The organism is Marivita sp. S0852, assembly GCF_046591575.1.
Lineage (GTDB): Bacteria > Pseudomonadota > Alphaproteobacteria > Rhodobacterales > Rhodobacteraceae > Marivita.
Genome location: NZ_JBIQWA010000008.1, coordinates 1 through 57,671, shown reverse-complemented (window position 1 = coordinate 57,671; position 57,671 = coordinate 1). Strand labels below are relative to the sequence as shown.

The window sequence follows — 57,671 nt, the reverse complement described above, 5'->3', positions numbered from 1 at the left end:
GGAAGAGATCCCCGAGATTGTCTGCTTTGAAAAGCAGGACAACTGGGGTGGCCTTTGGAACTATACGTGGCGCACCGGTTTGGATGAGAACGGTGAACCGGTGCATTGTTCGATGTATCGCTATCTGTGGTCCAACGGCCCCAAGGAAGGTCTGGAATTCGCGGATTACTCGTTTGAGGAACATTTCGGCAAACAAATCGCGTCCTATCCACCGCGGGCGGTGCTGTTCGATTATATCGAGGGCCGTGTCAAGAAAGCGGGCGTCCGCGACTGGATTCGGTTCAGCACCGCCGTCCGGTGGGTATCGTACGACAACGATACGGGTCTCTTCACCGTGACCGTCCACGATCACAACAAGGATTACGTCTACGAAGAAACGTTTGATTACGTGATCTGCGCCTCGGGCCACTTCTCGACGCCCAACGTGCCCTATTATGAAGGGTTCGAGTCGTTCAACGGGCGCGTTGTGCACGCACATGATTTCCGCGACGCGCGCGAATTCTCCGGCAAGGACATCCTTGTCGTTGGCTCTTCCTACTCGGCCGAGGATATCGGATCGCAATGCTGGAAGTACGGGGCCAAGTCGATCACATCCTGCTACCGCAGCGCGCCCATGGGCTTCAAATGGCCGGACAACTGGGAAGAAAAGCCCGCGATGGAGAAGGTCAGCGGCAACACCGTCTACTTCAAGGACGGCACCACCAAGGAGGTGGACGCGATCATCCTCTGCACGGGCTACAAGCATTTCTTCAACTTCCTGCCCGACGATCTTCGCCTGAAAACCGCGAACCGCCTTGCAAGCGCCGATCTCTATAAAGGCGTGGTGTATGTCCACAATCCAAAGATGTTCTATCTTGGCATGCAGGACCAGTGGTTCACCTTCAACATGTTCGATGCGCAAGCATGGTGGGTGCGCGATGCCATCATGGGCAAGATCGACCTGTCAAAGGTGACCAAAGACCAGATGCTGGCGGATGTGAAAGAACGGCAAGAGCGTGAAGAGGCGGATGACGACGTCAAATATGCCATCCGGTATCAAGCCGATTACATCGAAGAGCTGGTGTCAGAGACGGATTACCCAAGCTTTGATATCGATGGGGCCTGTCAGGCGTTCTACGAGTGGAAAAAGCACAAGGCAGAGGACATCATGTCTTTCCGCAACAACAGCTATCGTTCTGTGATGACCGGAACAATGGCCCCCGTGCACCACACGCCGTGGAAAGACGCGCTGGATGACAGCATGGAAGCCTATTTGCAGAACTAACCCTGCAAAAACGCCCGGTGCATGTGAATGCGTGCTCTGGGGGCGTTGGCCCTGTGGCACGCGTTTGTCCTTCCCCGAATGCGCGGCCGCAGGGCACACTATAAATCAGCCTGGGGCCGGTGTTGGAGGGAAAATCTGACACTGACGTTCCACAGCTCGGTTCCGACAGACCACATGACGCAAAAAGCCCGGTGTTGTTGCAACAACGCCGGGCTTTTGTTGGTTTATGTGCTGAATATCCAGGGTTTAACGAGGAAGCCCCAGCTTGACTTTCTTTTCCTGCGACCACTTCATGATGATCATGTCAAAGGTCAGCGCCATGAGCGACACGCAAAGGCCCAGGACGATGTTTTTCCCAAGATCCGCACCAGCCAGAGTGCGCTGCAACTCCTGCCCAAGGTCTTGCGTGCCGATAAAGGCTGCAATGATGACCATGAAGAAGGCGAACATGATGGCCTGATTAAAGCCGACGGCCATCGTAGGCAAAGCCAGCGGAAGCTGAACGCTCCAGAGCTTTTGCATACGCGTTGCACCGGACATGTCTGCGGCCTCTGTCATCTCGGGAGGAACACCGCGCAAGCCCTCGATCGTGTAGCGGACCAAAGGCACCATTGCGAAGATCAGGATGGACATGACCACAGAGGTTGCGGTGATGCCGAAAAGCATGATCGCCGGGATCAGGTAAATGAAGCTTGGAAATGTCTGGGCAGTGTCACACACCAAAAGCACCCGTCGTGCTGTCGTTTCCTTGCGCGAGGCAAGGATGCCCAGCGGGACGCCGATCAGCAGAGCCAGTGACACTGCCGAAATCACCGAATAAAGCGTGATAACCGAACGATCCCACCAGCCTGATAATGCCACCAGACTGAAAAAGAGGGCGGCATATATCGCCTGCCGGGTGCCCGCGATAAGAAGCGCAATCGCCACGATCACCAAAATAAAGGCGCTGGTTGGGATGCTTAACAGGAAGTCGCGGAACGGATTGAGAATGTAGATATTCAGGACATATCGCACCGCTCCGGTCGAGGCTTGAACCCAATCAAGCGCAAGATAGGCTTTGATCAAACCGTCGATTTCGCGCCCCTGCGACCAGGATTGCTTGCGCGTGACCTCGGACAGGATGGGAACAAACTGGGCCAACAGGGTAAACCCGACAAAAGCGGCCAAGGTTAGCAGAGCAAACTTGTGTCTGATGTAAAACGGTGTCCCACGCTCATGATGTTGCGGAAGCTTGGCCACCCACGCTTTGGACATGCGATCAAGCGTGATGGCCAGCAACACGATCGTGATCCCGATCTCGAAAGACCGGCCAATCTTGAAACTGCCCATCATCGCCAGCAGTTTCGCGCCAAGTCCGGGCATGCCGATAAACGCTGTCAGAACAACCATCGCAAGGCACAGCATGATCACCTGGTTCACACCAACAAGAATTTCCGTGCGCGCCGCCGGAACGTAGACATGGCGCATCATCTGCCAGCGGGTGCAGCCGCTCATCTTGCCTGCCTCGACCACTTCGGACGACACTTTCTGCAGGCCCAGCGTGGTCATCAGGATCATCGGCGGGATGGCAAAGACCGTCGTTGCGACGGCACCGGCGGTTGGGCCGACTTTGAAAAAGATCACCGCAGGAAGCAGATAGGTGAAAAAGGGCAGGGTCTGCAAAACCGACAAAAAGGGCAAAAGGCCACGATTGAATGTCGGGGATTTCCAGGCAAGGATACCCAAAGCCAAACCAATCAGAAACGCCAGAGGTGCGGCAATCACCAACACCGACATGGTTTCCATTGCGATTTCCCATTGCCCGATCATCGCTGTCCAGACAAAGGTGCCTCCGGCCAGCGCTGCCATACGCCAGCCGCCCAAATAATATCCAAGTACCGCAGCCGACGCGGCAATCGCGCTCCAGGGGATGGGGCCGATAAAGGGCCAGCGGCGTTTTCCGTACAAAAGATTGGCCGTTGTATCCAGGACTGCCTCTAACCCGCCGGTCAGAAAACGCGTGAGTGCCAACAGCCCAAGATCGTCTTTGACGAAGTTGAAGATCGTATCAAGCCATGCTGCGAATGGTGGAATGATTGCTTCTGGAAGACGAAAGAGCCAGGCTGGCAATAGCCCCGCATATTGCAAAGCGGTCAGCACCAAGGCCAGACAGATAAAGCCATATCCGATGGTGCGCGTTGAAAGGCCGGGTGAGAGGGTATCGGCGTTTGTGGTGACAACGGCCATCAGCTTGCCTGCAACAGTATATCAAGCGCATCTTTTCGCGCCATCGCCCCGACCAACTTATCGCCGTTGCTTACGGGAATTCCGTCTCGTGTGTCATTGACCAGAAGGCGCGCCAAATCTTGCACAGTTGCGGTTGCCTGGACAGCATCGCCCGTCGCCGTTAGGCCCGGGGTGATCAAACCTCCGGCATGAACAACACGCGCCTTGTCGATGTCTTCGGTAAATTTGGCAACATATTCGGTGGCCGGATTCAACACGATCTGGTCCGGCGTATCGCACTGTTCGACCGCGCCATCTTTCATTATGGCGATCCGGTCGGCAAGTCGCAGGGCCTCGTCAAAGTCGTGGGTGATGAAGACAATCGTTTTGCCCAGAATTTCGCGCAGGCGCAGGAATTCATCCTGCATTTCACGCCGGATCAGCGGGTCGAGCGCGGAAAATGGTTCATCCAGGAACCAGATATCCGGTTCAATCGCAAGGCTGCGCGCAATGCCAACGCGCTGTTGCTGCCCACCTGACAATTCGCGCGGAAAATACTCTTCACGCCCTTCAAGGCCAACCAGTTGAATGACTTCCATCGCGCGGTCGCGGCGGGTGTGGCGATCCTGGCCCCGCATCTCAAGCGGGAAGGCGACATTTTCAAGAACGGTGCGATGTGGCAAAAGTCCAAAGGACTGAAACACCATGCCCATCTTGTTACGGCGCAAGTCAATGAGATCGGGTTCTGACAGATCTCCTATGATCTGACCATCAACTTCGATCGTGCCACCCGTGATTTCGTGCAGCCGCGAAAAGCAGCGAACGAGGGTTGATTTGCCAGAGCCGGAAAGCCCCATGATCACCAGCAACTCACCGCGCCCGACGTCAATCGAAACATCGCGGACACCGGCAATATAGCCGTCAGCACGGATGTCGTCGAAACTTCGCCCCTCGGGTAAGTTCTTTAGATACTCAACCGGGTCATGGCCGAAAATTTTCCAAACATTTTTAGCGGATATAACGGTATTGCTCACAAAAAGCACCTTTGGGAAACAGGAATGCCTTGCCCGAATGTGAATTTCGGGCAAGGGTTCACGAAATGGATTTATCGTAAAGGCGTGCTCAGCTGCCGATCCACGGACGCCAGATTTCTTCGTTGTCTTCCAACCAGATCTCGGCTGCCTCTTCCGGCTCGTAGTCATCAATATCGACCAGTTTTGCCATTTCGGCGATCTGTGGGTTGGTGAAGGAAATTTTACTCAGCACGGCAAACGCGTCTGGCCATTTCTCTTCCATCCCCTCCCAGGCGGCCTTTTTCATGTAACCGTCGGCAGGATTGCCGCAATCATACAAGGCATCCGGGTTTGGTCCTTTCGCAGGGTCTTTATCACACCCATCTTCCCATTCCGGGAATTCGACAAATTCGCCCGGCCATACGGCTTCGGCAAAGTTTGGCGTCCAGTTGAAGACCACAATTGGCTTTTTGCTGGCTTCTGCGGCACCGATTTCTGCCCAAAGTGCTGCGGCAGAACCCGCGTTGATCACTTCGAAATTCATGCCAAGGGCATCCACACGTTCCTTGCCGTGCTTGAGCCAGTCGACCGGCCCATCAAGATAACGGCCTTTGTCGCCTGTTTCCGGTGTCGCAAAAATCGCGGCACATTCGTTCAGCGCCTGCCAGTCAGGCAGACCCGGACACGCGTCTTTGGTCCACATCGGATACCACCAATCCTCGCGGGTGACCGCATCGTGGTCACCGACATCGACGATGCCGCCTTTTTCCAACGCAGCGCGGAATGATGCGCCAAAGGCCCCTTCCCAGACCTCCATCCCCAATGTGACATCTCCAAGGCGGATGGACTCGTAGACCGCTTGGCTGTCTGTTGTGACATACTCGACGTTCAGGCCCATTTCCTCAAAGATCTGACCCACGACGTTTGACATGACGATCTGTGATGACCAGTTATGAATTGGAATGACAATCGGATCGTCGCTGTCGGCGGCTGCCATGAGCGGCGCAAGCGAAAGGACACCTGTTGCAAGTGCTGTCGTAAATTTATTCATATTTCCTCCCTTAAAATCACCTGCCTTGAAGCAGGTATTCCAAACGTGCGGGCACGAGATTGGAATGATGTAGTAAAAACCACTTTTTTCCTGCAGATCAAGATTTTTTCATTTCGATATCATCTGGTGGTTTGGCCACGACAGCAGGTGTGCGACGTTGAGGCAGATATTTTTTCGAACGGTCATGTCCGATTCAGGCACATTTCTGTCTGAATGAGGCGGCGACACAGTTCTAAAATTAAAGAAGAATAACCCAAAGGAGTCCGAATCTATGCAGTACTCAGGGTTCAAAGTCATCAAAGAAGCGCTGACCGGTCACCGCGGCTGGGGCCCGGCTTGGCGCGATGCAGAGCCGAAAGCGAATTATGATTACGTGATCATTGGCGGCGGCGGGCACGGCCTTGCGACGGCCTATTATCTTGCCAAAGAGTTCAAGCAGGCCCGAATCGCTGTGCTGGAAAAGGCTTGGATTGGCGGCGGCAATGTCGGACGCAACACGACGATCATCCGCTCTAACTATCTGCTGGACGGCAACGAGCCATTTTACGAATTCTCGCTTCAATTGTGGGAAGGTCTGGAGCAGGATCTGAACTATAATGCGATGGTCAGTCAGCGTGGCATCCTCAATCTGATCCACACTGACGCACAGCGCGATGCGTTCATCCGGCGGGGCAATGCAATGCTGTTGAACGGTGCGGATGCCGAGCTGCTGAGCACCAAACAGATCGTCGAACGCTATCCGTTCCTGAACGTCAATAACGCCCGTTTCCCGATCAAAGGTGGCCTTGCACAGCCTCGCGGAGGCACGGTGCGCCACGACGCGGTTGCCTGGGGCTATGCCCGCGCCGCTGATCAGCACGGTGTCGATATCATTCAGAATTGCGAAGTGACCGGCTTCAAGATCGAGAACGGCGTTTGCACCGGTGTCGAGACATCGCGCGGATTTATCGGCGCGAAAAAGGTGGCGGCCTGTGTCGCCGGGTCATCCTCGCGCCTTATGGCCAAGGCCGGGATGCGCCTGCCCATTGAAAGCACTGTTTTGCAGGCTTTCGTGTCCGAAGGTTTGAAGCCTCTTCTCCCTGGGGTGATAACCTTCGGCGCAGGGCATTTTTATTGCAGCCAGTCCGACAAGGGCGGGCTGGTCTTTGGGGGCGATCCGGACGGGTACAACACCTACGCCCAACGCGGCAATCTGCCCGTGGTCGAGGATGTCTGCGAAGGTGGCATGGCGATTTTCCCCAACCTTGGCCGCGCGCGTCTGTTGCGCATGTGGGGCGGGATTATGGATATGTCGATGGACGGGTCTCCGATTATTGACCGGACCCATATCGACGGGCTCTATTTCAACGGTGGTTGGTGTTATGGCGGCTTTAAGGCGACGCCCGCATCCGGTTTTGCCTATGCGCATTTGTTGGCGACCGACACCCCCCACAAAACCGCAACCGCCTATCGTTTCGATCGCTTCGCCACCGGGCATATGATCGACGAAAAGGGCCAGGGCAATCAGCCCAATCTGCACTGAGGAAAGGCACGACATGATAATTGATCACCCCATCCTCGGCCCGCGCGACTCTGCCGAGTTTGTGTACAAGGGCGATGCCATGCTTATTCGCCGGCCGGATTGGCAAGCTGACACAGCGGTGGCCGATTTTACCGAATATGGCTATTTGCGCGACAACCCCGCTGGAGAGCATCGTGAGCTTTGGTTTCACGAACAAGGCGACAGATCTTGGTTGGTCGTCACCCGCGACACCACCACACATGACATCACCAAAGTAGAACTGGCCCGCGACGTTGCGCGCCAAGAGGGACGTTCCAAATGACCGGCCACACCCGACTAGATGGCGGCCTGATTGATCGCAATTCACCCATGTCTTTCACCTTTGATGGGGTGGAGTATTCCGGTTTTGCCGGTGATACGTTGGCCTCGGCCCTGCTGGCCAATGGCGTGCGTTTGATGGGCCGGTCGTTCAAGTATCACCGCCCACGCGGCCCTTTGACCGCCGGTTCGGAAGAGCCGAACGCGATTGTCGAACTGCGAATGGGTGCGCGCAAGGAACCCAATACCCGCGCCACCACCGCAGAGCTTTTTGAAGGCCTGAGCGCACAGTCGCAAAACCGTTGGCCGTCTTTGAAATGGGACGCAATGGCGGTCAATGATCGCTTGTCCAATTTCTTTGCCGCCGGATTCTATTACAAGACATTCATGTGGCCAGCCGCCTTTTGGGAAAAGGTGTACGAGCCGATAATTCGCAAGGCTGCCGGTCTTGGCACGCTGTCGCACGAACCGGACCCGGATTCCTATGACAAAGGCTTCCTGCACTGCGATGTTTTGATTATTGGCGCAGGTCCAGCCGGGCTTGCGGCCGCTTTGACTGCGGGTCAATCCGGGGCGCAGGTAATCCTTGCGGATGAGGATTTTGTCCTTGGCGGTCGTTTGAACAGCGATACAGGCACATTGTCCGATCAAGACGGATCAGAGTGGGCGGCACAGACGGTTGCTCAACTGCACTCCATGCCAAATGTACGTGTTATGCCACGTAGCACGGTTATCGGGGCCTTCGATCATGGGATCTATGGTATGGTCGAGCGGGTGAGTGACCATCTGTCCTCGCCGGTGCCGGGCAAACCGCGTCAGATCTTGTGGCGCATCTATTCAAAGCGGGCGATTCTGTCCGCCGGGGCGACGGAACGGCCGATTGTGTTCCAGAACAATGACCGGCCCGGCATCATGCTGGCCTCGGCCTTGCGCAGTTATGCCAACCGTTGGGCGGTTCGTCCGGGCAGGTCTGTTGCCGTGTTCACAAATAATGACGACGGTCATCGCACTGCGGCTGATCTTGCGGCCAAAGGTGTCAAGGCAACCGTGATTGATACGCGGTCGGACGCGCCGAAAACCACGGATTACGAAACCATTGCCGGGGGTGTTGTGATCGACACCCAAGGCAGGCTTGGTCTGAAATCTGTTGAAGTGGAACGTCCCGGTGGTGGACGCCGCACGCTGTATGTCGATTTGTTGGGGGTATCTGGCGGATGGAACCCAAATGTGCACCTGACCTGCCATCAGCGCGGCCGCCCTGAATGGGACGATACGCTCAGCGCGTTTCTGCCAGGTGGGACATTGCCCCCCGGTCTGGTTCCTGCCGGTGCCGCGACTGGTGCGTTCAGTACCCATCAGGCGCTTGAATCAGGGCAGGATGCGGCGAAAACCGTATTGGAAGATCTGAATATCAGCGTCAGTCAGGCTGACCTGCCGCAGGCCGAGGATGCGCCCGCGCGCCTGACGCCATTCTGGCACGTTCAGGGGGCCAAGCGTGCCTGGGTTGATCAGCAAAACGATGTGACGTCAAAAGACGTTGTTTTGGCACACCAAGAGAATTTTACGTCGGTAGAGCATCTCAAGCGCTATACAACGCTTGGTATGGCGACAGATCAGGGGAAAACGTCCAACATCGCCGGGCTTGCCATCATGGCAGAGGTGGCTGGCAAGGCCATTCCCGAGGTTGGCACAACAATGTTCCGCCCTCCCTATACGCCAACGTCTATCGGTGTGTTGGCAGGACGGTCACGCGGCAAAGATTTCCGCCCCGTACGCAAAACCCCAAGCCATTACTGGGCAGAAGAACAGGGCGCGGTGTTTGTCGAGGTTGGCATGTGGCTGCGCGCACAGTGGTTCCCTAAACCCGGTGAAACACATTGGCGCGATAGCGTGGACCGCGAGGTCTTGCAGACGCGCAAGTCCGTGGGTGTGTGCGATTGTACCACGTTGGGCAAGATCGACGTGCAAGGCGCGGATGCGGCGGATTTTCTCAACAAGGTCTATGCCAATGGCTTTGCCAAGCTGGCAGTGGGCAAAACCCGCTATGGCCTGATGTTGCGCGAAGATGGGATTGCCATGGACGACGGCACCGCCGCGCGTCTGGCCGAGGATCATTTTGTTGTCACAACCACGACAGCCAACGCTGTTCCGGTCTATCGGCACATGGAATTCGTGCGGCAGTGTCTGTTTCCGGACATGGATGTCCAGCTGATTTCCACCACCGAAGCCTGGGCGCAATACGCCGTGGCCGGGCCGAATTCGCGCAAGCTGTTGCAAAAGATCGTGGACCCCGAATTCGACATCTCGAACGAAGGGTTCCCCTTCATGGCTTGCGGCGAGATCACCGTCTGCGGTGGCCTGCGGGCGCGGTTGTTCCGGATTTCTTTCTCGGGGGAATTGGCGTTCGAGATCGCGGTGCCGACCCGCTATGGTGACGCGCTGATGCGCAAGCTGATGGAAGAAGGCAAAGAGTTCGATGTGACCCCGTACGGCACAGAAGCGCTAAGCGTTATGCGGATTGAAAAGGGACACGCAGCCGGAAACGAGCTGAACGGGACGACAACGGCCTTCAATCTCGGCATGGGGCGTATGGTATCCAAGAAAAAGGATTCCATCGGCTCTACACTCTCGGAACGTCCTGGCCTGAACGAGGATGATGCGCTCAAACTGGTTGGCTTTAAGCCGGTTGATGCCTCCGATTCCGTCCCTGCTGGCGCGCATCTGATGACCAAAGGATCACCGGTCGATGCAGCACATGATCAGGGGTATATCACATCCGCCTGTTATTCCCCCAACCTTGGGTGTCATATCGGCATCGGCTATCTGAAATCAGGTGACACCCGCACTGGCGAAATCGTTCGCCTTGTCAGCCCGCTGACCGGGATCGACCACGATGTCGAAGTTGTCAGCGCCCATTTCGTCGATCCGGAAGGAGAACGTCTCCGTGCATGATCTTAGGCCAATAACGCCACTTGGCGGGACTGAACCTCGACAGGATATCGTTGGGCCAGTCACAGTGACCGAGGTGACGTCTGTCGCCCTGGCTTCCGTGGCCGCCCGTTTGGGTCGGGAAGATGCCACGCGTTCTGGACTGGCAAAAGTGCTGAACGTCGCGGCCCCCGATACATCGCGATGTGACGGTGGGGATACGTTTTCAGCGTTCTGGACCGGGCCAGATCAATGGATGATCGAAGCTCCGATTGAAACGCATGAGGATCTGGCCAAACACGTGTTGAAGACACTTGGTTCGGATGCGAGTGTGACCGAGCAAACGGACGCCTGGTGCCGGTTCGATCTGAAAGGGCGTGATCTGGCATCTGTGTTGGAGCGTCTCTGCCCGGCCAATGTCCGGGCTTGGACGGGAGGAGAAGTGCAGCGGTCATCTATCGACCATCTTGGTTGCTTTGTGATTTTCCGCGACACCGAAACCATATCCATTATCGGCCCACGCAGCTCTGCCGGTTCGCTGCATCACGCGCTTCTAACGGCCTGCCGGTCTGCGTTCTGAACACACTCGGCAGGGTGGTTGATGTCAGACTGACGGGACAGGCCGGTTGCCTTCAACACGGTAAAGGTTGATGCGTTTGCGGTCTTCTTGTGGGCTAAGCCCGTATTCATCGCGGTAGTGCCGGGTAAAGTGGCGCGCGCTGGCGTATCCTACCGCTGCCGCGACATCCGGAATGGCGTCATTGGTGTACATTACAATCTGTCGGGCCGCTTGCATCCGCAGATAGCGGAAATACTGTGTCGGGTTTTGCCCGGTTGCTTGTTTGAAGCTTCGTTCCAGATGGCGGGGGGAAATATCTAGCTGTGCCGCAATGTCTCCGATCGCCACCGGACAAGACAGGTCTGCTGCGAAGACTTCAATCGCTTGCGACACGATGGGCGACAGATCGGTTTTGATGGTTTCGGTCAGGTGGACCGGAACAGATTGTTTGACGCCAACCTTGCGCATCATCGGGTGTTGAAACCAACAGGCAACTTCTGTTGCGATATCTGCCCCAAGCGCGTCGTCGATAAAGCTCAAAGCCAGGTCAAACGCCGCTGCCGCGCCGGACGCCGACACACACCGGTTTGAGGCTTCGATGACCTGGTCACTGCGGCGGATGTCTGGAAATTCGGCCGCGAATGCGGCCTCGTAGCACCAATGCACGGAAAGCGTTTCACCGGAGACAGCGCCGCTGCGCACCAGAGGAAAAACGCCGCCGCTGATCGCGCCTAGAACGCAGCCATGCCGCCCAAGCCGGCGCAAATGTGCGGAGGTGCCAGAGCTGGAAAACGTCACAGACGGAGCGGACAACAGCAGCAGCACGTCTGGCGGGGTGAGTGTTGCAAGCGTTGTTTGCGGCTCGAAAGGGATACCGGCGCTGGATTGTACCGTGGTCTGCGTTTCGGCCGCTAGGGTCCATTCAAAGGCGGTTGAGTCAGAAATCTCGTTCGCGGCGCGCAATGGTTCTATAACCGACGTCAGACATGCCATCGGAAAGCCCGGAAAAAGCAAAAACCCTATCTTTTTCGTCATGTGTTGTGACCGCCATCTGCGGGGAAAAATTTACTTGCGAGGAATAGTTTTTGCAATGAGGGGAATTATCATTACTCTACTTGTAACCGGTCGGTCGCCCGGCCCCTGCTGTAGTATCGAGGATTGTCGTGACGCTGGATGTCGTAAAACCGAATACCAACCTGGTTCAAGACCCACACAGCCTGCGGGATGAACGCGAAAAGGTGCTAGAGGTCGCGATCGGACGTGAAGTGCGTGCGTACCGCAAGCAACAAGGGATCACCGTTGCAGAGTTGTCGAGGCTGACGGATTTGTCCATCGGTATGTTGTCAAAGATCGAAAACGGCAACACTTCGCCGTCGCTGACCACGTTGCAGACCTTGGCCAACGCGCTGTCCGTTCCATTAACGGCGTTTTTCAAAGGTTACGAAGAACACCGAGAGGCCGTCCACACAAAGGCGGGGGAAGGCGTTGAGATTGAACGCGAAGGCACGCGGGCAGGGCACCAGTACAACCTCTTGGGTCATATCGGATCGAATGCCAGCGGTGTGCTGGTTGAACCCTATCTGATTTCACTGAACTATGAATCCGATACCTTCAAGACGTTCCAGCATGAAGGCATCGAGATGATTTACATGCTGGAGGGCAAGGTCGAATACCTGCACGGGCAAAAACACTATTCGTTGGAACCCGGCGATACACTGTTCTTTGATGCCGATGCACCGCATGGCCCGGAAGAATTGGTTGAACTGCCGATAAAATATTTGTCGATCATCTGCTATCCGCAAAAGATCTGATCGACAGGCAGAAGCAAACCGAAGCCAGCCAAAACACCAGAGCCCCGAAAACCGGGGCTCTGTTTCTTTGTATCAACTTTGTTTCTGCAACGCCGGTTCTGTGTCCAGATCCGGCCAGATCCCCGGAGACGTGGGCAAGCCATCGTCAAATTTACTGAGATATTCGAGCATCAACGGACGGTTGTCGATAAAGCCTTTATACGTTGCCAACTCTTCCGGCAGATCCCGGATCACGCGGTGCAGGCGGCGTCCCCATTTCGGAACACTGACGATATCCAGAAACGCGATCAGATAGCAGCGGATCGGAAACAATAATGCGTTAGACCGCGGCAGCCGGTAGAATGTCTGCAGCTCAACACGAAGATGTTGTTTCGCACCGATATTCTCGGGGGTCAGCGTGGTTTTCTGGATACCCCATTTGTGGTAGTTTTCCGGGCTGGTATCGAGCAACGGATTGACCGTCATTGTCCAGTTGAGCCGTCGCGCCGGGGCTCCTTGCTGGATGTTGAGCAAGAATTTCAAAGCCCGTTTGAAGATACCCATTTCATGGGCCAACGGTACCGGCGCATGCCATTCGAAAAAGTCCATGCCGATATCGAAATCCAGCGACCAGTCCGCCTGCGTGGTGACCATACCCGCGTCCATGTAGAGCATCTCATCGCGCTGATCGAGAACGGCGAAATCGCCCTGTGCTTGACGCGTGATGTATTCCAAAGGACCACAAGGCAGCGTCGTTTCGTCAAGAAACGTAAAACTGTGATCAATGCCCATCGGCTTGTTGATCCACCGCCATTTGTCTCCGTCGCGGTGCAGTTCAAACAAATCCGGATAGTCTTCGGACTTGGACACCATGATCAGTTCCAGTGTATCCCATCCCGCCAACGTCATGTGCGGCAGCGATTGGCACCGCAATGGATCATCCGCCAGCACCATGGCCCGGTCAGCCATTTCCGAAACATAATGTTCGTCCACGTCAAAGCGCATCTCATAGACCGATCCCTCAGGACCGCCGCGGTGCTGCTCCATATTGACCGAGTACATGTAACTGTCCTCGTGAAACGGAAACGGAAACCGCTTGATCGCACGCTCTGAATTCCGAAAGGAATAATCATCGCGAAACGTTTCTTTGTTGAATTGAATCGTCATCGTCGTTTCTCCTCCTAACGGTCCAGAACAAGCGTTTTGCCAATGAATCGGCTGACACATGGCATGATTTTCTGTCCGCTCGCGTGTTCTTCGTCATCCAGCCAGTGATCGCGATGCACAAATTCACCGTCGGCTTCGATCACATCCGTTTCGCATTGTCCGCAGGCCCCACCACGACACAGGAAAGGAGCCTCGACACCGCAGCGTTCGATAGCCTCAAGCAGGCTTTCGTTTTCGCTTACCTGAATGGTGATGTCTGATTTACACAAGCGCACTTCAAACGGCTTGCCAGGTTGCGGTGCCAGGAATTCTTCGGAGTGCACGTTTTCGTCCGGCCAACCATGCGCCGCAGCTGTCGAGTGGACCCATTCGATCATGCCTTTTGGACCACAAACATAAACATGCGTGCCAAGCGGCTGACCATCCAGCAGATCTGCCAGACCGATCTGTTCTTTTTGATCGTCAAAATAGACATGCACCTTGTTGGGATATCTCGACGTCAGATCGTCGACATATGTTCCCAAAGCCGCATTGCGACACGCGTAATGCAATTCCCACATGCCTCCCATCCGTTCGAGATGGGCAATCATTGCCATAAACGGGGTGATGCCGATCCCACCTGCCAGAAAGACGTGTTTGCGGCCACGCAGATCAAGCGGGAACAAGTTGACCGGATACGTGATCGTCATGTGATCGCCCACGTCGACGTTTTGGTGCAGAAACAAAGATCCGCCGCGCCCTTCGTCATCACGACGCACGGAAATCGCATAGATCGACCGGTCTGCCGGATCAGACATCAGGGAATAGGGGTTCAACCGCGCACGGCCGTCATCGTTCATTTCGACAACGGTATGCGCCCCGGCAGAAAATGGCGGGAAAAGTTCGCCGTCGCGGCGTTTGAATTCAAACCGCGTGACCAGCTCGTTCAGCGGAACCTTGGCGCTGACGACAACCTCGATCTTTTCGGCACCGGCCTTTGCTTTTTGGGGGGCAGCACTCATTTGTAAAGCTCCACAGGTTCTGGCACGTTTCCAGGATCTTCGGCGTCAATGCATACACCCTGAAATGCCGCCAGTCGGCGCGAATAGTGGTCACGCACAAACAGGTTCAGCCCACAATGTGAACAGACAAAAGGATCGGTCATCACGTCTTCTGTGATGCCTTTGCAATGGACGCATTGCATCCTTCGCGCCACCGAGCCGCGATGTTCGGTCTGGATGGCAGAATGGGGAATGCCGGCGGTCATACATTCGGTTTCCGCCTGACCCATCAAACCCTCGGTTCCGGCCAGATAGACCTGCAACCCCATATGGGCATCCGACAGAACCCGGCGCAGACGTGGAACGCAGGCATCATAGCTTGGCGCAACCCGAAACTGCGCGGGGTTCAGTGCTTTGAGCGGCTCAACATATGTGTCGCCGGTATCTTTGGGGATGAAAATGATGTGGGCCGTTTCGAAAAGGGCGGCATCCTTTTTTCCAAGATCAAGGATCGCCTCTGCGCCTTCCGCATCCGCGATCATCAAATGTGCCTTTCCCGGTCTTGGTTCGAGCGTTCCATAAACCGGGCGGCTCTTTATGCTTTCTGGGAATTGAAACTTCGACATGCTGTCGTATCTCTCTTCGTATCTGATTGTAAAAAGGCGCAACCTGCAGGTTGCGCCTTTTGCAATTCTGGATCTCAGCCCTTGGCTGTGCGGATCGACTTGTCCTTGTCATAGAACGGCATCTCTGCGGCCACACAAGGAATTTCTGTTCCGTCCGCGTTGCGAACCGTCAGCTTTGTTCCGGGCACGGCACACTCAACCGGCATCCGCGCGATTCCAACATTGTGGTTGTTCAGTTCCGAATGCATGCCAAAGGTCACAACACCGACCTGCTTACCATCCTTAAGCAGTTCCGCCCCTTCGCCAGCAGGCGTGGTGCCTTCAAGCTCTACGCCATAGATCTTGAACCGCTCCTTGCCTTCAAGCGCATAGTGGTTCTCGGCTCCGCGGAAACCTGTCTTGCCCGGAGAGACGGTAAATTCCAGCCCCAGCTCCCACAGCGAATCGCCTGCTGGCTGATCCGGGAACGGGTAGGTCTCTGAATTGTCACCCGGATAGAACAACAGATAGCTTTCCGTGCGCAGCAGATCGAGTGTCGAGAACTGGACCGGGCGTATACCCATGTCCTTGCCGTCTTCAAGAATCGCATCCCACAGGTCGATCGCGTGACGTCCTTCGCAGAAAATCTCATAACCGCGTTCGCCGGTGTAACCGGTGCGGGAGATCATCACCGGCTTGCCGAACAGCTTGGTCTGAATGATCCCGAAATAGGCCAGATCCCGAATCCCCGGAACATGCTTTGCAAGGAAATCAACGGCGACCGGGCCTTGCAGCGACATATCGTGCAGATCGTCGTCGAACAGCATTGTCACGTTCTTGCCATAAGCGGCCATGGCCAGACTTTCATGGCCTGTGCCGGTGCCATGCACCAAAAGCCAGTAATTGACCGAAACGCGATAAATCACGCAATCATCAATGAACAAGCCGCGATCATCCAGCATCGCTGCATAAACGGCACGGCCTGGCATTAGCTTGTCAACATTGCGCGTTGTGGCGCGGTCGATCACCGCCGCTGCATGCGGACCGGACAAATGCACCTTTTTAAGGCCGGACACGTCCATAAGGCCTGCCTTGGTGCGCACTGCCTCATAATCCGCCTTGGCGCGTTCATCGGACTGGTCGTAAAACCATGCCGTGCCCATGCCATTCCAGTCTTCAAGTTCTCCACCGATTTCGGCATGACGCTGTGCCAACGCCGACGTTCTGTAGATGATTGCCATTCTGTAGCTCCCTGTACCGAATTTTTGCGATATTGAGACGTAATTCCCGGCAAAAATCAATACCTGCGTTCAGATTATTTTCCTCACGGGAAACGTGTGGGCCAAGGACGTAAAATCGCTTTTCAGCATCGTTTTGCGCGGCCGCAGTTCAAAAATATCCGTATTTGCTAATGTTATATAACATAACTTACCTTATAGGATTATTCATAAGGACTGGGGCACATTCTAAACTGGGTTGCGACAATTCCCCTATCTTGCTGCTAAGTAACGAGAAGGCGCGGCCGCTAACACAAAGAAACGAACCAGCTTGGCATGCTGGGCCGCTTATTATTGCATAAATAACAATAGTAAATGCCGGAAAGTTACTGTTTCGAACAAGAATGGCGTGCCTTATGTCTTGCGTCGTACTCTGCTGCCCACGATCCTCAAAAGGAGACGCAAGATGAGTTGGAACCCGACCCAAAACCCCGAATGTCCGTTGTCCGAAGGCGGTATCGAGACCCTGATTATTCCGCGCGCCCGAGATGTTGGCGGGTTCGAGGTGCGCCGCGCCCTGCCATCACCCAAGCGGCAGATGGTCGGTCCGTTCATCTTTTTCGACCAGATGGGCCCGGCGGAATTTATCAATGACGGGGGGATCGACGTCCGCCCGCATCCGCATATCGGGCTTGGGACCGTGACCTATCTGTACGACGGCGTCTTTCAGCACCGTGACAGCGTTGGTTCCAACCAGATGATCAAACCCGGAGAGGTCAACTGGATGACCGCCGGCAAGGGCATCACTCATTCCGAGCGCTCTGACAAGCAGACCCGGGGCCAGAAGGGCAAACTCTTTGGCATCCAGACATGGATCGCCCTTCCCAAAGACCGCGAAGAGATGGAGCCGGAATTCGAGCACCACAAGAAAGCTGCCCTGCCCGTTATCTCCGACACCGGCACCACCGCCCGGCTGATCCTGGGCAGCGCCTATGGCGAGACCAGCCCCGTAACCATGCAGTCCGAGACATTTTATCTGGATGTGGTCCTGGAGCCGGGCGCGTCTTTCCCCCTGCCCGACACCCACGAGGATCGTGGTGTCTATATCACCCAGGGCAGCGTCGAGATCGCTGGTGATGTGTTCGAAGAAGGCCGCATGATGGTTTTTCGACCCGGCGACAAGATGACCGTCAAGGCAGGCACGCAAGGCGCACGACTGATGGCGCTTGGCGGCGCGACACTGAGCGAGAAGCGCTATATCTGGTGGAACTTTGTGTCCTCGTCCAAAGAGCGGATCGAACAAGCCAAGGAAGATTGGAACGCCGCGGATTGGGAAAACGGCCCGTTCAAACTGCCCCCCGGCGACGACAAGGAGTTCATTCCGATTGATCCCGGTATGAACAAGACAAAACCAAAGGAATGGTAAGGACGATCACGCCGGAATTCACAAGCGTCATGCCTTTGCTGAACACTGACACGCACGCCCCGCGGCAAAACGGCGAAGCCGACGATCAAACAGCGCAAGGTGACAGCGATTGTTTTCATGCGATGCGCCTGTGACCGACCAACACTGTTGCAATTTAAAAAATGAAAGAAACGATCATGACACGTATCCTCGGAATATCGGGAAGCCTGCGACAGGCTTCTTTCAACACGGCTCTGCTGCGCACTGCGCAGGGCCTGATGCCCGACGGGACCGAGCTTTTGGCGGGCAGTATTGACGGCATCCCGCTCTATAACGCCGATGAAGAGGCGGCCCTGGGGCTGCCAGACCCGGTTGTCGAACTGAAAGACCAGATCCGACACGCCGACGGTCTTTTGCTTTTCTCGCCCGAATACAACAATTCAATTCCGGGCGTGTTCAAGAACGCGATTGACTGGACCACCCGCCCGGCAAGTGACATCAGCAAGGTATACGGTGCCAAACCAGTGGCGGTGGTCGGCGCGTCGCCCGGTGGTTTCGGGACGATCCTGGCCCAGGATGCCTGGCTTTCTGTGCTGCGCACATTGGGCACACGGCCCTGGTTCGAAGGGCGGCTGATGGTCTCGCGGGCGGGCAGCGTGTTCGACGACCAGGGACGCATGATAGATGAGGCCATGCAAGCAAGGTTAAAGGACTTTCTTGCACGGTTTGCCGCGTTTGCCGGATCAAACCGGGAATAAAAGCCGCCCCTTGCGAAACTCGAAACCGTCTCGGGCGTTTTGACCACTGCACTGCACGACGAAAGGACCCCTCTTCGTGTCATTGATCGCACCACACAAAAGGAACAGCACCCATGCCAACTCTTTACACTATGCCCGGAACCTGCTCGCTTTCGCCCAATATCGCGGTGGCCTGGCTTGATGCGCCGGTAGAAGTCCACACAATGGCATATGGCGATCACAAGAAGGACGACTATCTCGCAATCAATCCCAAGGGCAAGGTGCCCGCGCTCCAGTTTGAAGACGGCGACGTGCTCACCGAGGCGTCGGCGATCTTGGGCTGGCTTGGCGCGACATATGGCAGTGGCAATTTCGGTCTTGATACAAAAATTGGCCGCAAGGAAGCCGAGGCGCTGTCCTATATGACCTCCGAGGTTCACGCGGCCTATGGTGGCCATTTCGGAGCACAGAATTTTGCCGAGACGGAGGCCGCTATTGAGGAGGTCAAGCGCAAGACTTACGAAAAACTTGCCGGTCATTACGAGAGGCTTGAACATGTATTGTCTGTAAATGGGGGCGAATGGTATCTGGGTCAGCGCTCCTTTGCGGACACGTTCCTTTATGTGCTGATGCGTTGGATTGATCAGACGCCGCTGTCCTATGACGACTACCCGGCGTTGAAAGAACACATGGCCCGGATGGAGGGCGATGGCGGTGTGCAAGTGGCTCTCAAGCGGCAGAATATGAAGCCGATCCTTTGACGAGGACAAGGGCAAGGGGCTGGCGGCCCCTGCCCTGACCTGACTGTGCAGAAAAATGCACAGCCTTTCATCTCGGCGCGCAGATCCGATGCGCGTCACCACTTGCGAATTTCACTACAAATCCTAGGAACCACATTTTTCCTAGAAATGAGACCAACGCGCAAATCGTGCAGCAAAGCTTGACGCAGCCCTTGAAGCAGCTGAGGGAACATGCCAACCCTTGCGGCGGCATGCGAATGGGTGCGCATGGGTAACGCGGAATAGCGATTATGATCTTAAAAACCATCGACGGGATCAACGAAGTTGTCGGCAGGATCGTGGCGGTGCTCGCCATTATATTTGCCGCCATCATTATCTACGATGTGGTCATGCGGTATGCGTTCAACGCCCCCACACGCTGGGCGTTTGATCTGTCGCGACAACTTTATGGTTTTTACTTTATCCTTCTGGGGGGCTATGCCCTGCGCCATCAGGCCCATGTGCGCGTCGATCTACTGGTGGACCGGTTTCCGCCGCTTGTGGCACGGATCGTCAATGTCCTGGGTTATCTGATCTTTTTCTTTCCGTTTGTCTGGGTCTTCCTGACCCGCTCCTACGATTTCGCTCTGCGCTCGTGGCAGCAGGGCGAGACGACATACGGTGCCGTCGCGCTGCCGGTTTACCCGTTGAAGATGGCGCTTTGCGTCGCGGCGGCCCTTCTGCTTCTTCAGGGCATAAACGAAGTGCTCAAAATCATTCTCAACAAAGAGCAGGGGGTCTGAGCGATGGGTGGTGAAACGATTGCACTGATCATGTTCGGCCTGCTGGTGTCGGGCCTGATGATGGGGCATCCGCTGGCGTTTGTGCTTGGCGGCACGGCGGTTCTGGGGGCGCTGATCGCCGGGAAACCGATGGTTCTGGGGATCGTGATCAACCGCATTTATGGCGATGTGCTTGAAAATTACACCCTCATCGCCATCCCGCTTTTCGTGTTGATGGCCCAATTCCTGAGCAATTCCGGCGTGACCGACAAGATGTTTGAATCGCTCAGGCTTTTGATGTCGAATGTGCGCGGCGGGCTGGCGCTGGCGGTGGTGTTCATCTCGATCCTGCTGGCCGCCACCACGGGCATCATCGGGGCGTCGATCACTGTCATGGGGGTTATGGCCCTGCGTCCGATGTTGCAATACGGCTATTCGCCTGCGCTGACGACAGGTGTGATCGCGGCAAGCGGGTGTCTGGGAATATTGATCCCGCCCTCGATCATGCTCATCCTTATGGCCTCGTATTCGCCTTTGTCTGTCGGGGAATTGTTTGCAGGCGCGATGATCCCCGGTGTGATCCTTGGCATGCTGTATGCTGGTTGGGTCGCTCTGGTGGCGGTGCTGCGCCCGGATATGGCCCCCCCGGTTGAACCCGAAGACATGCCGCCGCGCCGCGATCTTTACATCATGCTTCTCAAGGAAGCCGTGCCACCGCTGTTGCTGATTCTTGGTATCCTCGGCTCTTTGCTGGCCGGGATCGCCACCGCGACAGAGGCCTCGGCAATTGGTGCGGCGCTTGCGCTGGCCATCGTGATCGCGCGCAGGCGGTTCACCTTGACGGGTTTCTATGATGCGCTGCGCGAAACCGGCAAAACAAGCGCGATGATCCTGTTCATCGTGGTGGGTGCCACCGCCTTTACCGGAGTGTTCAACATCACCGGCGGCCTGCGCGCCACGCAAGAAATCATTCGCGGCCTCGATATGGAGCCCTGGATGCTTCTTGCCGTGATGCTGTTCATCGTGTTCATTCTGGGGGCGTTTCTGGACTGGACCGGCATCGTGCTGCTGTCCTTCCCGATCTTCCTGCCGATCATTCAGGAAATGCCATCGGTCGATCTGCTCTGGTTCGTTGTGCTGATGTCGATCGTGCTGCAAACCAGCTTTCTCACGCCACCGTTTGGATATGCGCTGTTTTACTTACGCGCCATCGCCCCGAAAGAGGTCAAGACCACCCAGATCATCGCGGGCGTCATGCCGTTCATCGGCCTGATCCTGATCATGTGCTTTGCGGTCGCGTTCCTGCCCGGTCTGGTGACCTGGCTGCCCAACACCCTGTATCGTTGAACCCAAAAATGGAAAGGATAATTCAATGACACTTCGCAATTCTGCCCTTGCTGCGGCGGCCCTGGTCGCTGGCGGCATCGCCTCCCAGGTCGAGGCACAGGAAACCTGGACGATGACAACCACCTGGCCCACATCGCTGGAGCTGATCGAATTTGATCGCTATTTTGTCGATCTTGCCAACAAATTGGCAGGCGATGAGCTGACCATCGAGTTTTTCGAGGGTGGCAGCCTTGTTTCCGCCGGTGAAGTCTTCGGGGCCGTGCAGTCCAACACGGTGCAAGCGGGCGCTGACTGGCCCGGCTACTGGGCGGGCCGCGATGCGGCGTTCACGCCGCTGGCCACCACGCCGTCGCTGTTCAACGCAGTCGACTACGTCAACTGGATTCGCGAATGGGGCGGTCGCGAATTTTACGACAAGACCTATGGCGAATATGGCATGGTCTACCTGCCCTATGGCGTGACAAACAACGAATCCGGCTTTCACACCAACAAATCCATGACCACGCTGGAAGATCTTCAAGGCATGCGCTTGCGTGTCTCCGGCAATGAGCAGGGCCGCATCCTCGAACGTCTGGGCGGCAGCCAGGTTTCCATGGCCGGTGGCGAAGTCTATCAGGCGCTGGAGCGGGGCGTGATCGACGGCGGTGAATTCTCGACCCCGAACGTCGATTGGTCCGCAGGCTTTCAGCAGGTGACATCGCACTGGTCCACCCCCGGCTGGCACCAGTCCGCATCGGTCTTTGGTGTGGCCATCAATCAGGGCGCGTGGGACGCATTGACGCCCGAGACACAGGAAAAGCTGCGCATCGCAGCGGACGCCACGATGGTGTGGTCTCTGGCCCGCACTGAAAAGCGCGCATCCGAAGCCTATGGCGACTGGGAAGATGCGGTCACGGTCGAGCGTTACACCGACGAGGCGCTGGCCGAGGTGCAAAACATCGCCAACGAGGTGATTGTCGAAGTGTCCTGCGAAAGCCAGACCGCCGGCGCGGTGTACCTGTCCATGGTGGAGTATCTTGAGGATTACAAAGGCTGGCGCGAGGCATCCGCCCCGTTCAACCTTGGCCGCACTCCGAACGGCCCGGCAATCGCCGATCTTCAGGCCTGCGTTGACGGCAACTAAATCGTCAGACGGTCACCGCGATCAAGGGCCGCCCATTGGGGCGGTCCTTTTTTACGAAAACCATGTTCTGTCCTTCACTCAGGGCATATCATCCGCTTTGATCGATAGGGAGCATTGCACATGACAGCGCCTGACACCCTTGATGGCACCTATGACTACATCATCATCGGCGCGGGCACGGCGGGCTGTGTTTTGGCCAATCGTCTGACCGAGAATCCCAAAACACGCGTGCTGTTGCTTGAGGCGGGTGGAGATGACAATTACCACTGGGTGAAAATCCCCGTTGGATACCTGTATTGCATCGGCAATCCGCGCACCGACTGGATGATGAAGACAGCGGCCGAGCCGGGGCTGAACGGCAGATCCCTTGTCTATCCGCGCGGCAAGGTTCTGGGGGGCTGCAGTTCGGTTAACGGCATGATCTACATGCGGGGCCAGGCCGCTGATTATGACCACTGGCAACAGCTGGGCAATATCGGATGGGGTTGGGATGACGTGCTGCCCTACTTCCTGAAATCCGAGGATCATCATGCAGGTGCAACCGACATGCATGCGTCTGGCGGCGAATGGAAGGTCAGCAAACAACGTCTGAAATGGGAGATACTGGAGGCCGTCCAAAATGGTGCGCGCGAGTTCGGCATTCTGCCCCGAGATGATTTCAACGATGGCAACAACGAAGGATCAGGCTTTTTCGAGGTCAACCAGAAGAACGGCGTCCGCTGGAGCACGGCACGCGGTTTCCTGCGCCCAGCGATGAAGCGCGGCAATCTGCGGGTGCTGACAGGGGCGCATACCGAACATCTGGTGCTGGACGGCAAATCCGTCACCGGCGTGCGCTTTGTCAAGGATGGCAAAACCTTCGTCGCGCATGCCACAAGCGAAGTGCTGCTGGCCGCCGGGGCCATCAATTCGCCGAAACTGCTTGAGCTGTCGGGGATCGGACAACCCGATCACATCGCCGGTCTTGGCGTCACCCCTTTGCATGAAAGCCTGGGTGTGGGTGAAAACCTGCAGGACCATCTGCAAATCCGCACGGTCTTTAAGGTCAGCAATACCAGAACCCTGAACACAATGGCCAATTCCTTGTGGGGTAAGGCGCGCATGGGGTTGGAATACGCGTGGCGTCAAAGCGGCCCCCTGTCGATGGCACCAAGTCAGTTCGGGATGTTCACAAAATCCGACCCGTCGATGGAAACGCCCGATCTGGAATACCACGTCCAACCCCTGTCGACGGACAAACTTGGCGATCCTCTGCACCCTTTCCCTGCGATCACCGTATCCGTTTGTAATCTGCGTCCCGAAAGTATTGGCTCATGCCACGTCAGCACATCGGACCCCGATGCGCAGCCAGATATCAAACTTAACTATCTGTCCACCGCGCATGACAAACGCGTAGCGGTGACATCCATCCGGCAGGCGCGACAGTTGATGACAGCCCATGCACTGGCCCCTTACACGCCGCGCGAAATACTGCCTGGCCCTGCTTTTCAGGACGATGACGCCTTGCTGGAACAGGCGGGAAATATCGCAACGACCATCTTTCACCCGGTTGGCACCTGCAAGATGGGAACCGATCCGCGCGCTGTGGTCGGGTCTGACCTGAAGGTGCATGGTCTGAACCGGCTGCGTGTTGTCGATGCCTCGATCATGCCGAAGATCGTGTCGGGCAATACCGCCTCTCCGGTCATCATGATCGCTGAAAAAGCCGCCGCAATGATCCGAAGCGCGGGTTGATCGGCTGGGTTCCGTGCCAATCCACCCACCCTTGGGATCACCTTTTGGTGTCAGAACTCAAAGGACGTGCTCAGAGTGAAAGTACGCCCCTCACCCGGGATGAACGCCGCCTGATCTGCCCGTGCCTGATCTACGACCAGGGTTGAGGATGCGTATGCCTCGTCGAACACATTGGTGATCCCTGCATAGATATTGACGGTGTCCGTCAGCCTGTAGGACGCGTGCAGATCAGCCACGAAATAGGGATCGGCATAAAGCGTGTTCATATTGTCCACCGGCGTTTTCACAGGCACCCAGCGCGTTGAGCCGAACAGGGTAAGCTGATCGGTTGCATCCCAGGCAAGACTTGCAGTGATCAGATGCTCAGGCGCACCCCCCAGCCGGTTATTCCCGCGTAGCGGGTCATCGTCAAAGCGGAAATCCTGATAGGTCCAGGCCAACCGCGCGCTCAGCCTATCAGAGATCGGGCCGCTCAATCCTGCCTCGATCCCGTTATGCACGGTCTTGCCCGCATTTATTGATCCGCGCGGCGCAGCCGTCGCATCGCGCAGTGACAGGATTTCATTGCGGATCTGCGAATGGTAGGCTGTCACATCCCAGGCCAAGCCGCGTGCTGTCTGACCACGCCAGCCGATTTCCAGCGTGTCTGCCTCCTGCGCTTTCAGATCGGTTGTTGTAAAGGCCGCCGATCCAGAGGTCGGCATCCCGGCATTCGGCCGTCCAGGTCCGGAAAAGGGCGTGCCCCCTGTTGTGGCCAGCAAATCGTCATGGGTGGGGGGCTCGAACCCGCGCGAATAGGCGATCCATGCGGTCTGTTGATCGTTCGGTGTAAAGGTCAGCGCCAGCCGCGGGCTCCAGCCGGAATATTCCTGACTGTAGCTGTTTGATACGGTCGGCACCGTCCCGTTGGGCAGGGCCATGTCCGGGCTCATCGGGCTGAAGCCGATGGTTGGCCGGGTGGCGAAACCCCAGACATCGGTATTGTTGCGTTCTGCATAAGTGTAGGACAGTGAAGGCGACAGCACCAGCACAACGTTCAGTGGCAGATTTGCACCCAGATGCATAGACAAAGTGCTGGCTTCCAGCTCGTTCTCTCCGAATTGTGGGCCCCGCTTGCCGGATGTATTGTGAAAATAAGCGCGATCCGCTTCGCCATAGGAATAATTCAGCGTGGCCTCGACCATAGGCAGCCCGTTCACGCTCTCGGGACGAAACGCATAGCGGGCGGACAGGTTTGTATCCCAACCATCGGTCGCACGTTCGCCTGCGGCGATGGGAAAGCGGAAACTGTCATCCGTCGCACTGACACTAAGCCCGAAATCAAAGCGGTGATGGTCAATATCAAAGATCGTCCGCGTCCCGGCCAAAAGCTGCGTGGCCTCGCGGCGCGGCAGATCGCGGAACACGTTTGGCCCCGGATTGGCAATCATGCCCGGGCCTACGATTGTCGGGCCGGGATGGGTTTGGCTTGGATCAGAACCAAGCGCGTCTTTGGTCAAAGGTCCTGCCACATCAAAGGCCAGATCGGTGTACGACAAAAACAGCTGTGTCGTGGCGGTATCGCTGTGGCGCAGCTCTACATTGCCTCCGATGGAATTGCGCAGTGACTCGTTGTTGATATCACGAAAGCCGTCTTTCTGGTTCAGCTCGAACTGAAGCAGCGCGCCAGCAGTCTCGCCCTGAAAGGCGGTCTGCCCGGACACACCCATCTGCCCAAAGCTGCCCCCGCTGAAACGCAGCCGGGTGGCCGGATCGCTTGAGGCCGTGGGCGAGATAAAGTTGACCGCACCGCCCAGCACGGATGCGCCAAGCCGATTGGCGGCGGCTCCCCGCCAGACCTCGATCGCTTCGGCAGAGCCGGGAGCGGCCAGCCCGACAATGTAAGACCCGTCAGCCCGGTTGACCGGCATCCCGTTTTGCAAGACCAGAAGCCCGCGCTCGGTGGGGCTTTGTTGCAGGCCCGAGCCGCGGATCTGGATGCGGGGCTGATCATTGCTGCCAAAAAACTCCTGCACCACGACACCCGGTTCGGTTGCCAGCGCATCGGCAACCGTGGGCGTGGCGATCTGGTCATATTGATCCGCACCCACCACGGTCGAGGCCGCGCCATTGTTGCGCAGCCGCTCTCGCAGGCGGTCGGCCAGCGCGGCGGGGTCCAGTATCAAAGTGCCAAGATCAAAGTAACCCTCCGCACCTGGCTGCGCGGATTGTGCAAGTGCGGTGCCGCCGTAGAGCATTGCCAGCCCGGTCAGAACGGCTCCGCCAAGCGTGCGGATGTGGTGTGGTGCGTCAGTCATAAATCGTCCCCCAGCGCATCTCCGGTTTTGATCGGGATGCAGTTTCGTTATCCATTTTCGGAAGAACTGGCGGATGGCTATCGTGGCAGATCGCTGGCTGGTTCACAAAAAGACCTAAGGATTGAAATAGCGATAATCCTTGACCTAAGTCAATTCTGAGTTTTTCAGTAAGATATAGAAGTCGCTCAGCCATCTCTCGGATTCGGGGGCAGCCAAACTGCGAAACGCCCTGCCCGAGGAGACCTTTGATGACCCACCACCCCAACCGGCGCGACATTCTTGCCCTATCCGGAGCGATCGGCCTGTCCAGCCTTTGGCCTGGCACGCTTGGCGCGACCACGCTCGACCATCTGGCGCTCTTTGGTCCGCCTGCTGGTCCATCCATCACACTGGCGCACGCTGCTGCAACCAACAGGTTTGCCGCCATTAGCGATCAGGTGAGTTTCACCGTCTGGCGCAGCCCTGATCAATTGCGTGCCGGGCTGACCTCGGGGGAAATTCAGCTCTCGGTCGTGCCCGTACAGGCGGCGGCCAATCTCTATAATCGCGGATTTCCGATCCGGCTGGCCAATATCATGACCGATGGGTTGCTCTATGTGATGAGCGATGACCCAAACATCCGCGCGATCCCCGATCTTGCGGGCCGTCATGTGGCGGTGCCGTTCCGGGGCGATACGCCGGAACTGATCTTTGCGGGCATGCTCGCCCATCACGGGGTGTCGCCGGACACCGATCTAAAGCTCACCTATGCCGGCACGCCGATTGAGGCCATGCAAATGTTGCTGGCAGGCCGGGTCGATGCCGCGCTCACGGCCGAGCCCTCGACAACAATGGGGATGATCCGGGCCGAGCAGGATGGGCGCAGCTTTTATCGCTCGATCGACATACAAGCCGCATGGGGCCAGATGACAGGCGGTGCCGGGGTGCTGCCGCAGGCAGGTCTGGCTGTGACGTCAGGGTTTCTTGACGCGCATGGCTCCGCCCTGCCCGATATCCTGAACGTGCTGGAATCCGCGACCATAGAGGTTCTGGAACACCCGGAAGATGCGGCAGGCCACGCGGCGGGGCCGCTCAAGATGCCAGTTGCGTTGCTCGCGGCGTCAGTGCCGCATTGCAATCTGGTCGCGCGCAGTGGCGATCAGGCCCGCGCCGATATCGAACGTATGCTGAGCGCGATTTCCGGCGAGGAGTACCAGAAAATCGGAGGTGCCCTGCCCGGTGACGACTTCTATCTCTGAACCGCCCCGCCAAACGCCATGGTCAGGGTTTGCCGAGCGATTTGGCCGGGTGCTGCAATTTCTGTGGTCATGCTGGGCCGGGCTGGCGGCGCTGTGTCTCTTGGCGGCCATCTGGCAAGCGGGGCATGAGGCTTACGGCCCGTTCATCCTCACAGCTCCGCTGGACACGTTGCGCAGCATCGGCGCGCTTTTGAACGATCCACAGGCTTGGGCCATCGCGGGCACCACCCTGTGGCGCGCGCTCACCGGCTTTGCGCTGGTGGCTGGCATCGGTACGGCGATTGGCCTGATCGCGGGATATTCCCCGGCCAGCTTGCGGATCGCGCAGCCGCTGATCACGGTTCTGTTGGGGGTGCCGCCGATTGCCTGGATTGTGCTGGCGATGATCTGGTTTGGCGGCTCCGATGCCACGGTCCGCACGGTGATCCTGATCGCGGCACTTCCGGTGGTATTTCTGGGTGCCGCACAAGGCATCATGACGCGCGATCGCGGGCTTGACCGGATGGCTCAATCCTTTGGCGCAGGCCCTGTACGGCGCTTTCTGACCGTGGGTCTGCGGCAGACCACGACAACGCTTTTTCCGGCCTATGCGCTGGCACTTGGCACCTCGTTCAAGGTCGCTGTGATGGCCGAGCTATTGGCAAGCGCGGGCGGCATCGGCGGGGCGCTGGCGGATGCGCGCATCAACCTCGATATCGCGCAGGCGCTGGCCTGGGTGGTGATCGCGGTGGCGCTGCTGATTGCGGTGGAATACGCGTTGGTGCACCCCGTGAAAGGCGAGATCGAGCGCTGGCGGCGCGCCGAGCAGCCCTGGGGGGTGCGGCGATGAGCCTTCTGAGCCTTTCCGGCGTTGGCCACGCTTACCTGGGGCGCACCGTGCTGGAGGATATCACCCTGAGCATCGCACCGGGGGAACTGGTCGCCCTTGTCGGGCCATCAGGCTGTGGCAAATCCACATTGGCCCATGTAGCGGCCGGGTTGCTGGTGCCGCGCACAGGCCAGATCGCGCGCAGCTACAACCGCCACGCGATGATCTTTCAGGAACCGCGCCTTATGCCCTGGGCCACGGCGGCGCAGAATATCGGCTTTGCCTTGCGTCTGACCGGTCTGCCTCGCAACCAGCGCAAGGCCCGCATCACCGAAGCGGCGGAGCGGGTCGCGCTGGAGAAAGACGATCTGCGGAAATACCCAAGCGAGCTGTCAGGCGGCATGAAACAACGTGTGGCCATCGCCCGCGCGTTGTCTGTACGGCCCGATTTCATCTTTTTTGACGAGCCGTTTACCGCACTTGATGTCGCGCTACGCCGCAGGATGCAGGATCTGGTGATCCGCATCTGTGCCGATGATCAGGTGTCTGGCCTGTTCATCACCCATGACCTGTTCGAAGCAGCGCGACTGGCAGACAGGATTGCTGTGCTCGACACCAAGGGTCAGGGCCTTCCCGGTGAGCGCAGGCCACCCGGCGCACCGCAGGATCGCAGCGACCGCGCGATGTTCGACTGGGTGCAAAGTGCTATGCAGAGCGATCCGCTGTTTCGCCATATTCACGATGTCGATGAAAGGCGTCTGGCATGAGTTGCAGCACGTCAGCCGCGCATGATCAGACGCTGCCTAGCCACTGGCTCGGCGCGCTTGGGCATGAGGGGTATCGCCTGTTCTTTCCGCTTGGGGCGGTCTATGCGGCGCTTTGGCCGCTGCTCTGGGTGCTTGTTCTTGGGTTCAATTTGCCGTTGGCGCATACGGTGCCGCCATCGCTCTGGCATGCGCATGAGATGCTCATCGGCGCCTTCGGGGCCGGGCTGATCGGCTTTCTGACCATTGCCGTTCCGGAATGGACGGACACGGCACCGCCCCGCGGCCGCGTCTTGTGGACGCTCGCGGCGCTCTGGGGCGTGGGCCGTATGGTCGGTCTGTTGGGATGGGACGGTCTGGGCCTGATCGGCGCGCTGGCAGATCTTGCCTGGATGCTGGCCCTTCTGGGCTTTGTCCTCCACCTGTCCTGGCAAAAGCGCACGGACAGGCTGTTGGCCTTTGCGCTTTGGTTGGGCCTGCTGATCGCCTGCACTGTCGTCGCACGGTGGAGCTTTGCCATGGGTGATCTAGCTCTGGCGACAAAAGCGCTGCATCTGCTCGGGTTGGCCTATCTTGGCCTGCTGGGGCTGGCGCTGGCGCGGATTTCTGTGCCGATCACCAATCTGGTGCTGGACCCCAGCGAAGAGACCTCGCCCTACCGCCCGCATCCGGGCCGGTTGCATCTGGCCTCGGGCCTTGTGCTTGTGGCGATGGCGGGAGAGGTTGCCGGGCTGAGTGCGGCTGTCACCGGGTATCTCTGTCTTGCGGCGGGCGCGGCCTTCATGGACCGGGTGGCCGAAGGCTTTATCGGTCGCGAAATGCTGCGCAGCGAGATCCTGATGCTGACCGGCTCTGCTTTTCTGGCAGGGCTTGGACTGATCCTGATGGGGACCGCCCGGCTGGGTGCCAGCTGGTCCGAGATGGCGGGTGTGCACGTGGCGCTGATGGGGGGATTGGGGCTTAGCCTTTATGCGGTTTATTCAATGGCCGGGCTGTTGCACACGCATCATCCGCTCTGCATTCCAAGGCGTGTGCGGGCGGGTGCGCTGCTGCTTGTTCTGTCGGTTGTGCTGCGCGTCGGGCAAGAGTTTGGCCTTGATCTCCCCGGCCCTCTACATGCCCTTGCCGCATTGACATGGGCGGCGGCATTCGGCGTCTGGCTCTATGTCTATTGGCCGATGTTCACAAAAGTAGAGCGCGTTACACCATCCATAGCTTAAAGGATGCCAGCCTGCCATCCTTGGACCCGCCGTTTCCAAGAAAATGGCACCAACCATATAGGCGCACGATTGCGAATGGCATGATCGTGGCTCAGGCCACGGGGCGCATATCAGTCCGCAGCATTGAAATACGCGCCTTCATTCGGATCGGCCCAGGTTGGAACTGCAAACGCGAAAATGGCATCACCATCGGTGGGAATAATCTGGCTGATCCCGCTGGATTGAATGTAATACAAGGCGGTTTGCCCGTTTTCAAAAGCGATTGACCCATGCACTTTGCACGGCGAATGCAAACCATCAACATAGTCAGCTTTGGAGCCGGGTTCGGTTGATTTGAAATAGGCAATAACACCGTCTTGCGAAACCTCAAACTGCGTGCAGAACTCTTCTCCAGCGGTTTCATAGCGCTCAATCGAAACGTTTAATATCGGTCCGAACCCCAAGGCCTCTGTGGCTGGGTGTATCTCTTCGTCACCTGCCGAAAGGGCTGTCACTGCTAAAACGGCCACTAATATTAACGCAGCAGCCTGTGACATCCGGATCATGACCGGACTTGCCAATTTGCCGTGCTCGCCTCGCTGGGTGTCTTTTGCGAAACCGTGGGGTGACGGTAAATCACGTTCATATCAAGGCCGAACTGAATTGTGATTTGATCAACCAGCCAGGTCAACGACCGGTTTTGCGCCGCAGTGACCGTTTCGAATAACAACTCACCGGGATGTGCCGGGTCTGGCCCGATTGTATTACCGACCAATTCAATGCCAATGGCATCTGTGTTGCTTGGATACCGTTGCCCGGCGGGTTTCGTCCGCTCCAAAGCGTGTCGGTCCCTTGGACCAAGCCCTCGGATATAGGCGATTTCCTCGTCCGATGTGGTTCGGGTCGAGGTTGGTTCACACTGCCCCTCTGCCACGCATTTGGACCGCAAGCGACCGACATGATATGTCATCTTATAAAGCGAGGCTGTTTGGTAAATCGTCCCATCTTTCGCAATCAGGAAATGAGCACCATTCGAATCCGTGCCATTATACTGTTGTAAAGTCTGCGCGGCGGTATCCGAAACGGTTTGGTGAACAATGATTCCACTGACAGCCGAAAGATCGCCACGTGCCAGATTTCCGGTCACTCTATTCACAATTCTGGAATTCTGACTATGACCGTCGACGTCAAGCAAAAGTGGATCAGGACAAGGCCCTTGGACCGTGGCAGGCAAACATCTGAGTGGCAACATAAAACACCTTTATTTGATGTGAGAAAAAGCACGAAAGTTCAAATTCCACAATCCAATTTGCCAGGCTCAGTGGGGTCGCGCGACAGTTGGGCAAACCTTTGCCGATCCGCCCTCAGGTATGACAGATTTCCGCCCATTGGTTGATCAGCGCATGCCGAGATATTGCTGCAGGGGTGTTCCGGTTGCTCTCGTACCCACCACCGATAGGTTACGAAAATTTAACCAACCGGTAAAAACGTAACTTTTCTCTTGATCGAATCTTTTGGCCTTCATATACCGACCATGCGGTCGATTAATGGCGGGAGGATTCGCAGTGGACGCGTTGATTTGTGATGGGGTGCGGACTCCGATTGGCCGATACGGCGGCGCATTGTCGTCGATCCGCGCAGATGATCTGGCCGCATTGCCAATCGCCGCACTGATGGATCGCAACCGCGACGTGGATTGGACGAAAGTCGACGAAGTGATCTATGGCTCTGCCAACCAGGCGGGCGAAGACAACCGCAACGTTGCGCGTATGGCGGCCTTGCTGGCCGGTCTTCCCGCAGATGTGCCCGGCACCACCGTCAACCGTCTCTGTGCCAGCGGCATGGACGCCGTCGGCTTTGCCGCGCGCGGGATCAAGGCCGGCGACTATGACCTGACCATCGCCGGTGGCGTCGAAAGCATGAGCCGCGCACCCTTTGTCATGCCCAAGGCACAATCCGCCTTCACCCGGTCAAATGCCGTCTATGACACAACAATCGGCTGGCGCTTCATCAACCCCAAGATGAAGGCGCAATATGGCGTCGATTCCATGCCCCAGACCGCCGACAACGTCGCCGAGGATTTCAATGTCAGCCGCGAAGATCAGGACGCCTTTGCGGCCCGGTCACAAGCACGTTGGGCGGCGGCACAGGATGCAGGCATCTTTGCTGACGAAATCGTCCCGGTCTCTGTCCCGCAGCGCAAGGGGGATCCGATTGTCGTCGACACAGATGAACACCCGCGCCCCGGCACTGATGCGGCCAAGCTGTCCAAACTCAAAGGCGTGAACGGCCCCGATCTGTCTGTCACCGCAGGCAATGCCAGCGGCGTCAACGATGGCGCAGCGGCGCTTCTGATCGCGTCCGAAGCGGCGGCCACCGCGCACGGCCTGACACCAATGGCGCGCGTTGTGGCCATGTCATCCGCCGGGGTCGCCCCGCGCGTCATGGGCATTGGCCCCGCGCCCGCCAGCCAGAAGGTGTTGGAGCGGACCGGGCTGACCATTGACCAGATGGACGTGATCGAATTGAACGAAGCGTTCGCCAGCCAGGGTCTCGCGACACTGCGCCAGCTTGGCGTGGCGGATGACGACCCTAGAGTTAATCCACATGGCGGGGCCATCGCACTTGGTCACCCGCTTGGCATGTCTGGCGCGCGCCTTGTTCTGACGGCGGCGCATCACCTCAAACGCACCGGCGGGCGCTATGCGCTGTGCACGATGTGTGTGGGTGTGGGTCAGGGCACGGCCATCATTATTGAACGCGTCTGATACCGAAGGGAAAAAGACATGTATGCACAGATGATCAAATCCGAGGCGACGCAGGACGATCCCGAAAAGCTTGCCGCCTTTCAGGCCCGCATCGACGCCGGTGAAAAGATCGAACCGAAGGACTGGATGCCGGTCGGGTATCGCAAGACCCTGATCCGCCAGATCGGTCAGCACGCGCATTCCGAAATCGTGGGTCAGCTGCCCGAAGGTAACTGGATCACCCGTGCGCCAACCTTGGAGCGTAAAGCGATCCTTCTGGCCAAGGTGCAGGACGAGGCCGGTCATGGCCTCTACCTCTACTGTGCGGCGGAAACGCTGGGTGTGAGCCGCGACGAGATGACGGAGATGCTGCTGGACGGCCGCATGAAGTATTCGTCGATCTTCAACTATCCGACGCTGACATGGGCCGACATGGGCGCGGTCGGCTGGCTGGTCGACGGCGCGGCGATCATGAACCAGGTGCCGCTGCAGCGCACGTCCTTTGGCCCCTATTCGCGGGCGATGATCCGGGTCTGCAAGGAAGAGTCGTTTCACCAGCGTCAGGGCTACGACATCATGATGAAGATGGCCCAAGGCACGCCGGAACAGAAAGCGATGGCGCAGAACGCGCTCAATCGCTTCTGGTATCCATCGCTGATGATGTTTGGCCCGTCCGACAAGGACAGCGTGCATTCCGCACAGTCGATGGCGTGGAAGATCAAGATGAACACCAATGACGAACTGCGTCAGAAGTTCGTCGACCAGACCGTGCCGCAGGCCGAATATCTTGGCCTGACTGTTCCGGACGACACCCTGACATGGAACGAGGAGAAGGGCGGCTATGATTTCGCAGAGCCGGACTGGGACGAGTTCTTTGAAGTGATCCAAGGCAACGGCCCCTGCAACACCGAACGTCTCGCCGCGCGAAACAAGGCGTGGGACGATGGCAAGTGGGTGCGCGACGGGCTTCTGGCCCATGCCGAAAAGCGCAGCATGAGAAAGGTGGCAGCAGAATGAGCTCTCCGAATTCCGCATATCCCGACACACCCGACACCCAAACCAAACCCAAGCGCCATGAATGGCCTTTGTGGGAGGTGTTCATCCGCGGCCAGCACGGCATGAGCCACCGCCATGTCGGTAGCCTGCACGCACCGGACGAAGAGATGGCGATCAAGAACGCCCGCGATGTCTATACCCGCCGCAACGAAGGCGTGAGCATCTGGGTCGTCGAGGCGCGCCACATCGCGGCATCCAGCCCGTCGGAAAAAGGACCTCTGTACGAGCCGTCCGAAAGCAAGGTTTACCGCCACCCCACGTTTTTCGATATCCCCGAAGAAGTTGGAGCGATGTAATGGCATCCGTTGATCAAACCCAACTGTTCGAATTCCTGTGCCGCATGGGCGACAACACCTTGGTGTTGGGCCATCGCGTCAGCGAATGGTGCGGTCACGCGCCGGTGCTGGAAGAAGACATCGCGCTGGCCAACACCGCGCTGGACCTGATCGGCCAGACGCAGATGTGGCTGGGCTATGCTGGTGAGGTCGAAGACAAAGGTCGCACAGCGGATGATCTGGCAATGCTGCGCGACGTCTGGGACTTCCGCAACGTGCTGCTGGTTGAACAGCCTAACGGCGATTTCGGCCAGACAATGATGCGTCAGTTCCTGTTTGATGCCTGGCATCTCGCCATGCTGAAAGCGTTGACCGCGTCGTCGAACGAACAGATCGCAGCGATTGCCGCCAAGTCGGTCAAGGAAGTGCAGTACCACGTCGAACGCTCCGGCGACACGGTCATCGGGTTGGGCGACGGCACGTCCGAAAGCCATAAGCGGATGCAAGACGCGCTGAACCTGCTCTGGCCGTATGTGGGCGAGATGTTTGTTGCCGATGCGGTGGATGACGCCATGGCTGCGGCGGGCATTGCGCCCGATCTGGCGTCGCTGCGCGCCGAATTCGATGCCCATGTGGGTGGCGTGCTGGCCGAGGCCACGCTGACCATCCCGGATGGCAAGTTCACCCATAAGGGCGGCAAGACGGGTTTCCAGCACTCCGAACATCTGGGCCACCTGCTGACACAGATGCAATGGCTCCAGCGCGCCTATCCCGGAGCGACGTGGTAAGATGAAACCAGCGGCGGAAGAGATCTGGGACTGGCTCGACGCCGTGCCCGACCCCGAGATCCCGGTGATCTCGGTTGTCGATCTGGGCATCGTGCGCGGCGTTGAATGGGACGGTGACACGCTCGAAGTGGCGGTCACACCGACCTATTCGGGCTGTCCGGCGACCAGCGTGATTTCGATGGATATCGAAACCGCGCTGTACGACAGGGGCGTCCAAAACGTACGGATCAAAACCCAGATCAGCCCGCCCTGGACCACCGACTGGCTGTCCGACAAGGGCCGCGCGCGGCTTGAGGAATACGGCATCGCTCCGCCCCGTGCGGCCGGTGGTCCAGACCGCTGCCCGCGTTGCAAATCCACCAATGTGACCCGGATCAGCCAGTTCGGATCGACCCCGTGCAAGGCGCAATGGCGGTGTACCGACTGTCTTGAGCCGTTCGACTATTTCAAATGTATCTGAGGAGCATGTGATGGCCCGCTTTCATCCATTGTCCGTCACTGACGTCACAAAAACCATCCGCGACGCGGTTGTGGTGACGCTCAAGCCGGTTAACGGCGGCGATTTCGACTTCATTCAGGGCCAGTACCTGACCTTCCGCCAGGAGTTTGACGGCACCGAAGTGCGCCGGTCCTATTCGATCTGTGCCGGCAAGGACGATGGCGTGCTGCAGGTCGGGATCAAAAAGGTCGATGGCGGCGCGTTTTCCACATGGGCCAACGAGAACCTCAAGCCCGGCATGACGCTGGAAGCCATGGAGCCGATGGGCAGCTTTCACACACCCATCAATCCGCAACAGCCGAAGAACTATCTTGGCTTTGCGGGTGGGTCCGGCATCACGCCGGTGCTGTCGATCATGAAGACGGTTTTGAAACGCGAACCGCACAGCACATTCACGCTGGTCTATGCCAATCGCGGCGTGAACACGATCATGTTCCGCGAGGAGCTGGAAGATCTCAAGAACCTCTACATGGGCCGCCTCACCGTGATCCACGTTCTGGAAAGCGACGCGCAGGATATCGACCTGTTCACTGGTCGGGTCGATGCGGACAAGTGCAAGGCGTTGTTCGAGCATTGGATCGATATCAACAGTGTTGATACGTCCTTCATCTGCGGACCGGAACCGATGATGCTGGGCATCGCGGCGGCGCTGCGGGAGCATGGGCTGTCGGATGATCAGATCAAGTTCGAACTGTTCGCCAGCGCCCAACCCGGTCGGCTGAAACGCAAGGCCAGCTCTACCGCGTCAGGGGCTGCCGCCAAATCGACCGAAGCCACCATCACGATGGACGGCTCGGTGCGCAGCTTCACGATGGACAAGGACCAGTCGATCCTCGATGCCGCGCTCGAAAACGCGCTGGACGCGCCCTATGCCTGCAAGGCCGGGGTCTGTTCGACCTGCAAGTGCAAGGTGCTTGAGGGCGAAGTCGAGATGGTCGCGAACCATGCACTTGAGGATTACGAAGTGGCACAGGGCTATGTCCTGTCCTGTCAGTCCTTCCCCGTCACCGACCGTGTGGTCGTGGATTATGATCAATAGGAGCAAGAGCCATGACCGACACGATGGATATCACGGACTACCTTGCCCAAGGCGGTCGCCTGACGAACCCCGCCAATGTGCCGACGCGCTACCGCGCGGAACTGATGAAGATCATGGCCACTTTTGTAGACAGCGAACTGGCGGGCGCTGCCGGATTTGCCGATGTGATCAATGCCGGACCCGGCATCAAGGAACGCATTGCCGCCGCGCGGATCGTTCTGGAAAAGACCGACAATGCGGACAAGGTACTGAAACTGATGGGGGAATTTGGCGCGAACACGGATCGTTATGCCAATCACCACCCCTGGTCAGACCGCCTGCCGCGCGACACCGCGCCGGGCACGACCCGCAACGCGCATGACATGCGGCTGTCCGTTCTCAACTATCCGCTGGATGGCTGGGTCGATGCGGTTGTGATGAACATGCTCATGGGGCTTGCCGTCGGTGTGCAGCTTTCGGAATTCCTGACCTCGTCTTATCAGCCCTTCGCCGAAGCCATCCGCGAGGTCGCCCCGCGCGAACAGCGCCACACAGAGCTGGCGATTGAGGGTTTGCAAAAGCTGATCGAACAGGGCGAAACCGACGCAATCACCCAAAGCGTTGCCTATTGGTGGCCGCGCGTCAGCGAAAGCTTTGGCACAGGTGTGTCGCCGCGTAGCGAAGCGCTCAAGGCGATGGGTCTTCGCAGCAAGAGCAATGCCGAGCTGCATGACGTCTGGGTCGCAGTTGCGACTGAGGCTCTGAAAGATCTTGGTATTAGAGGTGGCCTTAGAAATCTGAACAGTTGAGTTAGGTAGATTTTTGCTCCCAATCCGGCAGTCTTGCCGGAACGAAGGAGCGAATATCACATGACGATTCAGGTGACGCCACAGCCCAGCCTTCAAGGCGACGGTCGCATTGGCGGTGGCAAAAGGAAAGCGACAAGGTGCAGGATGTCAAATAAGCCACCAAATAGCAGCTAAAATCAAGCCGCCATCTTTCCTAGAATTCCTAACAACGGCCAATCGCGAGATGGCAGGATCCCTGTCGGTCAGCAAACCGTCACACCAAGACTGAGGCCGCCTTTCCGGTTGCAAAGTCTTCGCAGGTCATAACCGTTCATGCGGGCGATCTCGTGTGCGATGGTAAGCCCGAGGCCCGTGCCCTCTTTCTCGTCCGCGGTGCGATCAACGCGGGTGCTGCGCTCTTTCGCACGTTCAAACTCTGCCGCGCTCAACCCCGGACCTGTATCATGGACCTCGACCCTCCACGCTTGTCCGCGTTTGCGGACGCACAGCAGGATGCGGCCCTCGTCAGTGTATTTAATCGCATTTGACATAAGGTTCGACAAAAGGCGCATTAGCGGTAAGGGTTCAACGTGAATGTCTTCGCGCGCAGGATAATACCGCAGCTTCAACCCCTTGGCGGCAGCATCGGCGAGGAACATTTGCATAACGCTGTCGGTTACCTTGCGAAGGCTATGAATGTCCGGTTCCGAGACTGACGCATGTGTCACCTCGTTCTCGCGCTGATGCGAGGCCGTGACCATCAGGTCCTCGATATACGCAAACGAGTTTTCAACAGTCGCCAGCGCGCTGCGACTGTCGCTGGACTTATCAAGCAACCCGCGCAGGTTCATACGCAGCGCGGCGATGGGCTGTTGCAGGTCGTGCAGGGTATTCGCGCTCACCGTGTCGCGGTCGCGCAGCTGCTCGGTTTCCTGAACGTAGCGTTTCTCAAGGTCGGCGAGACGGGCAACCAGCTTAAGGTTCCGTGCTTCCTCCTCATACCTCTGCTTTTCGGCGTTTTGGCGGGACTGTCGCAACTGGTTAAACCTGTCCGCTATTGACAGACCCATCAACGTAGCGTCCACTACCATCACTGTGCGAATGGCGTCGTTTTGAAAATCCTGAGAGATCTCGACGCCCAACCAGTGCCGCAGGCTCATGATGATCGCTGCGGCCATGAAGCCGATCCAGGCAAGCACGAAGAACCGCACCTCTTTGAAACGTGTGCGTGCCGCGATCAGTCCCGACATGGCACAGGCGCTCACCGAGATCAGGGACAAGAGCACCAGAAGCTTTTTGACGGTTTGGTTGTCGATAAAGACCGATGAGACACCCAGCGCGAAAGCCAGCCAGATCACCCCCCAGAGCATTCTGTCGACATATGGATTGTGGACGCGGGTGTTCAGGAATACGCGTGCAAAATTGGGTGCCAGCATGATCAGGAGCGTGCCCAAGGGGATCGACGCGAAACTGTTGAAGGCGGGGTTGTTGGGCCACAGGTACTGGAAAGCCACACCATCGCCGTGCATAACGTATAGCAGGGCCGTCAGCCAGGTTGCGACATAGGCGATAAAGACGCCGCGGCGGTAGATGGCAAATCCAATAACCGCGAGAAGCATCGGCAGGATAACCATTCCGTAGTAAAGGAAATTCTTCGCCGTCCGCTGGGCCGCGGTAGAGGCGAAACTCAACTCGGTCTCGAAGCCAAATGCGATATGGCTGGACCCTTCCGACCAGAAATTGATGAAAAGCGTGGCCGCCTCGCCCGGTTCAAGTGTCATCGGGGCGACCATCTCGGGGTACTGTATGGGCCGTTTGTCGAACCCATCTGTCACGCCCACATCGTAAACGGTGTCGATGCGACCGTCGTCGTAAACAACATGCACGGCCATGAATTGCTTGAAGTTCTCACGGAAGTGGACGCGCCAGACGCTGACACCGTCGGTCACGTTCTGCAGCCGCAGTCGCAGCCAGACATGCTTGTCGATGTAACCAAAGTCGGGAAAGGCTGTCGTTACCGGCTGAAACGGTGGGTTTGATCCGCTCGTAACATCTTCAACCGTCAGACTTTTCGAAGCATCCAACATATAGTCGATATGACCCTCCAGTGTCGCGGGCAAACGCGGGCCGTCAAGGACGACAACAGGGCTATCAGCCGATGCGCGCTGACACAGGACAAGGCTTGCGAGCGTAAGAAAAATCACCAAACTGGCCCGAACATGGGGAGCAAAAGCAATCAGACGACCAAGCCATCGCGGTTTGTCCTGGCCGACGATCACAGGATTGTCGCCTCTGGTCTTGCGGCGGAACTGGAACTGCGCGGGCATGTTGTGGCCGGGGTCGCAGAGACTGGTCTCGACGCTATCGCACTGATCAAGTCGGAAGCCCCTGATTGCGCCGTGCTGGACATCAATATGCCGGGTGCAAACGGGGCCGAGGTCTTTCTGGAGGCGAAACTCTGGTCACCCAAGACAGTCTTTGCCATCCTCACGGGGCATCCGTCGGCCAGCCTGTTCAACAGCTTGATCGAAGCGGGTGTGCGCGGCGTTTTCCTGAAATCAGATGACCCGGACCAGATCTGCGATGGGCTCACCGCCCTTCTACGCGGACAAACGGTGCTGTCCCCTTCTGCCATCAAGGTGATGTCTCCAATGGAGGATTCAACAGACCTGACCAAGCGGGAAATGCAGGTCCTAAACTGCATCGCGCGGGGTCTCTCGAATACGGGAATTGCGGACGAGTTGGGCATCAGCGCCAAAACGGTCGAAACCCATAGATCGAATCTGATGAGAAAACTGTCGGTCCATTCATCGGCCACCTTGCTGATGAAATCGGTCAAGCTGGGACTGATTTCGGTTGATTGAGTGCCGTTAGGTTAACCGATTTTCCTCGTTCGGACACTCGGGCAATCACCCCAATTTTCGCGCTTTTACCAAAATTGGGGTGATCACCCGATATGCGGATGCCGTAGCGTCAGGTAGCGTATCCTGCGTATACGAGCGATTGCCTACCTATTTCAAAGGAATTTCATTATGAGCGCCGGACCCGAACTTGTCGATTTTCAAGATAATTTGACCACGACAACGACCCGCCTGCAGACTGTTCGTGATGACCTCGAGGGCCTTCAACAGTCGCTCGACGGGGCCGCGCAGGTCGCGCAGAACTACCTGATCTTTCGCAAGGTCCTGAAGCCGCTGGACGCGGCCCTGTCCGCGGGTCGCACGGTGCTGGCACTTTCGGAGCATGTTGCGCCTTTGAGCGGGCCGTCTAGGGCTGTTAAGGACGCGCTCGACCTGATCCAGCCGCGCGTTGTGCAGATCAAAGATGCGACCGATCGCGCGCAAAAACTCGAACCTCTTTTACAGAAATTCGTAGATGCCGAACGCACGCTGGAAAACGCGATCGTGCCTGCCATCGCAAATGCGGACGATACGCTGGACCATGTTCTGACGGGCATTGACGAGATCGTCTTTGCCTTCAACCAAGTCTCGACTCCGAACGGTATCCCGCAGCTGAACCCGAACGCAGGCACGTCGCGCCCCGGGTCCGACGAGTTTGCAGGGCTTTTCGGAGAAGTCGACGACTTTGTCGCGCCCGTGAACGGTTTGAACGGCACCGCGCAGGGCGTGTTTGATGCATACGACACGTCGAAGGCCCTGCTGGACCAGTTGATTGGCATCTTTAACGTTGCAGATTTCTCGCAGCTGTCCGAGATCTTTGGCGACCTTTTCGAGTTTGACGATCTGTTCACGGGTCTGGGAGAGGTGCTGGACATCGTCAATTCCGTGCTCGCCCCGCTGCAGCCGCTTTTCGATGCGGTGCAATTTGTGTTCGATTTACTTGTGAAGCCGGTGACGGATTTCCTGACGCAGGAACTGGGCATCAATGAATTGTTCGATCTGTTGGCCGCGCAGCTTGAGCCGCTCTTCCCGGACGTGGACCTGTTCGACGGCTTCCTATCGATCTCGGCCGAACTGGAAGGCCTGCTTGACACGCTTGAGGTCAATTTCTTCGAATTGCCCGACTTCGCTGACCTGTCGCTCGATGTCTTTGACGCGTTCGAACAGACCTTTGACACCGTACAGGAAAGTGCGCTTGCGCTTCTTGACGGGATTCCGCTGCGCATCGACGGCACCGAAGGCAATGTCGTCTATGGTACCGGCGGCGACGAGGCGATTGACCCCTCGGGTGGTGATGACGACGTGCGCGCGAACGCGGGTAACGACATCATTGTGGCAAGCGCCGGGGCCGACACCATCGACGGAGGCGACGGCATTGACCGCCTGGTGTTTGCCGGTGAGTTGGCCGAATATGACTTCACGCGCGAGGGCTACAGCACCGATCCCAATGCTGAGATCACACTGATCTTCACGCATACTAATGTCGGCGCGCATGGGTTTAACGAAGGGACCGAGATCGTCCGGAATGTCGAATTCTTCGACTTCGGAACCGAGACGTTCACCAAGGAGCAGTTCGAGAATGCTGTCGTTGGTCAGTCCGTGCTGGACGCGGACGGTCCTCCGGGCGAGCGCACATCGGATGAGGGCGAGCTGATCTTCCTCAATCCCGGCGGGACGCTGGTCAGTGGCCTGACGCTGAATGGCAAGACGTTCGACAACATGAATGTCGTCTATGGTCTGGGTGGCGATGACCGCATTCAAGGCACGAATGGAAAAGACTTCATCTTCGGCGGCTCAGGCAACGATTTGTTAGTGCCCCGCGATGGAGAAGACGCGCTGGACGGCGGTGCGGGGAACGATACGTTCCAGATTTTCGACCTTGGCTTCAACTCAGCCGACCGCATCGACCTTGCCGAAGGCACGGCGTTTGTACGAGGTGGTGCGACCGAATTGTTCGACGTGGAAAACGTGATCACGCAGCATGGCGGTGACGTGCAATTGCGCGGCAATGACAGTGACAACGTGCTCTTTACCAGCGACGGGCGCGATATGCTCACGGGGCGCGGCGGCGACGATGCGATTTATGGTAACGAGGGTCGCGATGTTCTTTGGGGCGGCGCAGGCCAGGACACGCTGCGCGGCGGGGATAATAACGACTTTCTGGGCGCGCTGAATACCTCGGACAATGGCGGGTCCGAACTTTATGACGGCGAAGCCGGGCTTGATGTCCTCAGCTATGCGACCAGCCGGACCGAGGTCCGGGAGTTCCTGTCGGGCAACGTGACCTACACGACTATGCTGAATTCGGCAATGTCAGATGGCGAAACCACTGGTCCCGTGGTGATCCGCACGGAGCTTGGTCAAGTCGACAGGCTGGATGCGACCGGACGGGTGATCGCCACGGATGTGGCACGGAATATTGAACATTTTATCGGCTCGGATTCCGATGACATCATTTTCGGAACGAATCAGGGGCCCGAGCCCGTGACCATCAGCGGCGGCGACGGCGACGATACGCTGCATTCGCGGGGGGCAAGCCAGATCAACGGCGGTGACGGCGACGACACCATGCTTGCTGTGCGGAACGGCGACGGTGGTCGTGTCGGAGGTGGTTTCGAAGGTGATGCAGGCTTTGATACGCTCGATCTTCGCCAGCTAGGGGATCTCAAGCTGGTCCTGATTACGGATGTCTCCGGCCGCGTGGGGGTACGTCTGATCGACGAAGACGACGCTGCCAACGCGCCAAGCCCCCAGAACTCGAACCCGGCCAACCTGCGCGGGGAACGCTTTAACGTCGATGGTGTCGAGCAATACTTGCTTGGCGACAACGATGACTATGTCGTCTGGGGCACCGGCACGGACGGCGTGATCCGTGGCGGTCTTGGCGATGATTTCCTGCGCTCTGCAAGTGGTGTCGGGACGCAAAGTCCGACCTTCTACGGGGATGAGGGCAATGACACCATCATCCTTGACGACGGCGGGTCGGCATTCGGCGGTGAAGGCGACGACCGGATCGAGGTGAATTCGAGTGCCGAACAAGAGGTCCAGGGCAACGAAGGCAACGACACCTTCCTGATCGAACGCATGGACGGTGCGCTTGCGGGAGGCGACGGTTTCGACACGCTGATCCTGAACCCGAATATCTCGTCAAATGTGATTGTCAGCCTTGCAGGCAGCGGGTCAGCATCGTCCAATGAAAGCGGGCGCAACAGTGCAAGCCTCGAACTGACGTCGATCACGGGGATCGAGGCGTTGGTCACGACCGACTTTGGCGACAATATCACCGGCAGTGCAAGAGCGGAGCAGATCAGCGCATTGCAAGGCGCCGATACGGTCGAAGCAGGCGGCGGCAATGACCGGATCTACGGCGGCACGGGCAACGACAGGCTTCTGGGGCAGCAAGGCAACGATACCCTTCACGCGGGCCTTGGCGCTGATACGGTCGATGGCGGTAGCGGAATTGATACGGTCGATTACCGTTTTGCCTCTGCTGACGGACCCGAGGGAGAGTTGCTTGCCTCGATCTTTACCGGCGCTGTCGTGGACCTGGCTGCGGGAACCGGCGGGCGCGGCGGCGTGCAGGACACGCTGATCAGCGTCGAAAACGTGTTCGGCACCAAGCTGAATGACAGCATCACGGGCGACAGCGGGGACAACATCCTGTCCGGTGATGCGGGCTCTGACACGTTGAACGGCGGCGGCGGGGATGACGTGCTGATCGCAGGCGGTGGCGGCGTCTTTGGCGCGATTGACATCATGAACGGCGATGCGGGCGACGACACCTTCCTTGTGGGATCGGGTGTTTTTGAAATTGACGGTGGCACCGGGCGCGACATGCTCGATTTTTCCGTGGCCACCGAACTGGCGGACGGGGGTGGCGAGACGCTATCTGTCATCATCGACCTGCGGCGCGAGATCGTCTCGCGCGAGACTGAAACGAGCACCGTGGTCTGGGCCGATGACGGCACACAATCGGCGCGCCAGTTCGACGGGCAATCCATCAGGCCCGAAGACGTGCTGCGATCCGACCCGCTCTATGCGCTGGACGGCGGTGACACCGTCCTGCGTCTGCCGGGCAAGGACGAGGACGATCCCGACCTGCCCAGCTTTGCCATCGAGATTGAAACCTCGATCATCACGCGACCCGATGAGCCCAGCACAATCACAGGGATCGAGGATGTCATCGGCACCGCCGGTAAGGACTTCCTGACTGGAAACGATGCGAACAACACCTTTTTCGGCGAAGACGGTGATGATGTGCTGCGCGGGCGCGAGGGCAATGACACGCTCGATGGCGGCGAGGGGCGCGATGCCGCTTACTTTGGCGGCGATCAGGCACGCTACACCCTGACACTCGGGCCCGACGGCCCGACCGTGACCGACCGCAGCGGCGAGAACGGGACCGATAGGCTGATTGACATCGAAATGCTGGACTTTGAGACCGAAACCGCTGGCGACTTGTTCGATCTGGGGATCTTTGGTGGCCTGACCGGGCTGTCGGGCAGCGACCTTGAGGCGTTCATCGAGCTCTACATCGCCTATTTCAACCGCGCGCCTGATGCGGTGGGCTTATCGTTCTGGGGGACGGCTTTTGCGAACGGAGTCACTCTGGAACAGTCCGCGGCTTTCTTCATCGACCAGGAAGAAACTCGCGCAACGTATCCCGAGGGTCTGTCAAATAGCGACTTTGCCACGGCAGTCTACGCCAACGTGCTTGGACGGGTGGCCGATCAGGAGGGCTTCGATTTCTGGGTCGGTGCGCTTAATAACGGCTCGGTAGGGCGCGACCAGTTCATCCTTGCCATCCTGGGCGGTGCCAAGGCCGATCCGCCCGCCGATGCCTCGCAAGAGTTCATCGACCAGCAACTTGCGGACCGCGTCTACCTTGAGAACAAGACCGACATCGGCGCCTATTTCGCCGTGACCCGAGGCATGTCCGACGTCGATAACGCCATCGCGGTTATGCAAACCTTTGACGGCAGTGCGGGCAGTATCGACGCCGCGATTGCGGCCACTGACGCGTTCTATGCCTCTGCGGTCGATGCGGATGACGGCGAGTTTCTGCTGCAGATCGTCGGTGCCATAGACAACCCGTTCGCATAAAGAGCGCCTGTGAGTGGGTAAAATTTGCGGGTCTTCGGCTAGTCTATAGTGGGTGATCAAGCGAGTGGCTTGCCATGGATAATCGGATCACCGTCGAATTAATTGCTGAGGTCGGACACGGGCGGACAAGGCCGACTGGTAGTTCTGTCTGCACGTCTGCGCTCTGTGTGTTCACCACGGCTTGGAAATTTCAGTCGTAGCGAATGTCTCCTCTGACGGGCCGCGCCGCAGTATCAAAACCCAGTGGCCAAAGGCAACTGTTGGCCGTCCTTGAAGACAGCCCATACCCTTAGATTTCAATTGCCTCTGCAGTCGCAAGAGCATCGTCCGGTTCGACGCCGAGATATCTGACAATGCTGTCCATCTGGATGTGGCCTGACAGGAGCTGAACGGCGCGCAGATTTGGAACCGCCTTGCATAGTCACAGCGATGCGCGGTGGTTAAAGGCCGCGCACGCCGGTTAGCGTTAGCTTCGTTACCAGTTGACCGTAGTCATCGCGCGCTTTCTGGTCGGCGGGGCTATTCCACATGTAAAACCAGTTCAGCATCCCGAAAATCGACATCACAGTCGCGCGCAGCTTGCGTGTGTTGTCTTTGAAAACGTCAGGCGCGATGGCTTGCACAACATCGCTTAGCTGCTTGACCAGATCACGTTGATAGGTCTTCAGAATGGCCTGCTGATCTTGGGGCAGCAAGGGAATGCCCTCGGTCTGGATCTTGTGTTCGTGATCCATGCCTTCATAGGCTCGAAGCGTCTCGATCACGATCCGTTCCAATTGCGCCTCGGGGTCCAATCCCGACATCTCGATCCCGATGATGCGATCCCGCAGTGCAGACAGATAGGTGTCAAGAATGTCAAACAGCAGCGCGTCCTTGCTGCTGTAATAGTGGTAAATGTTTGCTTTCGAGATGCCACAATCCTTGGCCACCTGAGACATCGACGCCCGCGCGAAGCCTTGATCGGCGAACACGCGGGCGGCGATTTTCAGAATGTGGGTCCGTTTTTCGTCGTGGTCTTTAGCAATGGGACGCGACACGTTTATTCCTTGTTACGATTGTCCACGACGCGGACAGCTTTGCCTTGACTGCGTGCAACAGAACCGGGATCGCCGACAATAACTTCGGTGGATACTCCGACCATATCCTTAATGTGTTTGGTCAACATACGGGCCGCTGCGGTTTTCGACAACTCGTCAGCCGCGTTGGGTTCGGCTTCGACAAAGACCCGAAGTGCGTCCATGCGCCCGGATTTGTAAAGCTCGATCTGGAAATATGGCGCAAGGCCACCCGTGGCCATCACCTGTTCCTCGATCTGTGTCGGGAACACATTCACACCGCGCAGGATGATCATGTCGTCGGACCGTCCGGTGATCTTTTCCATCCGCCGCATGCTGCGCGCAGTTCCGGGCAAAAGCCGGGTCAGATCGCGCGTCCGGTAGCGGATCATTGGCATGCCTTCCTTGGTCAGCGTGGTAAACACCAACTCACCTTCCTCACCATCTTCGACCACTTCGCCTGTTTCGGGGTTGATGATTTCAGGATAGTAATGGTCTTCCCAGACATGCAGACCGTCTTTGGTTTCCACACATTCATTCGCCACACCGGGCCCCATGATTTCACTCAGGCCGTAGATATCGACGGCGTGCATATCAAAGGCGGCCTCAACCTCTTTGCGCATTGCATTGGTCCAGGGTTCTGCGCCGAACACGCCCACTTGCAGCGATGTGCTTCGCGGCTCGATCCCTGCTTTGTGAAATCCTTCCAGGATATTCAGCATGTAAGAGGGCGTGACCAGAATGCCGCTTGGCTGGAAATCGGTAATCAATCCCACCTGCTTTTCGGTTTGACCGCCACCCATGGGCACAACCGCCGCGCCCAGCTTCTCAATGCCGTAATGCGCGCCCAGACCACCGGTGAATAGGCCATAGCCATAGGCGTTGTGGATGATGTCACCCGCCCGCAGACCCGACGCCCGCAGGCTGCGCGCCAGCGTGTCGGCCCACACGTCGATGTCGTTCTTGGTATAGACCACAACCGTCGGTTTGCCCGTGGTCCCGGACGACGCGTGAATCCGGACCAGCTTGTCCTTCGGCACCGCAGACAGGCCAAACGGGTAATTGTCCCGCAGGTCGTTTTTGTAGGTGAAGGGGAACTTCGCAAGGTCTTTCAGTTCCTTGAGGTCATCGGGATGCACACCCGCCTCATCGAACCGTTTGCGGTACATTGGCACGTTGTCATAGGCATGCCGCACCGACCATTTCATCCGCTCAAGCTGCAGGGCCTGAATTTCGTCACGGCTGGCAATTTCAATGGGGTCCAGATCGGCTTTTGCCGGGCTCAGGTCTTTCATGTGATGTCCTCCATCCCTCGGATTATTCTTCGAACAAGTGGCCTTTGATCGACCGCGACAGCCCGCGCATTTCGGCGATTGTTTCGTCGTTCTGATTGCTGACGCGCACGTCATAGACCCCGCTGCGTCCGGTCAGGGACACTTCGCGCGCGGTCGCGGTCAGCGTATCCCCCAAACGGGCGGGCGCGGTGTAGGTGATATGGTTGCTTTGCGCGACCGTCGCCTGATTGCGGCTGTTGCAGGCAAAGGCAAAGGTGCTGTCGGCCAGCGAAAAGGTGATGCCACCGTGGCACATGTCATGGCCGTTGCAGTGATGTTTCTCGACGGTGAGCGTCATCACGGCGGTGCCTTCGTCGACGGACACAAGCGTCATGCCCAGCCATTTCGACGCCCCGTCATCCGACCACATTGCGGCAGCGGAACGTGTGGCGCGATCTTGTGGTGTCATACTAGGCCCCCTTGAACGCTGGTGCGCGCTTTTCCAGAAAGGCAGACACACCTTCGGCATAATCCGCGCTTTCGCCACAGGTTTTCATGTAATCGGCCTCCAGATCGAGGTGATCGTCAAGCGTATTGGTCGCCGCGGCTTGAATGGCTGCTTTGCTTAGCCCCAGACCCAGCGTTGGCCCATTGGCAAACCCTTCCGTCATGGCGCGCGCCTCATGCATCAGGTCGTCGTCGGGCAGGGCTTTCCAGATCAGGCCCCAGTCTTCGGCCTGCTGCGCGGGCAAGGGTTGTGCGGTGAACGCCAGCCCCTTGGCGCGCGCTTCGCCCAGAAGGCGGGGCAAGTGCCAGCTTCCGCCGGTGTCGGGGATCAGACCCACTTTGGAAAAGGACTGGATGAACTTGGCACTTTGCGCGGCAAGAACAATATCACAGGCCAGCGCGAGGTTCGCGCCAGCACCGGCGGCGACACCGTTCACGGCACACACAACGGGAAACTCCAGTGACCGGATCAATCGAACAAGCGGCGCGTAATAGGTGCGCACCGTAGCACCCAGATCGGGGGGCGTTGTCATTTTCGACGGATCACGATCCCCCAGATCCTGCCCCGCACAAAAGCCCCGACCAGCACCGGTTAGAAGAACCGCGCGTGTCCCATCGTCACGTGCGGTTTCAAGTGCCGCGCGCAAGGCCAGATGCATCTCGTCATTGAAGCTGTTGAGTCGATCTGGCCGGTTCAGAGTAATTTCTGTCCAGTTTTCATGGGGTTGAACAAGAATCGAATCTGTCATGCTGCGTCACTTTCTGGCTGTCCCAAATTCATCCTTGCATAAACCGACCGGTTGGTCAATTAATGAAGCCACAACGATTCTGGTGGAGGAAACGTCGTGAGCATTGTCGAGACACGCATGGAAGAGGGCCTGGCCTGGGTGACGGTCAATAACCCCCCGGTCAACGCGACGTCGAAAGCTGTGCGGCAGGGCCTGCTTGATGCGGTTCACAAGGTTCAGGGCGCCCGATTGGCCATCCTGCAATGTGCAGGCCGCACCTTTATCGCCGGTGGCGACATGAGCGAATTCGACGCCCCGCCGCAGGAACCCCACCTTCCCGATGTGGTCAACGCGATTGAAGCCAGCGAAACGCCGTTTGTCGCGGCGATGCACGGAACGGTACTTGGCGGTGGTCTCGAAATCGCGATGGGCTGCGCCTACCGGATTGCCAAGCCGGGCACCAAATTTGGTTTGCCCGAAGTCAATGTCGGCCTGATCCCAGGTGCGGGTGGCACACAACGCGCGCCGCGCCTGTTCGGGTGGGAGGCCGCGATTGATATGGCCTGTTCTGGTAACCTTCTGACGGCCCAGCAGGCGTTGAAGCTTGGGGCCATCGACGCAATTGAGGACGATCTGGAGGCGGCTGCAAAGGCGCTGACGCTGGACGACCGCACGCCTGTGTCGCAACGGTCTGCCCCACCGCTTGATGGCGACTGGTTCACCGAAAAACGCACCAAGCTGGGAAAGCGCGCGCGGGGTCAGGCCTCTCCGCTGCACAATCTGGACGCCCTGCACTGGGCCACGCGTCCCTTTGCCGAAGGCCAGCCCAAGGAACGCGCGCTGCACTTGTCGCTGCGCGCCTCGGATGAAAGCCGCGCCTTGCGGCATGCGTTTTTTGCCGAACGCGCTGTGGCCCAGCCTGCGGAAATCGCAGGGGCCGCGCCGAAGGACATCACCAATATCGCCATTGTCGGCGGGGGCCTCATGGGCGCGGGTATCGCCGCCGCCTGTCTGAGTGCAGGCTATCGCGTGTCCATCATCGAACGGGATCAGGATGCCGCCAAAGCCGCGCAAGAGCGCGTGCAGGGCCTCATCGCCGGTGCGCTGAAACGCGGCAAGATTGATCAGACAAAGCACGACGCACAAATCGCGGCGTTCACCGCAGATGTGGGATACGACCTCGCCAAGGATGCGGACCTCGCCATTGAGGCCGTGTTCGAAGACGTTGACGTCAAGAAAGCCGCTTTTGCGGGTTTGGCAGAGGTCATGGCCAAGGACGCCATCCTTGCGACCAACACTTCGTATCTTGATCCGCGCGACATCTTCGCCGGAATCGATAATCCATCCCGCCGCGTCGGGCTGCACTTCTTTTCACCTGCCCATATCATGAAGCTGCTCGAAGTCGTGAAACTGCCCGACACGTCGAAAGGCACGCTGGCCACGGCGTTCGCGCTGGGTAAACAGCTGCGCAAAGTGTCGGTTCTGTCAGGCATCTGCGATGGCTTTATCGGCAACCGGATGCTGGCCGCGTATCGCCGGGCGGCGGAATACATGCTGGCCGATGGGGCGACCCCGGCACAGATCGACGAGGCCATGCGCGCCTTTGGCATGGCGATGGGCCCGTTCGAGGCACAAGATATGAGCGGACTGCAAATCGCCGAAGCCAACCGACGGCGTCAAGAGGGCATGCGCCCTGCCGCCGAGCGTTATGTGACGATCTCGGACCAGCTTTGCGCGTTGGGGCGGTATGGTCAGCGCGCAAGCAAGGGCTGGTACGTCTACGAAGACGGCAACCGCACGCCCATGGCGGACCCGGTCGTGACCGACCTGATCACGCGCTACTCGGATGACGCGGGCATCACCCGCCAGACCTACACACAGGACCAGATCCAATCGCAACTGCTCGCCGTTCTTGCTAATGAAGGCGCGCGGATTGTCGAGGAAGGCATCGCCGAAAATGACGGGGCCGTCGATATGGTCAAGCTGCACGGCTACGGCTTTCCGCGTTGGCGCGGTGGGCCGATGTTTGCCGCTCAAATCGCTGGCAATGCCGCCATCTGCTCCGCCCTTGACGCGCTTGAGGCTCAAAGCCCCGGCTCTTGGGTGCGCGCGAAACGCTACAGCTGATCCCCATTATTCACGAGGAGGAAACCATGAACAAAGCCTTACTAGGAACGCTTGCCGCCCTGTCGCTTTCCGCAGGCGCTGCCGCGCATGCCGAAGCCGAACATACGCTTGTCTTCTCAAGCTGGGTGCCGCCCACCCATAACATCAACGCGCAGATGCTGCCGCAGATGATCGAAATGATCGAAGAGGCCACAGATGGCCGTGTGACCGGCGAAATCCGCATGGGCATCGCCCCACCCCCAGCCCAGATGGACCTTGTTCTGGATGGCGCGGTTGACGTCGCATACGTGTTCCACGGCTATCAGCCGGGCCGTTTCGTCAGCTACAAACTGGTCGAACTGCCCGGCGTCGACACCACAGCCGAGGCGGCATCGGTTGCCTATTGGAACCTGTTTGAAAACCACCTTGCCGAATTGAACGAACATCGCGGGGTCAAGGTGATTGGCCTTCACACCCACGGCGCAGGACAATTGCACACCAACACACCCGTCAGCAGCCTTGCCGATATGGAAGGTCTGAAACTCCGTATGCCCGGTGGTGTGGCCAGCGATGTGGGCACCGCGCTTGGCACAACGGGCATTCAGGTGCCCGCCCCCAAAGTCTATGAGACATTGTCGTCCAACACCGCTGATGGTGTGATGATGACCATCGACAGCCGTCAGGGGTTCCGTCTGACCGAGGTTGCCCCGAATTACTTTGAAATTCCCGGCGGCTTCTTTCGCGGCTCGTTTGCCTACATCATGAACGAAGACGTTTTCGCCGATCTGCCACAAGATCTGCAAACCGCGCTTGAAGAAAAGGTGTTTGGCGAACCCATCAGCCGTATGTCGGGCGCTGTCTGGGACGAAGGGGATGCGTTCAGCATCCAGCTGACAAAGGACACCGACGGCAATACGATTACCCAGGCTTCTGACGCAGATATCGCCGCGTTTGCGTCGATCGTGAATGACATTCAGGCCAGCGTGATCGAAGAGGTGAGCGCGGAAGGAATTGATGCAGCAGCAGCGCTTGCGTCATTCCGCAGCGAACTGGGCGTCGAATAATCTGTCTGGCCCTTTGGATCGGGGGCGAAAGCGCCCGGTCCGATACCATCCCCACCACCAAAGAGACCCCTGATGCCGACGTTCAAGAGAGTGTACCATTTTCTCGTTCAGCTGCCGATCTGGCTGGCTTGTGCATGCCTGTTTGCGCTGATGGTGATGACCTTTAGCGACGTAATCCTGAGATCCAGCTTTGACGCCCCCATTGAAGCTGCAACTGAACTGACACGGATCTTTGTCGCGGTGATGGTGTTTTCGGTCATGCCGCATATTTCGGTCAGCGATGGCCACATTGCAGTTGATCTGACTGACGGAATTTTTGAACGGTTTCGGCTGTCTCGTTTCAGAAACGGGGTGGTTCTGGTCCTGTCGGGCGTGATGCTGTTCTGGCCTGTGACGCAGGTCTGGACGCTGGCCGAGCGCACCCGTGGCTACGGCGACGTCACCGAATACCTTGGGGTGCCGCAATTTCTGACCATGTACCTGATTGGCGCAGGTATCACTGTTGCTGCCATTGCCATGGTGATCACTGGGGCATTGACCCTGATCGCGCCCGGACTTCTGAGGGAGTTGAGGACATGACCGCTGCATTGATCGGCTTTGGTGTCGTTCTTTTCCTCGTTTTGCTGCGCATGCCTATTGTGTTTGCGATGGGCTTTGTCGGAACGCTGGGCTTTGCCTATGAGCGCGGCGGCAGCTTTTTTGACGAACGCGGGCTGCGTGCATCGCTGTCCATGGTTGGGCGGCAGATTACCGATACGGCGCAGGATTACGGGTTGTCGGTGATCCCGCTGTTCATCCTGATGGGCCTCTTTGTGAACAAGGGCGGCATGGCGCGCGAACTTTACGCGGTGTCCAATGCGTTCTTGGGTCATATGCGCGGCGGTCTTGCGATGGCGACGGTCATGGCTTGTGGCGGCTTTTCCGCGATCTGTGGATCATCGTTGGCCACGGCTGCCACTATGTCCAAGGTGGCGATGCCGGAAATGCGCCGCTTCAACTACTCTGACAAACTTGCCACCGCGTCCATCGCGGCGGGTGGCACGCTGGGCATTCTGATCCCACCGTCTGTAATTCTGGTCATCTACGGCATCCTCACCGAAACCTCGATTGGCAAGCTGTTCATGGCCGGGATCATTCCGGGGCTCATGGGCATCCTTTTCTACCTTGGCGCGGTGCGCTGGACCGTCTGGCGTCAGCCCGAGGCCGGCCCCGCAGGCGAACGCACAGCCTGGCCCGAGCGGGTCATTGCGCTGAAATCCGTCTGGGCGGTGCTCTTGCTGTTCTTCCTTGTGATCGGTGGTCTCTACGGCATCTTCGATTTCGAACCGCTCAACCTGACCTTCTCCCCCACCGAAGCGGCAGGCATGGGTGCCATGGGCGCATTCATCATCGCCTTGTCGCGCAGCGGGCTGGATTTCAAAGGCTTGATCGAGGTGCTGAAAGAAACCGCTTTGACATCTGCCAGCCTGTTTGCCGTTCTGATCGGCGCGCAGGTCTTTTCGAACTTTGTCAACATCGCAGGTATGCCAGAGGCCCTGATCGGGCTGGTCACCGCTTACGACGTGTCACCGATGATGGTGATGATGATGATCCTGCTCGTCTATGTCGTGCTGGGCTGCGTGTTTGAGAGCATGTCGATGCTGCTTTTGACCGTGCCCATTTTCTTCCCGCTGGTCACATCACTGGGTTTTGATCCGATCTGGTTCGGTATCGTGGTTGTCGTTGTCATCGAAATCTCGCTGATTACACCGCCCGTGGGTCTGAACGTGTTCATTCTCAAGGGCGTTGTCGGCAATGTCTCGACCGGCACGATCTTCAAAGGGGTCACACCGTTCTGGGTGGCAGATCTGCTGCGACTTGCGCTGATCGTCGCCCTGCCGATCCTTGTTCTTTATCTGCCAAATCAAATGGGCGGTCTTGGGCACTAAAGGTCCGAGCTACGCACGAAAGGAAATCACATGAGCCTACTAGAGGTTAAAAGCTTTGCCGCCGGTGAATGGGTTGCTCCGGACGCCAACGCAAGGATGATTGAAAACGCTGTCACCGGTGCGCCTTTGGGTCGTGCGGGCAATGATGCGCTGGATGTGCAGGCGATGCTTGATTACGCGCGCAACACCGGGGGTCCGGCCCTGCGCGCGCTGACCTTCCATGACCGCGCGCGCATGCTCAAGGCGCTGGCGTCCCATCTGGGCAAGCACAAACAGGCGCTCTATGATCTGTCTTTTGCCACCGGGGCCACGCAATCCGATCACATGATCGACATCGACGGCGGTATCGGCACGATGTTTGTCTTCGCCTCCAAGGGCCGCCGGGAAATGCCCGACGCGCATATCTATCTGGACGGTGATGTCGAACAGCTGTCCCGCAATGGGACCTTTCTGGGCCAGCATATCGCCACCTCTTTGCAAGGCGTTGCGGTTCATATCAACGCCTTCAACTTCCCCGTCTGGGGGATGTTAGAAAAGCTCGCGCCAACACTGCTGGCCGGTGTCCCTGCCATCGTGAAACCGGCAACGGCGACCTGTTATGTGACCGAACTGGCGGTCAAGATCATGCTCGACAGCGGCATCCTGCCTGCAGGTGCCCTGCAGCTCGTCTCGGGCGGTTTGGGCGACATGCTCGACCGGTTGACCTGTCAGGACGTGGTGAGCTTTACCGGCTCGGCCCAGACCGCGTTCAAGCTGCGCTCTGCGCCGCATATCCTGCGCAACTCGATCCGCTTTGTTGCTGAACAAGACAGCCTGAACGCCTCCATCCTTGGCCCCGACGCGGTGCCCGGCACGCCGGAATTCGACCTGTTTGTCAAAGAAGCGCACCGCGAGATGACCACAAAGGCCGGTCAGAAATGCACCGCTATCCGTCGCATCATCGCGCCGCAATCGCAGGTCGATGCTGTGATCGACGCGCTTAGCGCGCGGCTGGCGAAAACGGTGATCGGCGATCCGCAAGCGGAAGGCACCCGCATGGGTGCGCTGGTGTCGAACAGCCAGAAACGCGATGTGCTGGAAAAGGCCGGGATCATTGGCACCGAGGCCGAACGCGTGTTTGGCGATACCGACAATTTTGACGTTCATGGCGCGGACGCCGACAAAGGCGCGTTCCTGCCGCCGATGTTGTTCCACTGTGCCAACCCCGACGCAGCAGAGCGCATCCATGACACCGAAGCCTTCGGTCCGGTGTCCACCATCATGGGCTACCGCGATCTGGATCACGCCATTGCCTTGGTCAACCGGGGCGAAGGCTCGCTTGTGGCCTCTGTCATCACCCATGATCCGGAGGTCGCGCGCGAAGTGGCGCTTGGCGCAGGGGCGTTCCATGGACGGCTTTACTTCAACAACCGCGACAGCATGAAGGAAAGCACCGGCCACGGCTCTCCCCTGCCCCACATGGTGCATGGTGGTCCCGGTCGCGCTGGTGGCGGCGAAGAACTGGGCGGCGTGCGTGGCGTGATGCACTACATGCAGCGCACCGCCATCCAGGGCAGCCCCGACATCCTGACCGCGATCGGTCAGAAGTGGGTGCCCGGTGCCACCGAAACACCCGCCCCGGCGCATCCGTTCACCCGCACGTTCCACGAGCTTCAGATCGGGGAAACCATCCACACTGATCCGCGCACGATCACGTTGGACGACATCGAACATTTCGCCAATTTCACCGGCGACACGTTCTATGCCCACATGGACGAGGACGCTGCGAAACGAAACCCGTTCTTTCCGGGGCGCGTTGCGCATGGCTATTTGCTGCTCAGCTTTGCGGCGGGTCTCTTTGTTGAACCGAATGAAGGCCCGGTTTTGGCCAACACTGGCCTGGATGCCCTGCGGTTTATGAAACCGGTAGAGGCGGGCGACAGCCTCAAGGTGCGCCTGACGGTCAAGCACAAGACACCTCGCAATGACGAGTATGGCGAGGTGCGCTGGCATGCGACGCTGACCAATCAGGAGGATGAGCTGGTGGCGGAATATGAGCTTTTGACGATGAACGCCTATTCAGCTTAGGCTTGGAAAACACGCATGGGCGGACTAGGAACCGCCTATGCACAGCACCGCGTTTCAAACTGTCGTCGAACGATTGACACGAGATCAAACCCCAAGGGTGTGGTCGCTTTTGATTTCGGTCTTCGGAGACCTGGCGCAAGACCAAGGCGCGCGGATCAGCGGGTCACTCTTGCGTCACATCACCGAACAAATCGGGATCAAACCCGAAGCCATGCGCGTGGCCATCCACAGATTGCGCAAAGACGGCTGGATCGACAGCGAACGACATGGGCGCACCAGCGTCTATTTTCTTACCAAATGGGGCCGCGCACAAAGCGCATCCGCCTCTCCGCGCATCTACACCACCGAACAGGCGGCAGAGCAGGCGTGGTTTGTGATGTCCAATCCGGGTCAACCGGCACAGACGACAGACACGACCGGTGTGTGGATTTCCTCAAACGTGTTGGTAACGTCCGACCTGCCAGACATATCACAAGTGTTTGTAGCACCGCTGAAAGCGGAAACGGCCCTGCCACACTGGATGACCGGCAAAATCTGTGACCTGTCATTGATCCGCATGTCTGGGGATTTTGCCAGCGCATTAAGGGACATCAGCCCCTATCTGGACGCCTCCTCAACCTTCAGCACGCTTGAAATCACCGTCATGCGGGTTTTACTGGTCCACAGCTGGCGGCGCATCGTGCTCAAGGCACCTGTTTTGCCGGATCACATCTTTCCGGAAAGCTGGCAGGGCACGTACTGCCGAAACACCGCAACAGCCCTGCTCGCGCGATATCCGAAAAGGTCGTTACCCGAGCTGGAAGCTGCGGTAACGACCAAAGATTTGAACATTTAGATCCGGCCCAGCACGCGCATCAGCCGTCAAATCGTATCAGTGAATTCCCTCGCCGCGATGTTCAGGATGCCGTGGACATGCGGGAGGTATGATCGCCAGACTTCGATGCGGAATGTGTCTTCGGCGTCTCGGATGAGGGTGATCTGTGCGTAGTCGAAGACTGTCCGCTTGGCGCTGCCTGC

The 57,671-nt window shown here is 58.0% G+C and carries 48 protein-coding genes (1 of these 48 running past the window's edge); 32 read left to right on the top strand and 16 right to left on the bottom strand.

Translation table 11 applies throughout. The features are described 5' to 3' along the window. On the top strand, positions 1–1,264 hold the 3' portion of the coding sequence (locus ACG74X_RS16095) for a flavin-containing monooxygenase (RefSeq protein ID WP_411236154.1). It extends 86 nt beyond the left edge of the window; the window shows 1,264 of its 1,350 coding nt (coding positions 87–1,350); its start codon lies off the left edge, out of view; the stop codon is at positions 1,262–1,264. Positions 1,265–1,510: 246 nt separating this feature from the next. Here the strand turns inward: ACG74X_RS16095 and ACG74X_RS16090 are convergent, their stop codons facing one another. The 3 genes from ACG74X_RS16090 to ACG74X_RS16080 all read right to left on the bottom strand — a co-directional run bounded on the left by ACG74X_RS16090 (position 1,511) and on the right by ACG74X_RS16080 (position 5,533). Next, entirely contained in the window at positions 1,511–3,490 is a 1,980-nt protein-coding gene (locus ACG74X_RS16090; RefSeq protein ID WP_411236152.1) for an ABC transporter permease, read from the bottom strand. After that, complete coding sequence (locus ACG74X_RS16085; RefSeq protein ID WP_411236150.1) at positions 3,490–4,503, bottom strand: quaternary amine ABC transporter ATP-binding protein; 1,014 nt, start codon at positions 4,501–4,503, stop codon at positions 3,490–3,492. Before ACG74X_RS16085 ends, ACG74X_RS16090 begins: the two co-directional genes overlap by 1 nt. Before the next feature lie 88 nt (positions 4,504–4,591). Further along, complete coding sequence (locus tag ACG74X_RS16080; RefSeq protein ID WP_411236149.1) at positions 4,592–5,533, bottom strand: ABC transporter substrate-binding protein; 942 nt, start codon at positions 5,531–5,533, stop codon at positions 4,592–4,594. Between the two features lie 271 nt (positions 5,534–5,804). On the opposite strand from ACG74X_RS16080, the gene ACG74X_RS16075 reads away from it, so the two are divergent. The 4 genes from ACG74X_RS16075 to ACG74X_RS16060 are packed head-to-tail and all read left to right on the top strand — an operon-like array spanning position 5,805 to position 10,860. After that, a complete protein-coding gene (locus ACG74X_RS16075) occupies positions 5,805–7,055 on the top strand; it encodes a sarcosine oxidase subunit beta family protein (protein WP_411236148.1) in 1,251 nt (416 codons plus the stop codon). Positions 7,056–7,068: 13 nt separating this feature from the next. Then, complete coding sequence (locus tag ACG74X_RS16070) at positions 7,069–7,356, top strand: sarcosine oxidase subunit delta (RefSeq protein ID WP_411236146.1); 288 nt, start codon at positions 7,069–7,071, stop codon at positions 7,354–7,356. Then, entirely contained in the window at positions 7,353–10,304 is a 2,952-nt protein-coding gene (locus ACG74X_RS16065; RefSeq protein WP_411236144.1) for a sarcosine oxidase subunit alpha family protein, read from the top strand. Before ACG74X_RS16070 ends, ACG74X_RS16065 begins: the two co-directional genes overlap by 4 nt. Beyond that, positions 10,297–10,860, top strand: a complete 564-nt coding sequence (locus ACG74X_RS16060) for a sarcosine oxidase subunit gamma (protein ID WP_411236143.1) — start codon at positions 10,297–10,299, stop codon at positions 10,858–10,860. The genes ACG74X_RS16065 and ACG74X_RS16060 overlap by 8 nt, the downstream gene beginning before the upstream one ends. A gap of 24 nt (positions 10,861–10,884) precedes the next feature. On the opposite strand, the gene ACG74X_RS16055 is transcribed toward ACG74X_RS16060, so the two are convergent. Further along, a complete protein-coding gene (locus tag ACG74X_RS16055) occupies positions 10,885–11,874 on the bottom strand; it encodes a GlxA family transcriptional regulator (protein ID WP_411236142.1) in 990 nt (329 codons plus the stop codon). Between the two features lie 128 nt (positions 11,875–12,002). On the opposite strand from ACG74X_RS16055, the gene ACG74X_RS16050 reads away from it, so the two are divergent. Next, the gene (locus tag ACG74X_RS16050; RefSeq protein WP_411236141.1) at positions 12,003–12,650 is read left to right on the top strand and encodes a helix-turn-helix domain-containing protein; all 648 of its coding nucleotides are present in this window, start codon (positions 12,003–12,005) and stop codon (positions 12,648–12,650) included. Positions 12,651–12,722: 72 nt separating this feature from the next. On the opposite strand, the gene ACG74X_RS16045 is transcribed toward ACG74X_RS16050, so the two are convergent. The 4 genes from ACG74X_RS16045 to ACG74X_RS16030 form a co-directional block, all read right to left on the bottom strand. Further along, positions 12,723–13,796 (bottom strand): heme-dependent oxidative N-demethylase family protein, encoded by a 1,074-nt coding sequence (locus ACG74X_RS16045; RefSeq protein ID WP_411236140.1) that lies wholly within the window; start codon positions 13,794–13,796, stop codon positions 12,723–12,725. A gap of 14 nt (positions 13,797–13,810) precedes the next feature. After that, positions 13,811–14,797, bottom strand: a complete 987-nt coding sequence (locus tag ACG74X_RS16040) for a PDR/VanB family oxidoreductase (protein ID WP_411236139.1) — start codon at positions 14,795–14,797, stop codon at positions 13,811–13,813. Further along, positions 14,794–15,402 carry a dimethylamine monooxygenase subunit DmmA gene (dmmA, locus tag ACG74X_RS16035; RefSeq protein ID WP_411236138.1) on the bottom strand — a complete coding sequence of 203 codons (609 nt, stop codon included), beginning with the start codon at positions 15,400–15,402 and terminating at the stop codon, positions 14,794–14,796. The genes ACG74X_RS16040 and dmmA overlap by 4 nt, the downstream gene beginning before the upstream one ends. 74 nt (positions 15,403–15,476) lie before the next feature. Beyond that, positions 15,477–16,622: an aminomethyltransferase family protein gene (locus tag ACG74X_RS16030; protein WP_411236137.1), complete on the bottom strand. Its 1,146-nt coding sequence runs from the start codon at positions 16,620–16,622 to the stop codon at positions 15,477–15,479. Between the two features lie 442 nt (positions 16,623–17,064). On the opposite strand from ACG74X_RS16030, the gene ACG74X_RS16025 reads away from it, so the two are divergent. The 7 genes from ACG74X_RS16025 to ACG74X_RS15995 all read left to right on the top strand — a co-directional run bounded on the left by ACG74X_RS16025 (position 17,065) and on the right by ACG74X_RS15995 (position 24,445). Next, positions 17,065–18,024: a pirin family protein gene (locus ACG74X_RS16025; RefSeq protein WP_411236136.1), complete on the top strand. Its 960-nt coding sequence runs from the start codon at positions 17,065–17,067 to the stop codon at positions 18,022–18,024. Positions 18,025–18,200: 176 nt separating this feature from the next. Further along, positions 18,201–18,761 (top strand): NADPH-dependent FMN reductase, encoded by a 561-nt coding sequence (locus ACG74X_RS16020; RefSeq protein ID WP_411236135.1) that lies wholly within the window; start codon positions 18,201–18,203, stop codon positions 18,759–18,761. A gap of 113 nt (positions 18,762–18,874) precedes the next feature. After that, positions 18,875–19,501 carry a glutathione S-transferase family protein gene (locus ACG74X_RS16015; protein ID WP_411236133.1) on the top strand — a complete coding sequence of 209 codons (627 nt, stop codon included), beginning with the start codon at positions 18,875–18,877 and terminating at the stop codon, positions 19,499–19,501. Positions 19,502–19,770: 269 nt separating this feature from the next. Next, positions 19,771–20,262 carry a TRAP transporter small permease subunit gene (locus ACG74X_RS16010; protein WP_411236131.1) on the top strand — a complete coding sequence of 164 codons (492 nt, stop codon included), beginning with the start codon at positions 19,771–19,773 and terminating at the stop codon, positions 20,260–20,262. A 3-nt stretch (positions 20,263–20,265) separates the two neighbouring features. Beyond that, positions 20,266–21,588, top strand: a complete 1,323-nt coding sequence (locus tag ACG74X_RS16005; protein WP_411236130.1) for a TRAP transporter large permease — start codon at positions 20,266–20,268, stop codon at positions 21,586–21,588. Positions 21,589–21,613: 25 nt separating this feature from the next. After that, positions 21,614–22,711, top strand: coding sequence for a TRAP transporter substrate-binding protein DctP (gene dctP, locus ACG74X_RS16000; RefSeq protein ID WP_411236128.1), 1,098 nt, complete (start codon positions 21,614–21,616; stop codon positions 22,709–22,711). 120 nt (positions 22,712–22,831) lie between these two features. Then, on the top strand, positions 22,832–24,445 hold the full coding sequence (locus ACG74X_RS15995) for a GMC family oxidoreductase (protein WP_411236127.1): 1,614 nt from the start codon (positions 22,832–22,834) through the stop codon (positions 24,443–24,445). 50 nt (positions 24,446–24,495) lie between these two features. On the opposite strand, the gene ACG74X_RS15990 is transcribed toward ACG74X_RS15995, so the two are convergent. Continuing rightward, entirely contained in the window at positions 24,496–26,742 is a 2,247-nt protein-coding gene (locus tag ACG74X_RS15990; RefSeq protein ID WP_411236126.1) for a TonB-dependent receptor family protein, read from the bottom strand. A 248-nt stretch (positions 26,743–26,990) separates the two neighbouring features. Here ACG74X_RS15990 and ACG74X_RS15985 point away from each other — a divergent pair, with 248 nt between their 5' ends. Genes ACG74X_RS15985 through ACG74X_RS15970 form a run of 4 tightly spaced genes read left to right on the top strand, consistent with a single transcriptional unit; the run spans position 26,991 to position 30,772 of the window. Continuing rightward, positions 26,991–27,980: an ABC transporter substrate-binding protein gene (locus tag ACG74X_RS15985; protein WP_411236125.1), complete on the top strand. Its 990-nt coding sequence runs from the start codon at positions 26,991–26,993 to the stop codon at positions 27,978–27,980. Continuing rightward, entirely contained in the window at positions 27,961–28,809 is an 849-nt protein-coding gene (locus ACG74X_RS15980; protein ID WP_411236124.1) for an ABC transporter permease, read from the top strand. The genes ACG74X_RS15985 and ACG74X_RS15980 overlap by 20 nt, the downstream gene beginning before the upstream one ends. Further along, entirely contained in the window at positions 28,806–29,555 is a 750-nt protein-coding gene (locus tag ACG74X_RS15975) for an ABC transporter ATP-binding protein (protein ID WP_411236122.1), read from the top strand. The genes ACG74X_RS15980 and ACG74X_RS15975 overlap by 4 nt, the downstream gene beginning before the upstream one ends. Next, positions 29,552–30,772 (top strand): NnrS family protein, encoded by a 1,221-nt coding sequence (locus tag ACG74X_RS15970; protein ID WP_411236121.1) that lies wholly within the window; start codon positions 29,552–29,554, stop codon positions 30,770–30,772. The genes ACG74X_RS15975 and ACG74X_RS15970 overlap by 4 nt, the downstream gene beginning before the upstream one ends. Positions 30,773–30,882: 110 nt before the next feature. Here ACG74X_RS15970 and ACG74X_RS15965 read toward each other — a convergent pair whose 3' ends face one another. Continuing rightward, complete coding sequence (locus ACG74X_RS15965) at positions 30,883–31,281, bottom strand: hypothetical protein (RefSeq protein WP_411236120.1); 399 nt, start codon at positions 31,279–31,281, stop codon at positions 30,883–30,885. A gap of 32 nt (positions 31,282–31,313) precedes the next feature. Then, complete coding sequence (locus ACG74X_RS15960) at positions 31,314–31,907, bottom strand: N-acetylmuramoyl-L-alanine amidase (RefSeq protein WP_411236119.1); 594 nt, start codon at positions 31,905–31,907, stop codon at positions 31,314–31,316. Positions 31,908–32,316: 409 nt separating this feature from the next. Here ACG74X_RS15960 and pcaF point away from each other — a divergent pair, with 409 nt between their 5' ends. Genes pcaF through ACG74X_RS15925 form a run of 7 tightly spaced genes read left to right on the top strand, consistent with a single transcriptional unit; the run spans position 32,317 to position 37,943 of the window. Then, entirely contained in the window at positions 32,317–33,519 is a 1,203-nt protein-coding gene (pcaF, locus tag ACG74X_RS15955; RefSeq protein ID WP_411236357.1) for a 3-oxoadipyl-CoA thiolase, read from the top strand. Between the two features lie 18 nt (positions 33,520–33,537). Beyond that, complete coding sequence (gene paaA, locus ACG74X_RS15950) at positions 33,538–34,515, top strand: 1,2-phenylacetyl-CoA epoxidase subunit PaaA (RefSeq protein WP_411236118.1); 978 nt, start codon at positions 33,538–33,540, stop codon at positions 34,513–34,515. Further along, a complete protein-coding gene (gene paaB / locus ACG74X_RS15945) occupies positions 34,512–34,850 on the top strand; it encodes a 1,2-phenylacetyl-CoA epoxidase subunit PaaB (RefSeq protein WP_281496132.1) in 339 nt (112 codons plus the stop codon). Before paaA ends, paaB begins: the two co-directional genes overlap by 4 nt. Further along, positions 34,850–35,617 carry a 1,2-phenylacetyl-CoA epoxidase subunit PaaC gene (paaC, locus tag ACG74X_RS15940; protein WP_411236117.1) on the top strand — a complete coding sequence of 256 codons (768 nt, stop codon included), beginning with the start codon at positions 34,850–34,852 and terminating at the stop codon, positions 35,615–35,617. The genes paaB and paaC overlap by 1 nt, the downstream gene beginning before the upstream one ends. 1 nt (position 35,618) lies before the next feature. Further along, positions 35,619–36,077, top strand: a complete 459-nt coding sequence (gene paaD / locus ACG74X_RS15935; RefSeq protein ID WP_411236115.1) for a 1,2-phenylacetyl-CoA epoxidase subunit PaaD — start codon at positions 35,619–35,621, stop codon at positions 36,075–36,077. Positions 36,078–36,087: 10 nt separating this feature from the next. Next, a complete protein-coding gene (gene paaE / locus ACG74X_RS15930) occupies positions 36,088–37,155 on the top strand; it encodes a 1,2-phenylacetyl-CoA epoxidase subunit PaaE (protein ID WP_411236114.1) in 1,068 nt (355 codons plus the stop codon). 11 nt (positions 37,156–37,166) lie between these two features. Next, a complete protein-coding gene (locus tag ACG74X_RS15925; protein ID WP_411236112.1) occupies positions 37,167–37,943 on the top strand; it encodes a Phenylacetic acid catabolic protein in 777 nt (258 codons plus the stop codon). 242 nt (positions 37,944–38,185) lie between these two features. On the opposite strand, the gene ACG74X_RS15920 is transcribed toward ACG74X_RS15925, so the two are convergent. Continuing rightward, complete coding sequence (locus ACG74X_RS15920) at positions 38,186–40,126, bottom strand: sensor histidine kinase (protein ID WP_411236110.1); 1,941 nt, start codon at positions 40,124–40,126, stop codon at positions 38,186–38,188. Positions 40,127–40,141: 15 nt separating this feature from the next. Here ACG74X_RS15920 and ACG74X_RS15915 point away from each other — a divergent pair, with 15 nt between their 5' ends. Both ACG74X_RS15915 and ACG74X_RS15910 read left to right on the top strand, forming a co-directional pair. Beyond that, positions 40,142–40,786, top strand: a complete 645-nt coding sequence (locus ACG74X_RS15915) for a LuxR C-terminal-related transcriptional regulator (protein ID WP_411236108.1) — start codon at positions 40,142–40,144, stop codon at positions 40,784–40,786. A gap of 168 nt (positions 40,787–40,954) precedes the next feature. Next, a complete protein-coding gene (locus ACG74X_RS15910) occupies positions 40,955–45,925 on the top strand; it encodes a DUF4214 domain-containing protein (protein WP_411236107.1) in 4,971 nt (1,656 codons plus the stop codon). A 440-nt stretch (positions 45,926–46,365) separates the two neighbouring features. On the opposite strand, the gene ACG74X_RS15905 is transcribed toward ACG74X_RS15910, so the two are convergent. From ACG74X_RS15905 to paaG, 4 genes are read right to left on the bottom strand one after another with little or no spacing between them, the layout of a single operon-like run. Next, positions 46,366–46,962, bottom strand: a complete 597-nt coding sequence (locus ACG74X_RS15905; RefSeq protein ID WP_411236106.1) for a TetR/AcrR family transcriptional regulator — start codon at positions 46,960–46,962, stop codon at positions 46,366–46,368. Positions 46,963–46,964: 2 nt separating this feature from the next. After that, positions 46,965–48,275 carry a phenylacetate--CoA ligase PaaK gene (gene paaK, locus ACG74X_RS15900; RefSeq protein WP_411236105.1) on the bottom strand — a complete coding sequence of 437 codons (1,311 nt, stop codon included), beginning with the start codon at positions 48,273–48,275 and terminating at the stop codon, positions 46,965–46,967. 22 nt (positions 48,276–48,297) lie between these two features. Next, positions 48,298–48,723: a hydroxyphenylacetyl-CoA thioesterase PaaI gene (gene paaI / locus ACG74X_RS15895; RefSeq protein ID WP_411236104.1), complete on the bottom strand. Its 426-nt coding sequence runs from the start codon at positions 48,721–48,723 to the stop codon at positions 48,298–48,300. Position 48,724: 1 nt separating this feature from the next. Further along, complete coding sequence (gene paaG, locus ACG74X_RS15890; RefSeq protein ID WP_411236103.1) at positions 48,725–49,510, bottom strand: 2-(1,2-epoxy-1,2-dihydrophenyl)acetyl-CoA isomerase PaaG; 786 nt, start codon at positions 49,508–49,510, stop codon at positions 48,725–48,727. Positions 49,511–49,606: 96 nt separating this feature from the next. Here paaG and ACG74X_RS15885 point away from each other — a divergent pair, with 96 nt between their 5' ends. The 6 genes from ACG74X_RS15885 (at position 49,607) to ACG74X_RS15860 (ending at position 57,489) form a co-directional block, all read left to right on the top strand. After that, a complete protein-coding gene (locus ACG74X_RS15885; protein ID WP_411236102.1) occupies positions 49,607–51,616 on the top strand; it encodes an FAD-dependent oxidoreductase in 2,010 nt (669 codons plus the stop codon). A gap of 26 nt (positions 51,617–51,642) precedes the next feature. Further along, positions 51,643–52,659, top strand: a complete 1,017-nt coding sequence (locus ACG74X_RS15880) for a TRAP transporter substrate-binding protein (protein ID WP_411236100.1) — start codon at positions 51,643–51,645, stop codon at positions 52,657–52,659. A gap of 72 nt (positions 52,660–52,731) precedes the next feature. Beyond that, positions 52,732–53,238 carry a TRAP transporter small permease gene (locus ACG74X_RS15875; protein WP_411236099.1) on the top strand — a complete coding sequence of 169 codons (507 nt, stop codon included), beginning with the start codon at positions 52,732–52,734 and terminating at the stop codon, positions 53,236–53,238. Beyond that, positions 53,235–54,587 carry a TRAP transporter large permease gene (locus tag ACG74X_RS15870; RefSeq protein ID WP_411236098.1) on the top strand — a complete coding sequence of 451 codons (1,353 nt, stop codon included), beginning with the start codon at positions 53,235–53,237 and terminating at the stop codon, positions 54,585–54,587. Before ACG74X_RS15875 ends, ACG74X_RS15870 begins: the two co-directional genes overlap by 4 nt. A gap of 30 nt (positions 54,588–54,617) precedes the next feature. Continuing rightward, positions 54,618–56,654 (top strand): phenylacetic acid degradation bifunctional protein PaaZ, encoded by a 2,037-nt coding sequence (gene paaZ, locus ACG74X_RS15865; RefSeq protein ID WP_411236097.1) that lies wholly within the window; start codon positions 54,618–54,620, stop codon positions 56,652–56,654. A 37-nt stretch (positions 56,655–56,691) separates the two neighbouring features. Beyond that, entirely contained in the window at positions 56,692–57,489 is a 798-nt protein-coding gene (locus tag ACG74X_RS15860; protein ID WP_411236095.1) for a PaaX family transcriptional regulator C-terminal domain-containing protein, read from the top strand. Positions 57,490–57,671 lie beyond the last annotated feature (182 nt).

Bases quoted from the DNA above. Each gene is read 5' to 3' on its own strand.
- ACG74X_RS16090 (WP_411236152.1), bottom strand. From the start codon at position 3,490: ATGGCCGTTGTCACCACAAACGCCGATACCCTCTCACCCGGCCTTTCA.
- ACG74X_RS16045 (WP_411236140.1), bottom strand. From the start codon at position 13,796: ATGACGATTCAATTCAACAAAGAAACGTTTCGCGATGATTATTCCTTT.
- ACG74X_RS16040 (WP_411236139.1), bottom strand. From the start codon at position 14,797: ATGAGTGCTGCCCCCCAAAAAGCAAAGGCCGGTGCCGAAAAGATCGAG.
- ACG74X_RS15880 (WP_411236100.1), top strand. From the start codon at position 51,643: ATGAACAAAGCCTTACTAGGAACGCTTGCCGCCCTGTCGCTTTCCGCA.
- paaB (WP_281496132.1), top strand. From the start codon at position 34,512: ATGAGCTCTCCGAATTCCGCATATCCCGACACACCCGACACCCAAACC.
- ACG74X_RS16025 (WP_411236136.1), top strand. From the start codon at position 17,065: ATGAGTTGGAACCCGACCCAAAACCCCGAATGTCCGTTGTCCGAAGGC.
- ACG74X_RS15915 (WP_411236108.1), top strand. From the start codon at position 40,142: ATGGGGAGCAAAAGCAATCAGACGACCAAGCCATCGCGGTTTGTCCTG.
- ACG74X_RS15970 (WP_411236121.1), top strand. From the start codon at position 29,552: ATGAGTTGCAGCACGTCAGCCGCGCATGATCAGACGCTGCCTAGCCAC.
- dctP (WP_411236128.1), top strand. From the start codon at position 21,614: ATGACACTTCGCAATTCTGCCCTTGCTGCGGCGGCCCTGGTCGCTGGC.
- ACG74X_RS15860 (WP_411236095.1), top strand. From the start codon at position 56,692: ATGCACAGCACCGCGTTTCAAACTGTCGTCGAACGATTGACACGAGAT.
- ACG74X_RS15995 (WP_411236127.1), top strand. From the start codon at position 22,832: ATGACAGCGCCTGACACCCTTGATGGCACCTATGACTACATCATCATC.
- ACG74X_RS15990 (WP_411236126.1), bottom strand. From the start codon at position 26,742: ATGACTGACGCACCACACCACATCCGCACGCTTGGCGGAGCCGTTCTG.
- paaZ (WP_411236097.1), top strand. From the start codon at position 54,618: ATGAGCCTACTAGAGGTTAAAAGCTTTGCCGCCGGTGAATGGGTTGCT.
- paaK (WP_411236105.1), bottom strand. From the start codon at position 48,275: ATGAAAGACCTGAGCCCGGCAAAAGCCGATCTGGACCCCATTGAAATT.
- ACG74X_RS16005 (WP_411236130.1), top strand. From the start codon at position 20,266: ATGGGTGGTGAAACGATTGCACTGATCATGTTCGGCCTGCTGGTGTCG.
- ACG74X_RS16070 (WP_411236146.1), top strand. From the start codon at position 7,069: ATGATAATTGATCACCCCATCCTCGGCCCGCGCGACTCTGCCGAGTTT.
- ACG74X_RS15975 (WP_411236122.1), top strand. From the start codon at position 28,806: ATGAGCCTTCTGAGCCTTTCCGGCGTTGGCCACGCTTACCTGGGGCGC.
- ACG74X_RS16075 (WP_411236148.1), top strand. From the start codon at position 5,805: ATGCAGTACTCAGGGTTCAAAGTCATCAAAGAAGCGCTGACCGGTCAC.
- dmmA (WP_411236138.1), bottom strand. From the start codon at position 15,402: ATGTCGAAGTTTCAATTCCCAGAAAGCATAAAGAGCCGCCCGGTTTAT.
- paaI (WP_411236104.1), bottom strand. From the start codon at position 48,723: ATGACACCACAAGATCGCGCCACACGTTCCGCTGCCGCAATGTGGTCG.
- ACG74X_RS16080 (WP_411236149.1), bottom strand. From the start codon at position 5,533: ATGAATAAATTTACGACAGCACTTGCAACAGGTGTCCTTTCGCTTGCG.
- ACG74X_RS15910 (WP_411236107.1), top strand. From the start codon at position 40,955: ATGAGCGCCGGACCCGAACTTGTCGATTTTCAAGATAATTTGACCACG.
- ACG74X_RS16020 (WP_411236135.1), top strand. From the start codon at position 18,201: ATGACACGTATCCTCGGAATATCGGGAAGCCTGCGACAGGCTTCTTTC.
- paaG (WP_411236103.1), bottom strand. From the start codon at position 49,510: ATGACAGATTCGATTCTTGTTCAACCCCATGAAAACTGGACAGAAATT.
- ACG74X_RS16010 (WP_411236131.1), top strand. From the start codon at position 19,771: ATGATCTTAAAAACCATCGACGGGATCAACGAAGTTGTCGGCAGGATC.
- ACG74X_RS15875 (WP_411236099.1), top strand. From the start codon at position 52,732: ATGCCGACGTTCAAGAGAGTGTACCATTTTCTCGTTCAGCTGCCGATC.
- ACG74X_RS16065 (WP_411236144.1), top strand. From the start codon at position 7,353: ATGACCGGCCACACCCGACTAGATGGCGGCCTGATTGATCGCAATTCA.
- ACG74X_RS15925 (WP_411236112.1), top strand. From the start codon at position 37,167: ATGACCGACACGATGGATATCACGGACTACCTTGCCCAAGGCGGTCGC.
- ACG74X_RS15870 (WP_411236098.1), top strand. From the start codon at position 53,235: ATGACCGCTGCATTGATCGGCTTTGGTGTCGTTCTTTTCCTCGTTTTG.
- paaA (WP_411236118.1), top strand. From the start codon at position 33,538: ATGTATGCACAGATGATCAAATCCGAGGCGACGCAGGACGATCCCGAA.
- paaE (WP_411236114.1), top strand. From the start codon at position 36,088: ATGGCCCGCTTTCATCCATTGTCCGTCACTGACGTCACAAAAACCATC.
- paaD (WP_411236115.1), top strand. From the start codon at position 35,619: ATGAAACCAGCGGCGGAAGAGATCTGGGACTGGCTCGACGCCGTGCCC.
- ACG74X_RS16015 (WP_411236133.1), top strand. From the start codon at position 18,875: ATGCCAACTCTTTACACTATGCCCGGAACCTGCTCGCTTTCGCCCAAT.
- ACG74X_RS16030 (WP_411236137.1), bottom strand. From the start codon at position 16,622: ATGGCAATCATCTACAGAACGTCGGCGTTGGCACAGCGTCATGCCGAA.
- ACG74X_RS16055 (WP_411236142.1), bottom strand. From the start codon at position 11,874: ATGACGAAAAAGATAGGGTTTTTGCTTTTTCCGGGCTTTCCGATGGCA.
- paaC (WP_411236117.1), top strand. From the start codon at position 34,850: ATGGCATCCGTTGATCAAACCCAACTGTTCGAATTCCTGTGCCGCATG.
- ACG74X_RS15985 (WP_411236125.1), top strand. From the start codon at position 26,991: ATGACCCACCACCCCAACCGGCGCGACATTCTTGCCCTATCCGGAGCG.